Raw genomic sequence first — 56,782 nt, 5'->3', positions numbered from 1 at the left:
CGAATCGCTCGGCGGCATCCGCCACGGCCATCGCCTGATCCGCGGTGATCACCCCGCCCGGCAGCTTGATCCTGCAAATCCCGCCATCCAGCGCCGGGACGATACGCAGCAACCCCGGGCAAGCCGAGGGGCGCAGGGGCGCAGCGGGGATTCGAGCGGACAACGGCTCGGCCAAAGGATCACCTGGTGTGAACGGACTGAACGGGCAGAAGGCGGGTTCTGCGAGGGCAGTATTATGCCTGCTTTGGCAGGGGGCGGGAAAAGGCGGTTGGTCGGAAGCGTCCGGCTCGATGGGGCGAACCCGCGCGGACGTGAGCATCTGGGCAAGACGACGAGCCCCCTCTCTCGCGCTATCATGCCCACCTTATCCACAGGCCCCCGCAACCGGGCCTGTTGCAAGCATTCTGTCTGAGGGCAATACATGTCGCCGTGGCTGACAGTCGTGGGAATCGGTGAAGACGGCTACAAGGGCCTGGGGCGCAATGCGCGGCATGCGCTGTTACAGGCGCGTCAGGTGTTCGGCAGCTCGCGCCAACTGGAGCTGCTACCGGCGTGCATCCAGGCCGAGCGGCGGCGGTGGCCGAGCCCTTTCTCCCTGCAACCAGTCCTGGAGCAGCGCGGTGAGCCGGTGTGTGTGATTGCCAGCGGCGACCCCATGCTGTTTGGCGTAGGGGCCAGTCTTTCACGTCACGTGCCGGCGGAGCACATGCGCGTGATCCCCGCGCCCTCTTCCTACTCGCTGGCCGCCGCGCGCCTGGGCTGGGCATTGCAGGACGTGGTGACACTGTCGGTGGTCGCGCGCCCCATGGCCGCACTCAATGCCCATCTGCACCAAGGCCTGCGCTTACTGGTCCTGAGCAACGACGGCAGCAGCCCAGCCGCGATCGCGGCGTTGTTGCGTGAGCGTGGATTTGGTCTCAGCCACATGACCGTGCTGGAACATCTGGGCGGATCATCCGAGCGACGCATCGATGGAGCTGCGAACGACTGGACGGACGTGCAAACCGCAGCCCTGAATCTGGTGGCGATCGATTGCCGTGCCGAGCCAGGGGCACTTCGCCTGTCGCCGCTCGGCGGCCTGCCCGACGACGCATTCCGCCACGACGGCCAGCTGACCAAGCGCGACGTGCGCGCCGTCACACTCGCCCGCCTTGCACCCGTGCCCGGCGAGCTGCTATGGGACGTGGGGGCAGGCTGCGGCTCGATTGGCATCGAATGGATGCGCGCTCACCCGACCTGCCGTGCGGTGGCCATCGAGGCGAACGAAGAACGCCAACAGATGATCGAGTTCAACCGCGATGCGCTGGGCGCGCCTGGACTTCAGTTGGTACGTGGCCGTGCCCCCGATGCCCTCGAAGGCCTGGAACAGCCCGACGCGGTTTTCATTGGCGGTGGCGTCACCCGCCACGGCGTGCTGGATCGTTGCTGGGAGCAGTTGCGCAGCGGTGGTCGGCTGGTGGCCAATGCGGTCACGCTGCAGAGCGAAGCGATGCTGGTGAACTGGCGTGAACGGCACGGCGGCGAACTGACGCGCATACACCTGGCCCATTCGAAGCCGCTGGGCACATTCGACACCTGGCGCCAGGCGCTACCCATCACCTTGCTGGAAGCGGTCAAACCCTGATGCGCGAAGAGACCGGCGAACAACCTGCACCGCTGCGCAGTGGCCTGACGACGGGCAGTTGCGCCACCGCCACGTCACTCGCCGCCGCGCGGTTATTGCTGTGCGCCGAGGTCAATGACGCTATTCACATCACCCTGCCCAAGGGCAAGCAGGTAGAGATGCGCCTGGAGTTCTGCCGCGCCGTTGAAGGTGGCGCGGAAGCCGGAACGATCAAGGATGCCGGCGATGACCCGGACGTGACCCATGGCGCGCTCCTGTCCTCTCAAGTGCGCCTGATTGCCGAGCCGGGCGTTCGCTTCGTCGCAGGGGCGGGCGTCGGCACGGTCACCCGCCCTGGCCTGGTGCTGGGCGTTGGCGAACCGGCGATCAACCCCGTGCCCCGGCGAATGATGACCGAACATCTGATGCAACTGGCCGCCGAATGCGGTTACACGGGCGGCTTCGAGGTCACCGTGTGCGTCGAAAACGGCAGCGAACTGGCACTGAAGACCATGAACCCCCGCCTCGGCATTCTTGGCGGCCTGTCGATCCTGGGCACCAGCGGGATCGTTCGTCCCTTCTCTTGCGCCGCTTATATCGCGTCTATCCACCAAGGCATCGACGTCGCTAAAACCAACGGTTATATGCACATCGCCGCTTGCACGGGCAATGCGAGCGAAGACACCATGCGCCGGGTCTATCGCCTGCCCGATATCGCGCTCATCGAAATGGGCGACTTTGTGGGCGCCGTCCTCAAGCACCTGCGCAAAGTCCCGGTGGATAAACTCAGCCTGTGCGGCGGGTTCGGAAAAATCAGCAAACTGGCCGCAGGGCACATGGATCTGCACAGCCGTCATTCCAGTATCGACCTGGAACAACTGTCGCATTGGGCAGCGGACGTCGGCGCCAGTGTCGATCTGCAGCAACAAATTCGCGAAGCCAACACCAGCCAGCAGGCGCTGGCGATGGCGTCCGCCCTCGGTGTGCCGTTGGGCGATGCCGTCTGTGAGCATGCGCTGGCTTTCGCTCGCACGGTGGTGCCATCACAGGTCGAGGTCGAAGTCTTCGCGATCGACCGTCAGGGCGAGATCGTGGGCCACGCCGGGGCTTTGGCATGAAACGAATCCTGCTGTTGGGCGGTGTCACCGAAGCTCTGGCAATCGCCCGCACGCTGGGGCCAGCGCACATTTACAGCCTTGCGGGTGTGGGGCGGGTGCCCAACGATCTGACCTGCCAAGTCCGGGTCGGGGGCTATGGCGGAGCGCAGGGGCTGGCTCGATTCGTAAGCGATGAAGGCGTAGACCTTATCCTCGATGCAACGCATCCCTACGCAGCGCAGATCAGCCAGAACGCCGCCACGGCGGCGAGACTCGCCGGCATCCCCATCTGGGCCCTGCGACGCCCAGCCTGGCAACCCAGGCCGGGAGACGACTGGCGAGAGGTAGCGAACTGGGCAGAGTTGGCCGCTGCCCTCACCCCCTTCGAACGGCCGTTGTTCACCCTTGGCCGCGAGCCGCTCGAGCATCTGGACGAGATTCCACATCATCAGTTCTGGACCCTTCGCGCGCTCGACACCTACCCCGGCAACGAGCGCTGTGAGGTGATCGGGGCCCGAGGTCCGTTCAACATCGAGGACGAAAGGGCGCTGTTCACGCAGCGCGCGATCGATGTACTGGTCAGCAAGAACAGCGGCAGCAGCGCAACCGAGCCCAAACTTGAGGTGGCGAGGGAACGGGGGATACCGGTGCTGGTAGTGAGGCGCCCAGTGTTGGCGGGGGTGGATCGGGAGTTCTGGGGTGTAGAAGAGGTCGTTGCGCAGTTGGCGGCGTTTTCTTGAAGCTCCCACTCCAGCGAAACACCCACGGCATCCAGAAAACGCTGACTGGCAGGGATTGCCCACCCATCCGCGACATAACGCCGCACCCTTAGTTTTTACATCCATCGGCCATTCAGGCTAAATGGCCGACATGAAACCACAACAATATTCCCTTCCCAGCCAAAAGCGGCGCCGGACGTTCGCCTGGATCGCCTGCTTTGCGCTGCTGTTTGGCATGCTGGCGATGCCCATTACGCCAACGATGCCCCGCATCCAGGGTGAACAGTGGGTATGGAGCAGCTTTTGCACCGGTCAGGGCACAAAATGGGTAGCGACGCCCGTTGCGCTGGTCGATCAAGGCACCCCCACGCACAACGACCACACCTCTGTGCAACATTGCCCGTGCTGTTCCGGCGCTCTGTCGATGGTCGCGGTCCCCGCGGGCAATCAGCTCGGTTTCCTGGTTTTAGTGCAGCCGGTCCACCTGCAGGACGTCGAACTCTGGTTCCATGCGCCGCCTCGTGTGCTCTGGCCCCATCTCAATCCACGCGCCTCCCCACGAGTCTGATCGTTCGCACACGCCCTATGCCGCGTATCTGAATGGATTGGAGACTCTCCGCGATGTTGAAAACACTTCTGTTGCTCGCAGTGCTGCTGCCTGCCTGCTTTGCTGATGCCCACGACTATGCGAAAGGCAATCTCGCCATCGCTCACCCTTGGTCAATGGAGCTACCGCCGAATGCGCCAACGGTGGCGGCCTATTTCGTGATCCAGAATTCCGGCTCGGACGACGACCGGCTGATGGGGGCTGACAGCCCTATCGCTGGTGCCGCACAACTCCATGAACATGTGAGCAAGGACGGGCTGATAAAAATGCAGCAGGTGCAGACCGTCAGCGTGCCGGCGGGCGGCACCGTGACGTTCGCGCCCATGGCCTATCACGTCATGCTGCTGGATGTGAAAGACCGCTCCAGGCTGACCGAGGGCCTGACGTTTCCGCTGAACCTCCACTTCGAGAAAGCCGGCGACGTGACGGTGCAGGTCATGGTGCAGAAGCAGCCGCCCGACGCATCCACGTCCCACACGCATTGAATGATCCCCGACCGTAGAAGCTGACCGAGTGAAGCGCATGCTTGCGAAACACGCTCATTCCACCCATGCCCCTCGCAGATTGCCAGGTGCGTGGCTGAGCCTGTTCGCCATGCTGATGATCTTCATCGGGCCACTGATTTCCCAGTCGATGCCAATGGAGCATCACACTGGGATGTCGATGTCCTCGTCCATGTCGGGCGCGATGGACATGTCCTCGCCGATGACCATGACGGCAGACGATCACGCCGGCCATCACACCGTGAATGGCGATAAGGGCGGCATCGATCATGTGATCTGGGCAAAGTGTGGCTATTGCACCCTGCTCTTCAGCTGTCCGGCGCTGACGCAGACATTGGCGGTGACAGCGCCCGTCCCGCCCAAACCGGCCGACTTCTACCGGGCGCTCCCGCAAAATGGCCACGCCCAACGCAGCGTGTTCCCCAACGCCCGCAGCCGAGCGCCGCCCTCCCGCTCCGTCGTGTAATGCCTTTGACAAGATCCGTATCCGTTGGCGGCCCTGGTGCCGCTGACGTGCTGCGCCGTGTTTTTCCCTGACGGGAGCGTTTCACCATGTCCAAACCGAATGTGTCGTTCTACAACCTGGCGTGGCGTTGGCATTTCTATGCCGGGCTGTTCGTTGCGCCGTTCATGATCCTGCTGTCACTGACCGGGATCGTCTACCTCTTCAAACCCCAGCTCGACTCGCTGATGTACAGCGACTGGCTGACGGTCAAACCCGCCCATCATTCGCTGAGCGCCGATGCTCAACGCCAGCGAGTGCTGGAGGCGTACCCCAATGTATCGATCAGCAAGTATCTGCCGCCCGTCAACGCGGAAAGCAGCGCGCAATTCGTGGTGAAACAGGACGGCCGTGAGTCGAACCTGTTCGTCGATCCGTACAGCGGGAATATCCTTGGCACGCAAGACGCCAAGAACAATCTGCAGGCGATGGCCCGCGCCCTGCACGGCGAGCTGATGATCGGCACCGTGGGGGATCGTCTAGTGGAGCTGGCCGCAGGTTGGGGCGTCGTACTGGTGGTGTCGGGCCTTTACCTGTGGTGGCCTCGTGGACGCGCCTCGGCGGGCGTGCTCTGGCCAAGGATCACGGCGAAAGGGCGCGTCCTGTGGCGTGACATTCACGCCGTCACCGGTTTTTGGGGGGCCGTGGCATTGCTGTTCATGCTGCTCAGTGGCATGACCTGGACCGGTATGTGGGGCAAGCTGTACGCCGATGTGTGGAACACGTTTCCGGCTGCCATGTGGAATGACGTCCCCAAATCCACCAGACAGGCGAGCGAGCTCAACACGGCCGCCGCACAGACGGTGCCCTGGGCCATGGAAAACACGCCGATGCCGGTGTCGAGTGGCGATCACGCCGAGCACATGAACCATGGCGCACACTCCAGCGCCCCTGCCGCCCCGGGCATCACCCTGCAAAGGGTCGTGGACATCGCCCGCGAACGCCAGATCGAACCCGGCTACAGCATCACCCCGCCCAAGACCGCCGACGGCGTGTTCACCGTTTCGGTCTTCGCCGATGATCCGCGCAACGACGCCACGCTGCACATCGATCAGTACAGCGGCAAGGTGCTGGCGGACGTTCGCTACAGCGATTACAGCCTGGTTTCAAGAGCGACCGAACTGGGTGTGATGCTGCACGAGGGCAAGATGTTTGGCTGGTTGAACCAACTGGTCATCCTGCTTGTTTGCCTGATGGTATTGCTGAGCTCAGCGAGCGGGATCGTGATTTGGTGGAAGCGCCGCCCCCAGAACGGCTGGGGCGTTCCGCCGTTGCGCCATGACTTGCCCCGTTGGAAAACCGCGACAGGCGTGATGCTGGTGCTGGGCATCGCTTTCCCGCTCGTCGGGATTTCCATGCTCGCCGTGTGGTTGCTCGATCGGATAGCCCTTTCGCGCTTTGCCAAATCCTCGGCGACAGCTTAGATTGCGTGCTGCGGGGCCTGGGATCATTTTTGAGTGGTTTAGTGATGAATTCCTCCTCATTTTCGATCCCAGGCCCCGCCCTTCTTTCATAAGTCCCCGCCCCGGCTCCGCTATCAAAAAACCTGTCGGGCGCGTCAGCTTTACGCACCAGACCGGCGCGCGTAGCGCACCATCTCCACCACCCCGCCTCACATTGGTGCGCCAGCCTGATCACAGGCGACGCTTTCATTCGATTTTGCGACCTGCCGCGCCTTGGCCCAGCCTTTGCTAAAGCCTCAATAGCCTCAACCTCTGCATCGCCAACCGCAGTCGTCTCAAAAAAATCAAAGAATGGAGCTAGCCAATGAAGCGTCGTAGTCTGCTAAAAGCGTTCACCTTGTCCGCGTCGATCGCCGCGATGGGTTTGACCTGGACCGCCCAGGCCGCCGAGACCATCAAGGTCGGCATTCTGCACTCTTTGTCCGGCACCATGGCCATCTCCGAGACGTCGCTCAAAGACATGGCGCTGATGACCATCGACGAAATCAACGCCAAAGGCGGCGTCAACGGTAAGAAGCTCGAAGCGGTGGTGGTCGACCCGGCTTCCAACTGGCCGCTGTTCGCCGAAAAAGCCCGTCAGTTGCTGACTCAGGACAAGGTGTCCGTGGTGTTTGGCTGCTGGACGTCGGTCTCCCGCAAATCGGTACTGCCGGTTTTCGAAGAACTGAACGGGCTGCTGTTCTACCCAGTGCAGTACGAAGGCGAAGAGATGTCACCGAACGTGTTCTACACCGGCGCTGCGCCCAACCAACAGGCGATTCCTGCGGTCGAGTACCTGATGAGCGAAGACGGCGGCGCGGCCAAGCGTTTCTTCCTGCTGGGCACCGACTACGTTTATCCGCGTACCACCAACAAGATTCTGCGCTCCTTCCTGCACTCCAAAGGCGTGAAAGACAGCGACATCGAAGAGGTCTACACCCCGTTCGGCCACAGCGATTATCAGACCATCGTGGCCAACATCAAGAAATTCGCGGCCGGTGGCAAGACCGCCGTGATTTCCACCGTTAACGGCGACTCCAACGTGCCGTTCTACAAAGAACTGGGCAACCAGGGTCTGAAAGCCACCGATGTTCCGGTCGTCGCGTTCTCGGTGGGTGAAGAGGAACTGCGCGGGGTCGACACCAAGCCGCTGGTGGGCAACCTGGCCGCCTGGAACTACTTCGAATCGGTGAAGAATCCGGTCAACACAAAATTCGTGAACGACTGGAAGGCCTATGCCAAAGCGCACAACCTGCCGAACGCCGACAAGGCGGTAACGAACGACCCAATGGAAGCCACCTATGTGGGCATCCATATGTGGGCGCAGGCCGTCGAGAAAGCGAAATCCACCGACGTGGATAAAGTCCGCGAAGCCATGGCGGGCCAAACCTTCGCTGCGCCTTCAGGGTTCACGCTGGAAATGGACAAGACCAACCACCACCTGCACAAACCGGTGATGATCGGAGAGATCAAGGCCGACGGTCAGTTCAATGTGGTCTGGAAAACCAAGGAGCCTATCCGCGCTCAGCCGTGGAGCCCCTACATCCCAGGCAACGACAAGAAGCCTGATTATCCGGTGAAGAGTAACTGACACCCCGTCGGGTTCACGCCCGACATCCCTGTAGGAGTGCGCTTGCCCGCGATGCGTTGTGCCGGGCGACGTCAATGGCACAGGCATTGCGCAATCGCGGGCAAGCGCGCTCCTACAGGTTGATCGCGTTCCATCTGTGGGAGCGAATTCATTCGCGATTGCCTCAACGCGGTTGCCCTGCTGTACGCCGGCACCAAGGCCAAACGATATGCCCAGATTTCTTTACCGCCTCATTTTCGCCCTGACCCTGGCGTTGCCTATTGCAGCCCACGCCAGTGACGCTGGCGACTTTGTCGCAGCCGAATCCTCCGAACGCGCCGAACTGCTGGAAACCTGGGCCGCCAAGCCCGATCCGGCACGGGTGCCCCTGCTCATAGCGTTGCAAGAAGGCCGAGTGGCGGCCGACAGCAGCAACCGCGCATTCATCCAGAGCAGCGACGACAGCTTCACTCCCGTCGACCCCGATGCGCCGGCAGCGGCTGACGCACCGAACCCCGATGAACCGCAATCCATCAGCCTGAACAACCGTTTGCGCGGGCTGCTGGAAAATGCGATGGCCAGCCATCGTCTGCTGGATCCGGATGCAAAGCTGCGCCTGGCAGCGGCCCTCACCTTGCAGAAAACTGCTCGTCCTGCGCAGTTGCCGCTGCTGATGCAATACGTCGCCAGCGAGAAGGATGACGCCGTTCATTCCGCGTTGAACCTGGCACTGGCCAACCTTCAACTGGTCGATACCAGCCCCACCGTGCGCCTTGCCGCGGTGCGGCTGCTGGGGGAAACCGGCGACCCACTGGCCCGCACCCGCCTGGAAAACCTGCTCGAACCCAACGTGGAAACCGATCCGACCGTTCGCCTCGCGGCCGAGACCAGTCTGGCGCAAGTCAAACGCAAACTGATGGTCGGCGAAGTCATCGGTCAGGTGTTCAGTGGCATCTCGCTGGGCTCGATTCTGTTGCTCGCAGCGCTCGGCCTGGCCATTACCTTCGGCTTGCTCGGGGTCATCAACATGGCCCATGGCGAGATGTTGATGCTGGGCGCCTACGCCACGTACGTGGTGCAGCTGATGTTTCAGCGCTACGCGCCCGGCGCCCTCGAGCTTTATCCGCTGGTTGCGCTGCCCGTCGCGTTCTTCGTCACGGCCTGCATCGGCATGGCACTGGAACGCACGGTGATTCGTCATCTGTATGGTCGACCGCTGGAAACCCTGCTCGCCACATGGGGGATCAGCCTGATGCTGATCCAATTGATCCGCGTGCTGTTCGGCGCTCAAAACGTCGAAGTGGCGAACCCGCAATGGTTGTCCGGTGGCATTCAGGTGTTGCCGAACCTCGTACTGCCCTACAACCGAATCATCATCATTGCCTTCGCTCTGTTCGTGGTCGCTCTGACCTGGCTGCTGTTGAACAAGACCCGCCTGGGCCTGAACGTGCGTGCCGTGACGCAGAACCGCAACATGGCTGCGTGCTGCGGCGTACCCACGGGACGCATCGACATGATGGCTTTCGGGCTCGGTTCCGGTATCGCGGGGCTGGGCGGGGTGGCGCTGAGCCAGATCGGCAACGTTGGCCCCGACCTCGGCCAGAGCTACATCATCGATTCGTTCCTGGTGGTCGTCCTTGGCGGCGTCGGACAGTTGGCCGGGAGCATCATGGCGGCGTTCGGGCTGGGCATCGCCAACAAACTGCTCGAACCGCAAATCGGCGCAGTGCTGGGCAAGATCCTGATCCTGGCGCTGATCATTCTGTTTATCCAGAAACGTCCGCAAGGTCTGTTTGCACTGAAAGGACGGGTGATTGACTGATGAACCAGCCATTGATGGTTACCGCTGCGCAACGCGCTGGCACCCGCATCACGCTCGCTGTGGGGGCCGTGATCCTCGCGATCCTTATCGCCCTGCCCTTGCTGTCGCTGCTGCCTGACGACAACGGGTTTCAAGTGTCGGCCTACACGCTGACACTGGTGGGCAAGATTCTCTGTTACGCCATCGTCGCGCTGGCCCTGGATCTCGTCTGGGGCTACGCCGGCCTGCTGTCGCTGGGGCATGGCCTGTTTTTCGCCCTCGGGGGCTACGCCATGGGGATGTACCTGATGCGCGAAGCCTCGGGGGACAGCCTGCCTGCGTTCATGACTTTCCTGTCCTGGACGGAACTGCCGTGGTATTGGATCGGCACCCAACACTTCCTTTGGGCCTTGTGCCTGGTGGTGCTGGCGCCGGGGCTGCTGGCGCTGGTATTCGGGTTCTTCGCCTTTCGCTCGCGGATCAAAGGCGTGTATTTCTCGATCATGACCCAGGCCTTGACCTTCGCCGGCATGCTGCTGTTCTTTCGCAACGAAACCGGCTTCGGCGGCAACAACGGCTTCACCAACTTCCGCAGCATCCTGGGCTTCGGCATCACGTCCCAGGGGACGCGGGCTGTGCTGTTTCTGCTGACCGTGGTGTTGCTGGCGGGCAGCCTGTTCGTCGGCTGGCGCCTGGCACGCAGCAAGTTCGGCCGCGTCCTGACCGCCGTGCGCGACGCAGAAAACCGTTTGATGTTCTGTGGCTACGATCCACGCGGGTTCAAACTCTTCGTGTGGGTCTTGAGCGCCGTGCTGTGCGGCCTCGCCGGTGCGCTGTATGTGCCGCAAGTCGGGATCATCAACCCGAGCGAAATGTCGCCGACCAACTCCATCGAAGCCGCGGTCTGGGTTGCACTCGGTGGGCGCGGCACGCTGGTGGGTCCGCTGCTCGGCGCCGGTCTGGTCAACGGCATGAAGAGCTGGTTCACCGTGGCATTTCCTGAGTACTGGCTGTTCTTCCTGGGCGCGCTGTTCATCGTGGTCACGCTGTACCTGCCCAAAGGCGTGATCGGACTGATCAAGAAAAGGGGCGAACAATGAAAACCACTCCAACGCCCGCATTCGATCCGGTGCTGGATCCGACTCTCCATCCAAACAGCGATGCCGGCACCAGCCGCGATGCCATCGGACTGGGGCAAGTGGCGGGCGAAGGGCTCAACACCCTGCACGGCACCATCCTGACCCTGGAAGACATCAGCGTGAGCTTCGATGGCTTCAAAGCCCTGAATGATCTGAACCTCTACATTGGCGTCGGCGAGCTGCGCTGCATCATCGGGCCCAACGGCGCGGGCAAGACCACGCTGATGGACGTGATCACCGGCAAGACCCGCCCCACCCACGGCAAAGCCTGGTTCGGCGAGACGCTCGACCTCACGCGCATGAGCGAAGTGCAGATCGCCCAGGCCGGGATCGGTCGCAAGTTCCAGAAACCCACCGTGTTCGAGGCGTTGAGTGTGTTCGAGAACCTGGAACTGGCGCAGAAAACCGACAAGTCGGTATGGGCCAGCCTGCGGGCCAAACTCAAGGGTGAACAGCGCGACCGTATCGACGAGGTGCTCGAAACCATTCGCCTGACCGCGTCCCTGTCACGTCCGGCAGGCCTGCTGTCTCATGGTCAGAAGCAGTTTCTGGAGATCGGCATGTTGCTGGTTCAAGACCCGCAATTGCTGTTGCTCGACGAACCTGTGGCCGGCATGACTGACGCCGAGACCGAATTTACCGCTGAACTGTTCAAAGGCCTGGCGGGCAAGCATTCGCTGATGGTGGTCGAGCACGACATGGGCTTCGTCGGCACCATCGCCGACCACGTGACGGTGTTGCATCAGGGCAGCGTACTGGCCGAAGGATCGTTGGAAGACGTGCAGGCGGATGAACGAGTGATCGAAGTGTATTTGGGACGCTGATTCAGATTTCGATCGTTCCCACGCTCCGCGTGGGAATGCATCCGCCGACGCTCCGCGTCAGGCAGGGGACACAGAGCGTCCATAGCGGCATTCCCACGCAGAGCGTGGGAACGATCACTGGGAGAATTCGTAGATGTTACAAGTTGAAAAGCTTCATCAATACTACGGCGGCAGCCACATCCTGCGTGGTCTGTCTTTTGACGTGAAGGTCGGTGAAGTGACCTGTCTACTGGGCCGCAACGGGGTCGGCAAGACCACCTTGCTCAAGGTGCTGATGGGCCTGCTGCCCGCCAAAGAGGGCGTCGTGCAGTGGGAGGGCAAGCCGATTACTGGCTTCAAGCCGCATCAGCGCGTGCAGTCAGGTATCGCCTACGTGCCTCAGGGGCGAGAGATTTTCGGGCGCCTGACGGTGGAAGAAAACCTGCTGATGGGCCTGTCACGCTTTCCGGGCTCGCAAGCCAAGGAAGTCCCGGCGTTCATTTACGATCTGTTCCCTGTGCTCCTGCAGATGAAACATCGCCGGGGCGGTGACTTGTCCGGCGGTCAGCAACAGCAGTTGGCGATCGGGCGGGCGCTGGCCAGCCGCCCTCGCCTGCTGATCCTGGATGAACCCACCGAAGGCATCCAGCCGTCAGTGATCAAGGAGATCGGCGCGGTGATCAAAAAGCTCGCCGCACGGGGCGACATGGCGATTCTGCTGGTGGAGCAGTTCTACGACTTCGCTGCCGAGCTGGCCGATCAGTACCTGGTCATGTCCCGTGGCGAGATCGTCCAACAGGGCCGCGGCGAGCACATGGAAGCCGAAGGTGTGCGTGGTCTGGTGACCATCTGATGCGCCGATCGGCTAAGGTACACCCCTTCGTAGAACGATCACGAGCCTTATGAACCTTCCTGCCCACACCGCCCTGTTCACGCCCAGCTGGCACGCCGAGCTGGAACTGGGCTATGGACGTTTCGACGCCACCACACGCCCGACGCTGCGTCGCCACAAAGGCCCGTTGCGCGTGCAGAAACACCTCTATGCCGAAGGCCCGGAAGTCTGCCAGCACATCATCGTTCACCCGCCGGGCGGGATTGCCGGTGGCGATCGGCTGGACATCAGCGCGACCGTCGGCCCGAACGCCTGGGTGCAACTGACCAGCCCGGGCGCCGCCAAGTGGTATCGCGCCACCGGGGCCGCCTACCAACAGCTTGCGTTAAAGGTGGCCAGAGGCGCGACGCTGGAATGGCTACCCCAGGAAACGATCGTGTTCAGCGAGGCCAAAGCCGAACTGACCACGCGCATTGACCTTGAGGGAGACGCCCGGCTGTTCTATTGGGATGTGGTCGCGCTCGGCCGCCCCGCCAGCGGGGAGCGCTTCGATCAAGGATACTTTCAGGCCCATCTGGACATTCGCCGCGACGGCAAGCTGCTGTGGCACGAGCGCCAGCGAGTCATAGGCGATGACGGCCTGCTGGACTCCCCGATTGGGCTGTGCGGAAAACCGGTGTTCGCGACGCTGATCGTGACAGGGCAAATCGATGCCGCGCTGATGGAGCGCTGTCGGGATCTGGCGAGGCACGCCTCGGTGCGCGGGGATCTGAGCCAGTTGCCAGGGCTGATTATCGCCCGCTGCCTGGCCGATGAAGCCCTGCACGCCCGAGCCTGGCTGATCGGCCTATGGAAGCTGCTGCGGCCCGCGTTACTAGGCAGAGAAGCGCTGGCGCCGAGGATTTGGAATACATAAACACAGTCCTCCCGTAGGAGCGCGCTTGCCCGCGATGACGTCATGCCTGTGCCATTGATGTCGCCTGACACAACGCATCGCGGGCAAGCGCGCTCCTACGGGGTGGCGTTCACTACTTATTTGGCTTTCTGAAACGGACAAACACATGGACCTGACCCCACGCGAAAAAGACAAGATGCTGATCTTCACCGCTGGCCTGGTCGCCGAGCGGCGGCTGGCGAGAGGGTTAAAGCTGAACTACCCGGAAGCCATGGCGTTCATTTCCGCTGCGTTGCTGGAAGGCGCGCGGGACGGCCAGACCGTGGCCGAACTGATGCACTACGGCACCACCCTGTTGACGCGGGAACAAGTGATGGACGGCATCCCAGAGATGATCCCGGAAATCCAGGTAGAGGCTACCTTTGCGGATGGCACCAAACTGGTCACCGTGCACCAGCCGATTGCCTGACCCCTTCGACCCGTGGAAAGAAGATGATGTTTACGATTCGTGACGCCCTCCTGACCGACATGCCTGCGGTGCTTGAGATCTACAACGACGCAGTGCTCAACACGACGGCGATCTGGAATGAACAACCCGTCGACCTGGCCAATCGTGAAGCCTGGTTTGCAGCGCGTCAGAGTCAGGCTTACCCGATTCTGGTCGCTGTCGATGACGCCGAGCACGTGCTGGGCTACTCCTCGTTCGGCGACTGGCGCCCATTCGAAGGTTTTCGTCACACCGTCGAGCATTCGGTCTATGTGCGTGCCGATCAACGCGGCAAGGGCCTTGGACCCCTGCTGATGCGGGCGCTGATCGAGCGGGCGAAAGCCTGTGACAAGCACATGATGGTGGCGGCCATCGAAAGCGGCAACGCGGCGTCGATTCACCTGCATGAGCGTCACGGCTTCGTCACCACCGGGCAGATGCCGCAGGTGGGCACCAAGTTCGGCCGTTGGCTGGACCTGACGTTCATGCAGCTGGACCTGTCTCCGGGAGCCGATGCTCCGCCGTCCCAAGCCCCCATCCGATGATGGACAAACCCATGTGTCCCGATTTCTCTCAATGAAAGGAAGCCGAGTCATGAATGCTGCTCAGTTGCGACGTGTTACCGGTGAAAGCTTTGCCCATTACCGTCACGGCTTGGTGGCGCTGCTGATGGACGCCGTGCATCGCGGCGCTTCGGTAGGTTTCATGGCGGATTTGAATGCCGATCAGGCGTACACCTGGTGGGAGAGCGTCAAGGCAGACGTCGAACACGGCAAGGTGCTGCTGTGGGTCGTGGTCCAGGAAGAACAGGTGCTGGCGACTGTGCAGTTGGCGCTGTGCCAGAAACCCAATGGCCTGAACCGCGCCGAAGTGCAGAAACTGCTGGTGATGCACCACGCCCGCCGTCATGGCTTGGCGACGCAATTGATGCAGGCCGTTGAACAGGCTGCCTATCAGCATCAGCGCGGCCTGCTGTACCTGGATACGGAAACGGGCTCACCGGCCGAGGATTTCTATCGATCGCAGGGTTACCAACTGTCCGGCAAGATTCCGGACTACGCGTGCAACCCGGACGGGGAATACCACCCTACATCCCTTTATTACAAGTTACTGTCGAGGAAGAGCGCATGATTCCTGGTGAATACCAGATCCAGCCTGGCGAAATCGAGCTCAACGTCGGGCGCCGGACGATCACCCTCAGCGTCGCCAACAGCGGCGACCGACCAATCCAGGTCGGCTCGCATTTCCATTTTTTCGAAACCAACGACGCCCTCACCTTCGACCGCGCCGCCAGCCGGGGCATGCGCCTGAACATCCCCGCTGGAACGGCCGTGCGCTTCGAGCCGGGCCAGGCACGGGAAGTAGAACTGGTCGACCTGGCGGGCCATCGTCGGGTGTTCGGGTTTGCCGGGCGCGTGATGGGCGATCTGTAACCCGCTTTTGATCGTTCCCACGCCCCGCGTGGGAACGCCGGACTGGACGCTCTGCGTCCGTTTTGTGACGCAGAGCGTCACGGGATGCATTCCCACGCGAAGCGTGGGAACGATCATTGAATCTCAAGGCATGCGCATGAAAATTTCCAAACAAGCCTACGCTGACATGTTCGGTCCCACCGTCGGCGACCGCGTCCGACTGGCCGACACCGAGCTGTGGGTGGAGGTCGAGAAGGACTACACCGTTTACGGCGAAGAGGTGAAATTCGGGGGCGGGAAGGTCATCCGTGACGGCATGGGCCAGAGCCAGTTGTCGGCGGATGAAGTGATGGACACCCTGATCACCAACGCCTTGATCATCGACCACTGGGGGATCGTCAAAGCCGACGTCGGGCTCAAGGGTGGACGCATCGCGGCGATTGGCAAAGCGGGCAACCCAGACATCCAGCCCGGCGTGACCATCGCGATCGGTGCCGCGACGGAAATCATCGCCGGCGAAGGCATGATCCTGACAGCAGGCGGCGTCGACACCCACATCCACTTCATCTGCCCGCAGCAGATCGAAGAAGCCCTCATGAGCGGCGTAACCACCATGATCGGCGGCGGCACCGGCCCCGCGACCGGCACCAACGCGACGACCGTCACCCCCGGCAAGTGGCACATGATGCGCATGCTGCAAGCCGCCGAAGCGTTCCCAATGAACATCGGCTTCACCGGCAAGGGCAACGTCAGCGTGCCCGAACCGTTGGTCGAACAAGTGAAAGCAGGAGCCATCGGCCTGAAGCTGCACGAAGACTGGGGCACTACACCCGCCGCGATCGACAATTGCCTGAGCGTGGCCGATCAATACGATGTGCAAGTGGCCATCCACACCGACACCTTGAACGAATCCGGCTTCGTCGAAACCACCCTCGGCGCGTTCAAGAACCGCACCATTCACACCTACCACACCGAAGGCGCCGGCGGCGGTCACGCGCCCGACATCATCAAAGCCTGCGGCTTCCCGAACGTGCTGCCGAGTTCGACCAATCCGACCCGGCCGTTCACCCGCAACACGATCGACGAGCACCTGGACATGCTGATGGTTTGCCATCACCTGGACCCGAGCATCGCCGAAGACGTGGCGTTCGCCGAAAGCCGCATCCGTCGTGAAACCATCGCCGCCGAGGACATCCTTCACGACCTCGGTGCGTTCTCGATGCTGAGCTCCGACAGTCAGGCCATGGGCCGTGTGGGCGAGGTGATCCTGCGTACCTGGCAGACTGCCGACAAAATGAAACGCCAGCGCGGTCCGCTGCCAGGCGATGGCGCAGGCAACGACAACTTCCGCGCCAAGCGCTACATCGCCAAATACACCATCAACCCGGCGATCACCCACGGTATCAGCCATGAAGTAGGGTCGGTCGAGGTTGGCAAATGGGCGGATCTCGTGCTGTGGCGCCCGGCGTTTTTCGGCGTAAAACCGACGCTCATTCTCAAGGGCGGCTCGATCGCGGCCAGCCTGATGGGCGATGCCAACGCCTCGATCCCGACCCCGCAGCCGGTGCATTACCGCCCCATGTTCGCAAGCTTCGGAAGCGCCCTGCATGCCAGCAGCCTGACCTTCATCAGCCAGGCCGCGTTCGAGGCCGGCGTCCCCGAACAATTGGGCCTGAAAAAGCAGATCGGCGTGGTCAGAGGCTGCCGCAGCGTGACCAAGGCCGATCTGATTCACAACGACTATTTGCCGAAGATCGACGTCGATCCGCAAACCTACCAGGTCAAGGCCGACGGCGTGTTGTTGTGGTGCGAGCCTGCAGAAGAACTGCCGATGGCGCAGCGATACTTTCTTTTCTGACAGGCACCAGAGGGAGGCGTCATGCGCCTCCCTATCGCAGTTTCTCGCCGGACAGGTTTGACCGCCTCTTGGGGCGAATTGTCGAGTGGCAGCCGCATGGCCAATGCCAGGCTCTTCGCGCCTGCCCGTCTACTGTCAGAAATGACAGTCCTGCTGCACGAATCCCTGTTCTTCCTGACACAACATGGCGCTAAGATGGCCCCCTCTTCCTCCAGCGCCCCACCAGCAAGGTCGTACCTGAATGCGTCTCTCCGATTTCATCGTGCATCACGTTGATCGCATCGTCGATGAGTTTGAAAAGTTCGCAGCCACGTTGACGCCAGCGGCCGATTCGATGAATCGGGTGGAACTGCGCGATCACGCCAAGTCCATTTTGCTGGCCGCCGCGCGGGACATGAACACGGCACAGACCAAGGCTGAGCAGATCGCCAAATCCCAGGGTGAGGAAATTGGCAAGACGCCGACGCTGGACCAGGCCGCTGCCAGTCATGGCGAACTGCGCCATAACGTCGGCTTCGATCTGGTGCAGATGACATCCGAGTTCCGGCACCTACGGGCGACCGTCATCCGCTTCTGGGTCGAGAGCCTGACGTCGCCCGATGTCGCCTATTTCACGGACATGATTCGCTTCAACGAGGCGATCGACGAAGCGCTGGCCGAATCCACAGCGGCCTACGCCGAGCGAGTGACGCGCTCGCGGGATATCTTTCTGGCGATTCTCGGCCATGACCTGCGAGCGCCATTGCAAGCGATTGGCATGTCGGCCGAAATTCTTCTGCGCAAGGCGGGTCTGGCCGAGGCTGATCTGGCTTACATCAAGCGCATCAAAAGCAGCAGCCGTCATATGTCGACGATGGTCAGCGATCTACTGGAATTCGTGCGCAGCCGCCTCGGCGTGACGCTCCCGGTGGAGCGCAAACCCATGGAAATGACCCTGGCCTGTCGCGAGGCGATCGAAGCCGCCACTGCCGGAAATCCGGACTGTGATCCGCTGTTCACCACCACTGGCGACACTCAGGGGGAATGGGACCGCGCGCGCATCGACCAATTGCTGCAGAACCTCATCGGCAATGCCCTTCAACACGGGGCTGCAACGCACAAGATCAGCGTGTCACTGGCAGGAGGCGAGCATCATGTCAGCCTGTCGGTGCACAACGACGGCGAACCGATCGCCGAAGAAGCGATCGGCAGCATCTTCGATCCCCTGGTGCGTTCGGTCAATGCAGAGGCGGGCAACCGCAACCCGTCCACCAGCCTTGGCCTGGGATTGTTCATCGTCAAGGAAGTGGTCAATGCTCACGGCGGGAGCGTCACTGTGACCTCTAACGTCGGCGACGGGACAACGTTCACCGTCGTGCTGCCGAAAAAAGGGTGAGACCTGTCGGCGTTTTACAACGCTCCGTTGAGGCGGTCGGAACCCGCTCAGTCCTGAATGAAACGCCCCAGCCGTTGCCTGAGCATGCGATTTTCGGCGCGCACCTGCTCCAACTCATCCAGCAGGTCCAGCGCCAGCGCCACGCCGTCCCATTCCATGGCCAAATCGCGATGCAACTTGGCCGCACGTTTGGCGACCGACAGTGAGGACGTGTCGAACAGCCATTCATCCGGCCGCTGCCCCTGAGGTTCGACGATGCCGTGCTCGACGATTTCGATGACATACGCGGTGGGCATACCGACCACCTGACAGAATTCCTGCATGTCTACGACCAGGGTGTTGCTCATGATCAGTGACTCCCTCTAGCTGTTCCACTGCGCCCGTGGGTCGAACGCGGCCTTTTTGGCCAGCTGTTCCCAGAGGGCTTTAGTGGCCTCATCGGTGGACTTGGGCATGACGATTTTCAATTGCGCGAAAAGATCGCCCCGCTCACCCTTCTTGTTCAACAGACCGTTACCTTTAACCCGCAATCGCTGCCCGCTCTGACTGTCCGGACGAATGGTCAGGTTGATCTTGCCGGTCAGCGTCGGCACCGCGACCTTGGCACCCAGTGCGGCTTCCCACGGGGCCAGCGGGACAGTGATGATCAGGTCATGCCCCTCGACATCGAACTTGGGATGCGGCGCCAGACGAATGGTCAGAAACAGATCGCCGTTTTCTCCGCCGGCGATGCCCGGCGCGCCTTGCCCCTTCAGACGAATGCGCTCGCCATCGGTGACCCCGGCCGGAATCTTCACGTTCAGGTTCTTGGTGATGTCCGCCATGCGCTGGCCATTGGCGCTGTGCTGGGGCACCTTGAAGCTGATCTTCTTCGACTCGGTCGACAGTGTTTCTTCCAGGAAAATCGCCAGATCCAGTTCCACGTCTTGCCCTCTGCGGCCTGTGCTGCGCGAGCGGCCGCCCGGCTGCTGACCGCCACGGTTGCCGAAAATCGAGCTGAAAAAGTCAGAGAAGTCTCCGCCTTCGAAGCCGCCCCCGAAACCGCCGGTCGCACCGCCCCGGCTCTGCCAGCCAGGCGGTGGCTGAAAGCGGCCCTGCTGGCCGTATTTGCGAATGTCGTCGTACTCGGCGCGCTTTTCGGGATCGCTCAGCGCTTCGTAGGCCTCGGACGCCTCTTTGAATTTGTCTTCCGCGCCAGGCTCTTTACTGACGTCGGGGTGATATTTGCGCGCGAGCTTGCGGTACGCGGTCTTGATTGTCTTCTCGTCCGCGGTCGGCTCAACGCCCAATATCTTGTAATAGTCTTTGAAGTCCATCTAACGGTCACCCATTCCGGATTGTCCAGCACAGTTCCGTACCGCGTTTTCTGATGAGAACGTCGACCGCGCTGAATGTTGCAAGGTTATCGGCACGCGGCCTCGCGCGCTTGAAACAGGGTTCATGCCGGGCCGAATGCATCGAGAGTTGCCTGAAAGATTGGGGGTGGCGCGCCGCTATTCAAGTTGCAGGCGCGAAATTGCCCGGTCAGTGAAGAAAACCGACACGACGCGCTACGCATCCTGCTTTCTCTCGCATACACTGCGCGGCCGTTTTTTTGACCGGAACGTACCGAACATGAGCACCTCATCCCCGGCCCGAGCCCTCGGCATCGACTTCGGCACCTCCAACTCGACGGTCGGCTGGCTTCGCCCCGGTGAGCAAACGCTGATTGCGCTGGAGGACGACAAGATCACCCTGCCGTCGGTGGTGTTCTTCAACCTTGAAGAGCGCCGCCCAGTCTACGGTCGCCTGGCACTGCACGAATATCTGGAGGGTTATGAGGGGCGACTGATGCGCTCGCTCAAGAGCCTGCTGGGGTCCAAGCTGATCAAGCACGATACCAGCGTGCTCGGCACCGCCATGCCATTCAAGGACCTGTTGGGGCTGTTCATCGGGGAACTGAAGAAGCGCGCCGAAGCGACTGCCGGCCAGCCATTCGAACAGGTGGTGCTGGGCCGTCCGGTGCATTTCGTCGATGACGACGCAGCGGCGGATCAGGAGGCTGAAGACACCCTGGCGCAGGTTGCGCGCAAGATCGGTTTCAAGGATGTCTCGTTTCAGTTCGAACCCATTGCCGCCGCCTTCGACTATGAGTCGACGCTGGACCGCGAAGAACTGGTGTTGATCGTCGACATCGGCGGCGGTACTTCGGACTTCTCGCTGGTGCGTCTGGCTCCGGAGCGTCGTCAGGTCGACGAGCGTCAAAGCGACATCCTGGCCACCGGCGGCGTACACATCGGCGGCACCGACTTCGACAAGCAGCTTAGCCTGCAAGGCGTCATGCCGCTGTTCGGCTATGGCAGCCGTATGAAAAGCGGCGCCTATATGCCCACCAGCACCCACATGAACCTGGCGACCTGGCACACCATCAACTCGGTGTATTCACAGAAATCGCAGTTGGCGCTGGGCAGCATGCGCTATGACATTGAGGACACCTTGGGCATCGACCGTCTGTTCAAGCTGATCGAACAGCGCGCCGGTCACTGGCTGGCGATGGAGGTAGAAGAGACCAAGATCCAGCTCACCCACGCTCACACCCGCCGGGTGCCGATGGACCGTATCGAAGTCGGTTTGAACGCCGACCTCACCCGAGCGCTGTTCGAATCGTCTATCGAATCGTTGCTGGAGCGCGTGCGGGAAAGCGTGACCGTTCTGCTCGGCGATGCCGGGGTGACTGTGGGCGACGTCGACACGGTGTTCTTCACCGGCGGCTCGAGCGGCATCCCCGCCCTGCGCAACAGCGTGTCCGCGATGCTGCCCAATGCGCGGCATGTGGAAGGGAATATTTTCGGCAGCATCGGCGCAGGCCTGGCCATCGAGGCGAAGAAGCGGTACGGCTGAACCCAGGCGCAAACGGGAGTGCACATGCTGATCGTTTCCACGCTCCGCGTGGGAATGCCGCCCAGGACGGTCCGCGTCCCGTCGACGCAGAGCGTCTTCACCGCGTGCCCACGCGGAGCGTGGGTACGATCAGTCAGGGCTTGGGGTCAACAGATCAAACGAGCTCAGCCCTTCGCAGCTCGCTCTTCAGGTAGGCGTAGTAAATCGGCCCGGCCACGACGCCCGGCAGCCCGAATGCGGCTTCGAATATCAGCATCGCCAACAGCAGTTCCCACGACTTGGCACTGATCTGCCCGCCGACGATCCGCGCATTGAGGAAATATTCCACTTTGTGGATCACGATCAGATAGCCCAGCGCGGCCAGCGCTACCCAGATCGACAGCGACATCCCGACGATGAAAATCAGGGTGTTGGACATCAGATTACCCACCACGGGCAACAGCCCCAGCAGGAAGGTCATGACGATCAGCGTCTTGGTCAACGGCAGGTGCACACCACACAACGGCAGGATCACGGCGAGGAAGACTGACGTAAAGGCGGTGTTGAGCGCCGAAATCTTGATCTGCGCGAAAACGATATTGCGGAAGGCCTGGCTCAACAGGTGAAGACGCTCGAACAGCGCCGCGGCCAGTGGCTTGCGCTTGGTGACGTCGGGAATGCGTTGCAGGGCAATGATTGCCCCCAGCACCATGCCGATCAGCAAGGTGACGAACATGTGGGCGGCGCCCTTGCCAAGCAACTGCAGCTCGCCGATGTGCTTGGTCAGCCAGGCACTGAGCGAAGCTTGGAATTCCGACGCGCTGGCGGGCAGGTACCCGTCGATAAAGGGCGGCAACTGGCCTCGGGCACGGTCCACCAGGATCATGAACTTGTCGAGGGAGGCCCCTGGGTTCTCGGCTTCGTGCAGGATAAAACTGATTGCTCCGGCGAACAGCAGCGCCAGCACGCTGACCACCAACGTGCCCAGCAACGCCACGGCCAGCCAACGCGCGCGCTCTCCGGCGATCAGGCGCTGCAGTTGGGGGGTGAGCATGTCGACCAGTTCATACACCAGCAATCCTGCCAGAAGGCTGGGCAGCAATTTGAGCGGTAATACCAGCAGCAAACCACCAAACACCAGAATGCAGCTGGCCAGGTACACATGACGCGGCGAAAACGTTGGCATACAGCCTCAAAACAAACGGCCTGAAAAGATGGGCAGTCTGCCAGCGTTCCCCGCTTACGACCAGCGTCAGGAAGCGTCGTCAGTCGCGTTGCAATGATTTGTAGCAGTACGGCAGGGCGGCAGTCATTCACTCGCGCTCACCACCCCGCCCAGCAATGCGATCCGACGTCGTCGTCCGCTTACTTTTTCTTCAGGCAATCGCTCATGAAGGCCTTGCGGGCGTCGCCTTTGAGTGCCTGACTGCTGGCCGTGGCATTGCAGGTCTTCATCTTCTCCTGCTGAGTGGCCGCCGGGGCTGGCGCGGCCTTGAGGCAGGTGCTCATGAAGGCCTTGCGCTCATCACCCTTGAGCGATTTGGCCGTCGCATCAGCATTGCAACTGGTCATCTTGTTCTGTTGCGCAGTGGCCGCGAAACCTTGAGCGCACACCATCAAGCCCACGACCAAAAGAGGAATACGCAGCATTTTCATCGACCTTCTCCAGAGACGCCGCGCAAACACGCAGCTTTCGAAGCAGTGTAGCCAAGAAATGTTGCGCCATATTTCAGATAGCAAGCGCACAGGGCTGGACGCTCATGCTCACAGGCCGATAATGGCGTCTCTTTCGACTGCCGGTTTTCCCATGCAATACCTCTTCCCCCTGCTGACCGTCATGATCTGGGCGGGCAACAACGTTATTACCAAAGCTGCGGCCGGTCGCATTTTTCCTGCCGAGATCGGTTTCTATCGGTGGCTGCTGGCAGGGCTGCTCTTTACACCCTTCCTTCTTGGGCCGGTGCTGCGTAACCGCACCACGATTCGTCCGGTTCTGGGCAAGATCGCGATCCTCGGCGTGCTTGGCATGGCCATCTACCAGAGCCTGGCGTATTACGCAGCAAACATCACGACCGCGACCAACATGGGCATCATCCTGTCGTTGGTACCGGTAATGACGCTGGGCATGTCGATCGTCAGCCTGGGTACACGGTTAACCGCAGGTGCCTTGGTGGGCGCGCTGGTCTCGTTTGTAGGGGTGTTGTCAGTGGTGTCACAGGGAAGTTGGGCGACGTTGGTCGCTCACGGTGTCAACCTGGGAGATCTAATGATGCTGATCGCCACGTTGGCTTACGCGACTTACAGCACGCTGCTGAAAAAATGGCAGCTGCGCATGCCGCCGCTGCAACTGCTCTACTTGCAGATCCTGGTGGCGATCCTTGCCCTTTTTCCGTTGTTTCTGATATCTCCACGGAGCGGGCTCAATGCGAACAACGTCGGGCTGGTGCTCTATGCGTGCATCCCCACCTCGATGATTGCGCCCTTGCTGTGGATGAAAGCCATCAGCAGACTGGGGCCCAGCCGCACCACGCTGTTTTTCAACCTGGTGCCGATCCTGACCGCCTTGGTCGCCGCAGTTGCACTGGGCGAGCGGCTGGCGCCCTACCACTTCGTTGGCGGCGCGCTCACGCTGGGCGGCGTGATCCTCGCCGAACGCTGGACCACACCGTTGCGCAAAGCCATCGACCGCTGAAACTCAAGCTTCATCCCGCTCCTCGGCGCTGTGAATCGACACATCAGTGATGCCGGCGACCAAGGGCATGTCGGCGTGGGCTTCGCCTATATCCAGCGGGTCGTCCTCCAGCGCCACATGATGCTTGTGCGCCAGTTCATGGACGATCTCGATGATCGGCACGTCCAGGTCGTCGATCACGTCGACATGATGCTCACCGGCCAGTTTGTACTCGATTTCGTAGTGCTCTTTATCACTCATCGCATCACTTCCTTAGCGGCCCTTTTGGCTCGTTGATCACTCATCACAACTCATGAAGTCATAGACCCGCGGCCTTCAACCGCGCGGCATGCTCGACGAACAGCCTCACTGGATCAGCCCCTTTGCCCACCAGACCGAGGTGCTGGTTGACGATGTCGAAATGGTCGAGTGGAAAATCATCGCCAATGACGGTGCCGAGGTGAGAGCTGTATCGCCCGACCATGCCATCAGATTGACCTCGCTCTTTTGTGAACGTGCGAGCGAATAATTTGCAGGTGAGATGAGTGGTATCGAGCAGGTTCTTGCCCCGATCCGTTCGTCCCGGCTGCAACGTGCCCGACCATGAGTAATACCGCACGCCATTCACTTGCTCGGCACCCTGCCCGCCCCAATGGGTGGGCAAGCCCTGAGGAAAGAGAAGGTTGAAGCGCGCAACGCCCTGAGTAGTCAGCGAGTGATGCGCTGCTTCCACATCGGTTGGCAACCGAGTGCCGCGATAGCCCGTGTCGAGGGTGGCCAGCACCCAGGTGGTCACGCGTATGGCGGCATTGACCAACCAACCGCGCAAGCTGCTTGGCGGGCAATGCGCCTCAAGGTAATCCGCCAGTTCCGAGCCGTGGTTTGGCCCTGCAACGGAGGTCACTGACGCGACCAGGTCGGGTCGTATCCCCGCCACGTAACGGATGGTCAGCGCCCCCTGACTGTGGCCGATCAGGTTGACCTTGGCCGCGCCGGTCTCCTTGAGGATTTCCTCGACCCGGGCCAGCAATTGCTCGCCACGGATCTCAGTGGAGTTGACGGCCGACACCATCACCGGAATCACCGTCGCCCCGCCACGGCGCAGCGCCGGAACGATGCCGTACCAGTACGGATAGACCACCAGCTTCACGAAGCCCAACAGTCCGGGCACAAGCACGATGGGGTATCGGGTCGCCTGATCTTGCGTCATGAATGATCCTCGTCGAACACGTCCGAAAGCCTGGCGTCACGGGCTTGGAGCGCCTGCATGAACAGTAGCCGCAAAGCCGTTCCGCATTGATGACAGCCGGTAATGCCCCTTCGCCATCTGTTGGATCGAACTCTTTGAAGCGGGCAGCGCTCATACCAGCAACGGGCCAATAAAGGCTCTTCTGTGGAGTGAACGGTTATGTACAAGCAATCTTTGGCAGTCGTGTTTGCAATGGCCGCGCTGGCTGGCTGTACGTCGACGACCTTGCAGAACCCGGTGGATTACGCGACTTACCGCAATGAACCGCTGGTCAAGCAGGTGGACGACGGCATGACTGAACAGCAGGTGCTGACCATTGGTGGCGAACCTTCGTCTCGAGTGCAGCGCAAGGTGCACCCCGGCACGTGCAATAACTACGTGCTGAACAAGGACGGCCATCAACAGACCTATTACGTGACGTTCAACGCCAATGGCCGGGTGGACAGCAAAGGTTTCATGACCTGTGAACAGCGCGAGGCCAACGAGCGCGCGATGTGATGTGATGCAGCAAAACAAATCAAACTTTTCGAAGCGCTTGCCACTCACATCTTGAACCCGATCTTGCCGGGCGTCGGTCAATCAGTGCGCGACCGACGCATCAAGAGCGAGACGGCCCCAAACCGGATCAGCCCTGGAGATGAATCATGAGCGATGTGCATCAATTAACGGACGTCAGCACCCTGCGTGAACGCGCGCGCCAGCATGTCGAGAACGGCGCCGTCACTGAAGGCTACGACGCCGACCGCGAGACCATTCTGCGCCTGCTCAACGAGTCGCTGGCCACCGAATGGGTCTGCGTACTGCGTTACAAGCGCCACTACTACATGGCCAAGGGTGTGAAGGCCCAGGTCGCGGCGGATGAATTTCTCGAACACGCCAATCAGGAAGCCTCCCACGCCGACAAGCTGGCCGAGCGTATCGTGCAACTGGGTGGCGAACCGGAACTGAACCCGGACCTGCTGTCGAAGAACTCCCACGCGCAGTACGTGGCGGGCAACACCCTCAAGGAAATGGTCACCGAAGACCTGATCGCCGAGCGTATCGCGATCGATAGCTACCGCGAGATCATTCAGTACATCGGCGACAAAGACCCGACCACCCGCCGGATCTTCGAAGAAATCCTCGCGCAGGAAGAAGAGCACGCCGACGACATGGCGGACATTCTCGACGGTCTGTAAGGTTTGACGGAATGCAAAAAGCCAAGGCTCGAGCCTTGGCTTTTTTGTGGGTGCGGCGCCAGTGATGCGTCTCCCCCCAACGGTCGCGCAACGGTACGCGCTCCCGCTGAGACGCCGGTCCTGCAACAGAACCGGCTGGTTTTATTGCACCGTTTTAGGCGCCTTGCCTGAACGCATCTGCTCCAGCAGAGGCGCACACTGGTTAGGTTCGCCACCACTTGGGGCCACCAGTGCCAGTAAGCCCGCCGCCGGTCCCGCCGCCGCGCCCAACAGCACCATCCCCGCGCCGCGCAACAGCAAGGGCCCAGACTGCACGCCTGCGCTGGGCTTGACGAACGGCCCACGCACGTAGAGTGGCGACCGCAGCGAGAACACGCGGAAACCTTTGGACTCAGGGGTGATCTTGAGATCCAACTGCTCGGTCTTCATGTTCGCGGTGCCGTCGATGTAGATGAACGCGTTCTCGGTATCGAAGACCGACAATTTGCTTGTCGCCAGCCCATCCTTGAAGCCGAAATTGGACGCTGCGCAGTTGATCTTGACGTTCTTGTCGCCAAACAGCCTCCCAACGACGTAGTTGCCCACATTCAGCCCTGCGATCTCCATCAGGTCACGGCTGATCGCCCCATCATTGATCAGCAACTTCATCTCACCGTTGGCCGTGCCCAGCAGCGCTGCGACGGAGTTGCCTTTGCCGCTGATATCGGCATCGCCGTTGAGCTCGCCAAAGCTGGTTTTCATCGGCTCGAAGGTCGGGAACAATTGCTTGAGCTTGAAGCCTCGGGCAGTGAGCCGGGCCCGCCCATCGAGCGGCCGGGAATGGCCATTGAGTTTGATGTCCGCGTCCAACTTGCCACCCGCCACGCCAAAACGCAGGGGTTGCAGACTCAATTGCCCGTCATTGAGCACAACGTGGGTGTACAGGTCTGTGAAGGGTAGGTCCGCACTCTGAACAATGCGCTTGCCGGTAAATTCGACATCCGCGTCCATCGCGCTCCAGCGGTCGGTCTTGAACTCTTCGACCGGAAGCACCTTGTCGGCAGGCTGCTTGCTTTCGCCGCCACGGTTTTTCTGCTCTGCGTTGGAGTCGGCACCGATCAATGGTTTGAGGTCAGCCATCAACAGTTGGTTGGACACCAGCGCCCCGGTCAGCTTGGGGCGGGGCTGGCTGGCGACGAAACCGAGGTCGCCATGGATATCGCTGTTGCCGATTTTGCCGTTGAAGCCTTTGTACTGGAATGAGGCGCCGGCGGGGTCGTGCAGCTTGGCGATCAGGCGGCCGTCTGTGGAATAAGGCGGCGAGTCAGGCAGCGTCACGCCGGTCAGCGGGTAGAGGTTGCCAAGGCTGTCCCCAGACAACTTGAGGCGCAAGTCCAACTCGCCCAGGTTTTGCGGGTCGGTCACTGTCCCGGCGACAGCCACACGCGTGTTTCCGGCACTGACGTCAGCCTGTACAGGGAACGGCAGCGCGGCGTCTTTGAGCGCCAGCAGACCACCCACCTTGCCGCTGCCGTTAAGTTTTTGCCCGTGGTACTGCCCCTTGGCAGTGAAGCCGAATGCGTAGTCCTGGGCAGATGCACCTTTATCCTGCACCTTCTTGGCCTCGCCGCTGCCAACGATATCGCTGAACGGTATTGGCTTGCCCAGCGGATCGATCACGACGTCCACTGCAGTGTTGATCATTTGATCGTTGTAGCTCACGAAACCTTTGTCGAACCCGATGGTGCCTATGTCCACGACCCAGTTGGACGGGGCTGCATTCGGGTCGCTCTTGGGCAAGTCGAACACCCAGTTGGCGCGACCATCGGCCAGACGCTCTATTTTTGCGTTTGGCTCCTTGAGGTCGATGCGGGGAATCACCACGCGCTGAGCCAGCAACGGAAGGGGCGACAGGCGCATCTCAACCCGTTTGAGGGTGACCATTTGAGGTGTCTTCGACCATTCGGGATTACCCAACGCGATGTCTTCGGCCGACATGTGCGGCCATGGCACCCAGGCACGCCACCCCCCTTCGTCCGGCTCACGCTGCCAATGCACCGCCAGGTTGCCGTTAATGGCGAACGGTCGGTGCAATTCGGCGGAAACTTTTTCGTTGATGGTCGGCTTGAGCCGGTTCCAGTCGAAGGTAGCGATCACAACGATCAATATGGCCAGCAACAGCAGTACGATGCCCACCGTCCAGGCAAGAATCTTCCGTCCTCGCGTCATTGCGTTATCTCCCCAAATCCGAACGCCCATCCTGGACGCGTTGCATACGTCGTAGCCGTTCGACTGACAAAAGCGCAGCGGGTTTGATCGAATCCTCAAAAACCAGCGGTTTCATACCGCTGCCAACGCTGAGCGAGCGCGCAGGCGGCAGCGAGCCTGTGCCTGGAAAAACGCTACAGCCCTCGATTTACAAGGCTTGAGGGCTGAATCAATTCCATCGATGGTCACCATCAGCCCTTTGAACTTCTTTATACAGGCAGCCCCAGTAAAATTGCCTCCATGTTCACTGCCCGCCCTTTCGAGGAGCACCCATTCATGAAACGCCAACTGATCGCACTGACCCTTTCCCTCCTCGCCACGACTGCCTTCGCGATGCCTGCCAGCGAACAGCCCGTGCTTGGCGAAGCGAAAGCGACCCAGCACGTTGGCCTGCCAACTGTGGCGCAGGACGGTCCCGGTCGATTGATCAATCAATATCAGCGTGTGGCCGATAACGGTCCTGACCGCCTGGTTCAGCAGTATCAACGCGTCTCCTGAATCAAGCGAACCCCATGAGCCCGGCACCCTGCCGGGCTTTTTCATGCCCGGTCGCCAAGACGCACTCTTCCCGATGAAACCTTGCCACTGGCCGGAGAAACCGCCGCCGGCGCGATGTGACGACTTCTTGAGGCCTGCGGGCGGGTTCGGGAAACTGGGTTCGACGCCGCGCGAGGGCATTTGTTAGAGTGCGGCCCAAATTCGCTTCAAACAGTTCGAGTCCCATGCTGCCGCGCGCCGAACAGAAACAGCAGACCCGCCACGCCTTGCTCGATGCCGCCAAGGGGTTGATGGAGAGCGGGCGTGGCTTTGGCAGCTTGAGCCTGCGCGAGGTGGCGAAGACAGCGGGTATCGTGCCGACAGGTTTTTATCGCCACTTTGACGATATGGATCACCTCGGGCTGGCCTTGGTCAGCGAAGTGGGCCAGACCTTCCGTGAAACCATCCGCCGGGTGCGACATAACCACAACATCAACGGCGGCATCATCGACGCGTCCGTGCGCATCTTTCTGGAAGTGGTCGCGGCCAACCGCTCACAGTTTCTGTTCCTGGCCCGCGAGCAATACGGGGGCTCGCTGAAGGTCCGCCAGGCACTGGGGGCGCTGCGCGAAGCTATCATCGCGGACTTGGCGACTGACCTGGCCTCGATGCCCAAATTCCAGCACCTGAACACCGATGACCTTTCGGTGATGGCCGACCTGGTGGTGAAAAGCGTTTTTGCCATGCTGCCGGAACTGATCGATCCTCCGCCGTCGACCTTGGCGGAGCATTTGACGCCCCGCGCCAAGATCACTCAACAATTGCGTTTCATCTTCGTTGGCGCCAAACGCTGGCAGGGGCTGGGCAGCACTGAGTGAGGGGACACTGCGCGCGCTTGATGGAACAAGGGCGTAATTGCACCAAATTAATGCACGCCCTGCCCATGCGCACCAACAAGCATCATGACAATGCCCCACCTTCAACCATCGCCCTCCCACCACCCGCCAATTTCTGACCACTCTGTCAGTTGGCAAGCCCCTTGCTCTGGCCCTGTCATCGCACATTGCTGGAAGTAATCCGATGCTGGTGATTCACCAACGAATCGACCCCCAGTCCGAATGGGCCGCTGAGCTGCATTTGAATTTCGAGGCCCGAAGCAAAAGTCGCCTGCGCTGTTTCAGTGCCGAGGGCGAGGATGTCGGGCTGTTTCTGGAACGCGGGCAACCCCCATTGCGTGACGGGGACTTTCTCAAGGCGCAGGACGGACGCGTCGTACGCGTTTGTGCACGCCCGGAAGCGCTGATGCACGTGACGTGCGAGAGCGCATTCGAGCTCACGCGGGCCGCCTATCACTTGGGCAACCGTCACGTCGCGCTGCAAGTGGGCGACGGTTGGCTGCGCCTGCTCGATGACTACGTGCTCAAGGCGATGCTGGATCAACTCGGCGCCACGACCACGTCCATCGAAGCGCCTTTCCAACCGGAGCACGGCGCCTATGGCGGCGGCCATCACCATTCGCGAGCTGGAGAAGAAGACTTCAACTACGCGCCCCGCATCCACCAGTTCGGCGTTCGCAAATGAGCGCGCGCCGATGAATAAGGCATGGGCGCTGTTACGTCTGGCGAGCCCGCAACTGCCGATCGGCGGCTACAGCTACTCGCAAGGCCTGGAAATGGCAGTCGAAAACGGCATCGTCACCGACCCAGCCACTGCCGGGCGCTGGATCGGCGACCAGTTGCTGCTCAACCTCTGTCGCTTTGAAGCGCCCTTGCTGCTGGCCCATTGCGTCGCCGCGACCGACGGGGATTGGGCAACGCTGCGCCGACTGAGCGAAGAGCATCGCGCCAGCCGGGAAACCCGCGAGCTGCAACTGGAAAGCCGACAAATGGGCTATTCGTTGCAGCAATTGCTCAGCGGCTTGCCGGAACTGGACCCAGCGGCCAGCGACTTTCTGCAACAAATCGACGAGCCGCACGTGGCGCTGGGCTGGGCGCTGGCCGCCCGTGCATGGGCCATCGAACCGCAGGACGCCCTCGCCGCCTGGCTGTGGAGCTGGCTGGAAAATCAACTGGCGGTGCTGATGAAAACCTTGCCGCTGGGCCAGCAGGCCGCTCAGCGACTGACCACGGAGCTGACGCCTTTGCTGCAGAAGGCTCAGCAGCGGGCGTGTGAAATTGACCAGGGACACCTCGGCAGTGCGCCGTTTGGCCTGGTGCTGGCGAGCATGGCCCACGAGCGTCAATACAGCCGCTTGTTCCGATCCTGACCGCTTAAGGCCTCACCTTGAATCGCACAAGAAGATCAACGGAGAACACCATATGAACAGCCAACCTCTGCGCGTCGGCATCGGCGGCCCGGTCGGGTCAGGCAAAACCGCGCTGACCCTTGCCCTCTGTCTCGCGCTACGCGAGCGCTACAACCTCGCGGTGGTCACCAACGACATTTACACCCGTGAAGATGCGGACTTTCTGGTGCGCAACGAAGCCCTCGCGCCGGAGCGCATCATCGGTGTCGAGACCGGTGGCTGTCCGCACACGGCGATTCGTGAAGACGCGTCGATCAACCTTGAAGCGGTTGATCAATTGAACCGACGCTTCGAAGGGCTGGACCTGATCATCGTAGAGTCGGGCGGCGACAACCTCTCCGCCACGTTCAGCCCCGAATTGTCGGACCTGACCATCTATGTGATCGACGTGTCGGCGGGCGACAAACTGCCTCGCAAAGGCGGCCCCGGCATCTGCAAGTCCGACCTGCTGGTGATCAACAAGATCGACTTGGCGCCACTGGTGGGCGCGTCGCTGGAAATGATGGACCGCGACACCAAGAAAATGCGCGGCGAGAAGCCGTTCGTGTTCAGCAATCAGAAAACCGGCCATGGCCTGGAAGACATCATCGCCTTCATCGAGCGCCAGGGCCTGCTGACTGCCGCCTGATTTCAATCACTCCAAGGACTTCTGTTCATGAATTGCAAAAAACTCTTCGGCGCACTCGCGCTGCTACTGGCACCGGCGCTGGCGTTCGCTCACCCCGGCCACGATGAAAGCGGTCTGGTCGCGGGGATCAGCCACCCCTTGGGCGGCCTCGACCACTTGCTGGCAATGGTCGCCGTGGGCCTGTGGGCTGCACAGCAGAAGGGCGCCGCGCGCTGGGCTTTGCCTTGCACCTTCGTCGGCACCATGCTGATGGGCGGCCTGCTGGGCTTCGAAGGGCTCGACGTCCCCGGCCTCGAAAGCGGCATCGCGGCCTCGGTGTTCGCCCTGGGCCTGGCGGTGGCGCTGGCTGTTCGTCCACCGCTGTTCATGGCGGTCGCGGCGACCGCGGTGTTCGCTTTGTTCCACGGCGTGGCGCATGGCTTGGAATTGCCCGAAATGTCCAGCCCTTGGGGTTATGCAGTGGGCTTCGTCGGCGCCACCGCCGCGCTGCACGCAGCGGGTTACGCTGTCGTCCGCTTCCTGCCTGCCGCTGCGGCACCTCTGGTGCGTATCGCCGGTGCGCTGTCGGCCGCTACCGGCATCTGGTTGTTCGCAGGTTGATTTGAAGGCGCATCGCCCCTCCCTGTAGGAGCGTGACTCGCCCGTGATCGGCCCGGGGTCGCACCCGACCGAGGCAGTCGTGAATTCGGCCACTGTGTCCTGACCCGACACTCCGCGTTGGCTGATTTTACTGCCGCTGCGCGCCAGATCGCGGGCCAAGCCACACTCCTACAGCGTATTGCGGCGACCATTTGATCGCCCCTCATCCCCGCCTCCTGCTACCATGTCGCGCCATTTGTCCTCTGCTGCGACGCCATCCAATGCCTGACGCCTCTTCTCTTCCTGCCAAGTCCGAATTGTCTGCGATGTTCGCTCGCGTGCAGCAGCATTTTACGGGAGTGATCGTGCCGCTCTGGCAAGGCCCTGGCTGGAATCCGGACCTGGCGTTGCCGTATGAGGCGCTGGACGCACAGCATCGACCGCTACCGCCTCAACGCTATCGCGCCATGGCCTGTGCGCGGCAGCTTTTCCTGTTTTCCAGCCTGATCGACGACCCACGCTTTCCCGACGCGCGAACGCGTGCAGCCGCGCTGTTCCGCTCGCTTCAGCACCACTTTCATGATTCGGAACACGGTGGCTGGTTCTACAGCATCGGTCCCGACGGTGTGCCGCTGGACCGCCGCAAGGATCTGTATACCCACGCCTTCATCGTGTTTGCGTGCGCACATTACTGGGCCAAGGTCCGTGAGCCGTTGGTTGAATCCGTGTTGAACGCCGCCCTGCACGTCGTCGGCGAGCGCTTTGCCGATGGCGACGGCTTGTATGAGTCAGTGCTGGACGAAGACTGGGCGTTGCTGGGCGCCGGCCCTCTGCAAAACCCGCTGATGCACCTGGCCGAGGCCTTCCTGGCCACGCTGGAGGTGCGCGAGGACACCGCCACCCTCGCCGCTCTCGATGCGCTTGCCGACAGCATGCAGCGTCGCTTCATCGATGCCGACAAAGGTGTGATGCTGGAACGGCCGCTGGGCTCGGAGGACAACTGGTCAGAGCCGGGGCATCAGTTCGAATGGTTTTACTTGCTGGAGTCGTCAGACCGACTGCGTGGCACCGCCTTGCACCGCTCGCTGACCACCGCCTTCGACCATGCCGAGGCGCAAGGCGTCGATCCGGTTACAGGCGCAGTGGTTGCGTCGCTGGAGGTGGATGGACAAGTGAAGGACGGCACCCAGCGCATTTGGGCCCAGGCCGAATACCTGCGAGCGCTGACACTGCGCCCGCACAGCGAGCCACTGCTTGCGCGGCAACTGGCGGCCTTGCAGCAGCGTTTTCTGCACGCCGGGGGCTGGAACGAGTGCCTGGACAGTCAGGGCCGGGTCAGCCGCAGCGACATGCCCTCGACCACGCCCTATCACTTGGCGACCTGTTATATCGGCCTGAATGAGTACTTCAGCGCCTGACACCCTCCGGTTGAAAGGCAGCACGTTCGATCACCCCCACGCGCCGCGCGGGAGCGATCAACTTTATTTGCGCTTACTTCGCATCACCGCGGGTACGGTCGATGGCAAAACCTGCCCAGGTCTGGCTCACGGGCATCAATTCCAGGCTGTTGACGTTGACGTGGGCCGGTGTGTTCATGATCCAGAAGATCGTCTCGGCGATGTCCTGCGGCTGGATAGGCTCGGCGCCGGCATAGGTGGCGTCATACTTGGCCTGGTCACCGCCGAAACGTACCAACGAGAACTCACTCTCGCACAGCCCAGGCTCCAGGTTGGTGACGCGCACGCCCGTGCCAATCAAATCGTTGCGCAGGTTGAGCGAAAACTGACCGACGAAAGCCTTGGTGCCGCCATACACGTTACCGCCCGGATACGGATAGTTGCCGGCCACCGAACCCAGGTTGACGATGCTTGCGCCGCGGCCATAAGCAATCAATCGGGAAAGCAGCAGGCGAGTGGTGTAGACGAGCCCTTTGACGTTGGTATCGATCATCGTTTCCCAATCGTCGAGATCGCACTTCGGTGCGGGGTCGATGCCCAGCGCCAGGCCCGCATTGTTGATCAGGCCACGGATCTTGCCGAACTCGGCAGGCAGTCCTTCAATAGCCTTCTCCACGGCCGCCCGATCCCGCACATCGAGCGTCAGGGTGTGGACCTTGGTCTTCTTCGACAACTCGGCGCTCAGCGCCTGCAGACGCTCTTCACGGCGACCGGTCAACACCAGCGACCAACCCGCTTCAGCGAACCGACGGGCACAAGCTTCGCCAAACCCGGAAGTGGCACCGGTAATGAACACGGTAGAAGTCATTTGATTCTCCTGACTGAGGGTTTCGGCTGAAGGACAGCTCGGATTGACGCAAGCAAGCGCGTTGCGTGTAGGAAAGTTCTGGAGAATGCCCGCGCAGACGGTTCGGGATCAAGCCTGTCATGAAGCAGCGCCTTTGGCTTGCTGCACCGTACAAAAAACGACCAATCCTCTGCAAGCCTTGTACTGCATGGGCTGCGGACGCTTTTGCCCACCTTATCCACAGCCGGATGCACAAAATCCGGGGGCAACTTCAGCCGATGCAAGCAAACGCGCCAGGCCCCGGTAGGCCACATCAACGACGATTGCGCTTGACCGATCTCGCTTGTCGGAACGGCCTTGACTCCGACGATTCGCCTAGGCGGTCAAGATCGACCGCCTCCACCCTCGGATAACGCTATCCGCAGCGCTCTTTCCAAGGGTTGCACACAGAGTTATCCACAGATCCTTCACTGTCAAAAGCTGTATAAAATACCAGCCCGCCAACCGTTGACAAACCTGCAGAAAACAGGACCCAAAACAACTGTTCAAATTATAACCAACGCGCCAGAGCCCACGTGGATAAAGGCTTGTAGCTATCTGCCACCAAGTTATTCACAGCAGACTCCACAGTAAAACTGAACAAGTCAAAACCGTGACAAAACAACTGTTTGCAGCGGCTAACTGTCGCGGTTTGGCAACTGCTCAAAAAGGTTTTCCACAACGGCGCGCCGGAGCTCGAATCAGCCAGCACGGCGCTCGGCAGAGCCGGTCAGCCTTGCTCCCCCCCCCCCAAAAAAAACGCCCCGGTGTGTATCCACCCGGGGCGTTCATGAGGTCAGCGCAACGGACCGACTCAGTGGCCGCCGAGGTACGCGTTTCTCACTTCTTCGTTCGTCAACAACTCCTGCCCCGTGCCCGTGAGGCGAATTTCGCCATTGACCATGACGTACGCGCGGTCCGACAGCTTCAGCGCGTGGTTGGCATTCTGCTCGACGAGAAAAATCGTCATGCCCGTTTGAGCCAGTTCACGCAAGGTGGAGAAGATCTGTTTCACGATGATCGGCGCCAGCCCCAGGCTCGGCTCGTCCAGGAGCAAGAGCTTGGGACGGCTCATCAGGGCACGTGCAATCGCAAGCATCTGTTGCTCCCCGCCTGACATGGTCATCGCCCGCTGGTTGCGACGCTCCTTGAGGCGCGGGAACAGGTTGAACATCCGTTGCATGTCTTCCTTGGCGTACTGATCCCCAATGGGGATAGTGCCCATCATCAGGTTCTCTTCCACTGACATATCCGGGAACACGCGACGCCCCTCCGGAGACTGCGCGATGCCGTTGGACGCGATGTAGTGAGACGACTTCTGAGTGATGTCGGTACCTTGATAGATAATCTGCCCGCGTGCGGCCCGTGGCTGACCGAAAATGGACATCAACAGCGTGGACTTACCCGCGCCGTTGGAGCCGATCAGGCTGACCGTTTCACCTTCGTTGATGTGCAGCGAGACCTTTTTCAGGGCCTGAATCGGCCCGTAGTACACGTCGATCTCTTTCATTTCGAGGATCGGCTTACTCATACCAACTCCTCTTCATCAGCACCCAGATACGCGGCGATCACTTTTGGATCGTTGCGAATCTGCTCCGGTTTGCCCTTGGCGATGACATTGCCATGGTCGAGCACGACAATGTCATCGGAAATGCCCATGACCATGCCCATGTCGTGCTCGATCAGCACGATCGTCATGTCATGTTCGTCGCGCAGGTGGCGGATCATGCCGCTCAGTGCTTCGGTTTCCTGCGGGTTGAGGCCTGCGGCTGGCTCGTCCAGGCAAATCACCTGCGGACGGGTGCACATGGCGCGGGCGATTTCCAGGCGCCGTTGCTGGCCATACGAAAGCTCGCCAGCCAGGCGGTTGGCGCAGTCCACCAGGTCGACCACCTCCAGCCAGTAGAACGCCGTGTTCATGGCGTCCTCTTCGGCCTTGCGATACCCCTTGGTGTTAAGGATGCCCGCGATCATGTTGCGGTTGACCCACATGTGCTGGGCAACGAGGAGGTTCTCGACGACGGACATTTCCTTGAACAGCCGTATGTTCTGGAACGTCCTCGCCAGCCCGGCGCGGTTCACCAGGTGGGTGCCGCCGAACATCTTGTAATAAAGGCGGCTGCCGAAACGCTTGGGCGAAGCGAAGTCGCTGGCGCGGAACTGTTCACCCAGCAGCTGAATGACGTCGGTTTTCTTGCCCCGCGCATTGAGTTCGATGCGCCCGCCCGTGGCCTTGTAAAAGCCGGTCAGGCAATTGAAGACCGTGGTCTTGCCTGCCCCGTTAGGGCCGATCAGGGCGAAGATCGAGTTGCGCCGCACTTCGAGGCTGACATCGCTGAGGGCCTTGATGCCGCCGAAATGCATCATCAGGTGTTCGACGGACAGAACGATTTCGTCGCTCATCACACGCCCTCCGCTTTTGCCAGCACGCCTTTGCGTGGTTGTACGCCGGTTCGGCTGATTCGGATCAGGCCCCGCGGGCGCCAGATCATCATCAACACCATCAGGACGCCGAACAGCAGAACGCGGTATTCGGCGAAGCTGCGCAACATTTCCGGCGCAACGGTCAAGACGAACGCGGCAATGACCACCCCGACGGTGGAGCCCATGCCGCCCAGTACGACGATGGCGAGGATCAATGCCGACTCGAAGAACGTAAACGACGTCGGGTTGACGAAGCCCTGATAGCTGGCGAAGAACACGCCGGCCAGCCCTGCGGTCGAAGCGCCGATGGTGAAGGCCGAGAGCTTGACCAGCACATGGTTCAGGCCCATGGAGCGGCACGCGATCTCGTCTTCACGCAGGGCTTCCCAAGCGCGACCGACCGGCATGCGGGTCAGGCGATGCTTGATGTACAACACGGCCAGCACCACGAGGAACAGCACGGTATAGATGAAAATGAATTTCAAGTCCGGGTTGTATTCGAAACCGAAGTATTCATGGATCGGAATGCCGCCGTCTTTGGCGCGGCGCCCGAACTCCAGACCGAAAAAGGTCGGCGAAGGCACTGGGACGCCATTCGGCCCACCGGTGAACGACAGCCAGTTGTTGAGCACCAGGCGAATGATTTCACCGAAGCCTAGGGTCACGATCGCCAGGTAATCGCCGTGCATGCGCAAGACGGGGAAGCCCAGGATGCAACCGGCGAACGCTGCGGCAATGGCCGCCAAGGGCAGCGCTGACCAGAAGCCCAACCCGAGGTATTGATAGCCGAGCGCGAGCCCGTACGCGCCAATGGCGTAGAACGCCACGTAACCCAGGTCGAGCAGGCCAGCCAGACCGACCACGATGTTCAGGCCCAGGCCCAACAGGACGTAGATCAAACCAAGGATGACCACCGTCAGCACGTATTTGTCGGCGAACACCGGAAAGATCACAGCAATCAGGATCATCAGCGGAATGATGAAGCGCAACCGCGTCTTGTAACCCGGCGGCAGCACATGCACGCCCGATCCCGGACGCTCGAAGCTGTCGGCGATCGCACGGCCCTTGGGCGTCTGCAGAAAGAGGCTCATGAAGAAACGGCCGACCACCACCACGCCGACCAGTGCCGCGACGCGGCCCGGCTGCAGGTTGAAGTCGTAGCCATCCAGCACGATGCCGACGATGGGACCGAACACGATCAGTGACAGCAGACCCGCCAGCACAGCGTCGATCACGCTTTGTTTGATATCGATGGGTTTGACAGGAGCAGACATGGTTATACCTTCGCCACGAGTGGGCGACCCAGCAGGCCTTGAGGACGGAAGATCAGAATCACCACCAGCAGGCCGAAACTGAACACGTCTTTGTAGTCGGAGTTGATCAGACCGGAGAATTGCGACTCGGCAACCCCCAGGATCAACCCACCGAGCATGGCGCCCGGCAATGAACCGATACCGCCCAATACCGCAGCGGTGAAGGCCTTGATGCCGATGACGAACCCGGCGAAGAAGTCGAATGTGCCGTAGTTCATGGTGATCAGCACACCGGCTAGGGCCGCCATGGCGGCGCCGATGACGAACACATAGGAAATGATGCGGTCGGTGTTGATCCCCAGGATCGAGGCCATTTTCCGATCCTGCTGCGTGGCACGGCACATCCGGCCCAGCTTGGTGTATTTGATGATGTAGGTCAGCACGCCCATGCCGATGAAGGCGGCGACGAGAATGAAGATTTTGGTGTAGGTGATCTGCACGAAGCCCGTACCGACCTCGAAGCGCATGGCGCCTTCGAGCAAGGTTGGGACGCCTTGCTGGCGCGGCCCCTGGGCGATCTGGGCGTAGTTCTGCAGGATCAGGGAAATGCCGATGGCGCTGATCAGGGGCGCCAGACGCGTCGAGTTGCGTAGCGGCTTGTAGGCCACGCGCTCAATGACGAAGCCGTAGACGCCGGTCACCACGATGGTGAAGATCAGGGTGCCGAGAATCAGGAAGGGGAACGACTGGATACCGAAGAACGACAGCACGGCCAGGCCGATGGCTGCCAGATAGGCAGAGATCATGTACACGTCGCCGTGGGCGAAGTTGATCATGCCGATGATGCCGTAAACCATCGTGTAACCGATGGCAATCAGGCCATAGACCGAACCTAGGGTCAGGCCGTTGACCATTTGTTGCAGGAAAATACCATCCATCACGCACGCTCACGAACTTGAAGGCCAACCTGGTGCGGACCGGCAACACCCTCGTGAGGCGCAGCGGGACACACTCGATGGCAACAGAAGAAATCCGGCGCCACACAAGGCGGCGCCGATTACCGAATCAAGCGGCGCAGAGGTTCCAAGCCCGCTGAGCCGCTCGCTCGACTAGGCGCTCAACTCACTTCTGTTTTTCAAGCTGGTGGTATTTGCCGTCCTTGTCCCACTGGTAAACCACGTAGTCGGAGACCTTCAGGTCGCCTTTCGCGTCCCAGGCTTTTTCGCCCATGACGGTTTTCACTGGATGGGACTTGAGGAATGCGGCAGCGGCTTCGCCCTTGTTGGACTTCGCACCGTTGAAGCCGGCGGCCAGCGCCTGCACCGATGCATAGGCATACAGAGTGTAGCCTTCAGGCTCATAGCCAGACTTGCGGAACTGCTCGACCACAGCCTTGCTGTCGGGCAGCAGACGTGGGTCGGCGCCGAAGGTCATGTACACGCCGTCAACGTATTGAGCGCCACCGGCGGTGGTGACCAGTTCGTCGGTGACGACGCCGTCGTCGGACATGAACTTGACGTCTTTCAGGCCTTGCTCACGCAGTTGGCGAACCAACGGGCCGGCTTCCGGATGCAGGCCACCGAAGTAAACCACGTCGGCACCGACAGAACGGATCTTGGTCACCAGGGCGCTGAAGTCCTTCTCGCCACGGGTCAGGCCTTCTTCCAGAACCGGCTTCACGCCACGTGCAGTCAGTTGCTTGGCGGTAGCGTCCGCCAGGCCTTTGCCGTAGGTGTCCTTGTCGTTGATGACAGCGATTTTTTTGCCTTTGAGCACGTCGACGATGTAATCACCCGCCACAACGCCTTGCTGGTCGTCACGGCCGCACATGCGGAACATGGCGCTCAGGCCGCGTTCGGTCACAGTCGGGTTGGTGGAACCTGGGGTAATCGCGATGATGCCGGCTTCGTCATAGACTTCCGACGCAGGAATGGTCGAAGAAGAGCAGAAGTGGCCGACAACGCCGGCGACTTTTTCCTGAGACATCTTGTTGGCAACGGCCACGGCCTGTTTCGGCTCGCACGCGTCGTCGCCCTGAACCAGAACGATCTTCTCGCCGTTCACGCCGCCTGCGGCGTTGATGGCATCGGCTGCTGCCTGAGCGCCCTTCATGTACTGCTGGCCGAACGAGGCGTTGGCACCGGTCATGGGGCCTGCGACGCCGATCTTGACGTCAGCCTGCGCAAAACCAGCTGCACCTATTGCAGTAGCGACTGCGAGTGCCAGAAAGCCTTTCCTGTAAAACGTCTGCGACATGAGTTGGTGCTCCTAGGTTTTTTAATTAGCACTGCGACCACAGAGATGCTCTGAGCAAGCGCCGTGCCATCGGTTTTTTATTCTTAAAAAAGTCATCGATTTGTTGTTATTTGACTGATTCGGGCCCTTTTTCACTGGGCGTGCAACCGTCTAAACCGCGCAAGGTGCAACCCTGCGACTTCAAAAGAGCAACCCGTGACGTCGGGACGAGCAACCTCGACGCGCCAACCTGTACAACCCTGTTGTAACAGCCTGCGTCACCGAACTGCACACCCCCGGTGCGAAGCCGCTACGGGACGCACCATTTCAGGCGACCGGATGTACGAAAGGTGCTGGCGAAGGTTTCAAGTCCCGCACTAGATCACAATTCTCAAACACTGACCGGCATGGTATAGCGAAAAGCCAGCCTCATACAGCGCACTGCGCAAACCGATGCCAGAGAGCGGCTGCATGGGGGAGAACGGAATTGGCAGCACCTGAGGGTCGCCACTGCACAGGTAGTCGGCGAACGCCTTGCCCACCACGGTGCCGGTCGTATTGCCTCGACCGTTGTATCCCGTGACGGCGACCAGTCCTGGTGCAGGCTCGAACATGCGCAGCAGATGATCGGGGGTGAATGCGATGCATCCGGTCCAGGCGCATTCCCATTCGACCTTCTTCAAATACGGGAAGTAGTGCTGCTGAACCCGGTCGGCCCAGGCTTTGAGAAACCACGCCGGCTTTTGATTGCCGTTGCCCAGGCTGCCCAGCAGCAGACGCCCGTCGGCATCACGACGAATGCTGCTCAACACCTGGCGTGTGTCCCATGAACCCTGGCCACCGGGCAGGATTTGCTGCGCAGCTTCTTCGGTCAGGGGCGCGGAAGCGACCTGATAGTAGTAGCCGGGAAAAAAGCTGCGACGCAGTTGAGTCCACTCTCCTTCGGTGTAAGCGTTGGAAGCAATGACCACCTGATCGGCGATGACCGAACCGCCATCGGTGATCACACACCAGCGCTGGCCCTGACGCTCGAGCCGCGAGACCGGCGAGTGGTCGAAGCGCTGCCCGCCTAGCGAGGTGACCGCCGCCGCCAGGCCACTGGTATAGGCCATTGGGTTGATGGTGCCCGCCCGGTGATCGAGCAGCGCGGAGGTGATTTCCTGGGTGCCGGTGGCCTCTTGGCAGGCTTTGCCGGTAAGTAACTCGATGGGTGCGCCACGGCGCTTCCATTGTGCTTCACGGCTGCGCAAATCCTGTTCGCCTTTGGCGTTGTGCGCCATGTGCAGCGTGCCTTTGCGCGTGGCCTGGCAGTCGATGCCATACCGTTCAATCAGGCTGAACACCAGCGACGGCGCATTGCCGAGCATCGTGTTGAGCTGACTGCCCACCCGCTCACCAAAACCGGCCTCGATTTCGTCGGGCGGAATCCACAATCCGGCATTGACCAGCCCCACATTGCGCCCCGAGCCGCCCTGGCCGGTGCGATGGGCTTCCACGATGGCGACTTTCTTGCCCTGTTCCAGCAGGTGAATCGCTGCCGACAACCCTGTGATACCGGCGCCGATCACACAGACGTCGACGCTCACCTCCCCCTTCAACGCTGGCGCCTCGGGCCTCTGCGGCGTCAGCGTTTCCCACAGACATTCTTCGCGTAGCGGCATCGCAAAACCTCAGAAAGAGACGTAGCCAAACCGTTTCCTGCACCACATACCTGTACCGATCGTTACTGATCGTTCCCATGCTCCGCGTGGGAACGCCGTGGGCGGCGCTCTGCGTCACACAAAAACGGACGCAGAGCGTCCATCAAGGCGTACCCACGCAGAGCGTGGGCACGATCGTCACAAAGGAGTGGCGCTTAACTTACGGCATCAATCAAATGTAATCCCTTGCGCCAGCGGCAGCTCACGCGAGTAGTTCACGGTCGCGGTCTGACGGCGCATGTAGCCTTTCCAGGCATCCGAACCGGATTCACGGCCACCGCCCGTTTCCTTTTCGCCACCGAACGCGCCGCCGATCTCTGCACCACTCGGGCCAATGTTGACGTTGGCGATGCCGCAGTCGCTGCCCAACGCTGAAACGAACTGTTCGGCCTCGCGCACGTCGGTGGTGAAGATGCACGAAGACAGGCCTTGCGGCACCTCGTTGTTCAGGCGCACGGCGTCCGTGAAGTCGTCGTAGCCGATCACATACAGAATCGGCGCAAAGGTCTCGCTGCGCACCACATCGCTCTGCTCTGGCATTTCCACGATGGCGGGCGAAACATAGAACGCGTTCGGGAACTGATCGGCGAGCTGGCGCTTGCCGCCGAACACCTTGCCGCCTTCGCTCTGCGCTTGCTCAAGCGCCTCCTGCATGTTCTCGAAGCTCTGCCGGTCGATCAGTGGCCCCACGAGATTGCCTTCCAGCGGGTGACCGATGCGGACCTTGGCGTAGGCAGCCTTCAGTCGCTCGACGAACTCGGCCTTGACCGAGTTATGGGCGATCAGGCGGCGCAGCGTGGTGCAGCGTTGGCCTGCCGTGCCGACGGCGCTGAACAAGACAGCGCGCACCGCCAGATCCAGATCGGCGCTTGGGGCCAGAATCATCGCGTTGTTGCCACCCAGCTCAAGAATGCTGCGAGCGAAACGCGCGGCAATCTTCGGCGCCACTTCGCGCCCCATGCGAGTGCTGCCCGTGGCGCTGATCAATGCAACGCGGCTGTCGTCGACCAAGGCTTCACCCGCCTCGCGGCCACCCACCACGCACTGCGTCAGGTATTGAGGCGCCTCCGGGAACTCAGCGGCAACGCGGTCGAACAGCGCCTGGCAGGCCAGCGCGGTCAGCGGCGTCTTTTCCGACGGTTTCCAGATGACCGAGTTGCCGCACACCAGCGCCAACGCGGTGTTCCAGGACCAGACCGCGACCGGGAAGTTGAACGCACTGATCACGCCCACGATGCCCAGCGGGTGCCAGGTTTCACGCATGTGGTGGCCCGGACGCTCGGAGGCAATGGTCAGGCCGTAGATCTGGCGGGACAGGCCGACGGCAAAATCGCAGATGTCGATCATTTCCTGCACTTCACCCAAGCCTTCTTGAGTGATCTTTCCCGCTTCCCACGACACCAATTCACCCAGCTCGGCTTTGTGCTTGCGCAACGCCTCGCCGTACAGGCGGATCAGCTCGCCACGACGCGGGGCAGGCACTTTGCGCCAGGCTTCGAAGGCATGTTCGGCTCGGGTGATGCGCTGCTCGACTTCAGCCGCGCTTTCCCAGCTCACCGAAGCGACCTGGCTGCCATCGATGGGGGTGTACACAGGCTTGTCACCCTGCTGGTAGAGCGCTGGGGCGACGCCGAGGCCATTGAGTAGGTCGCTTAACTGAGCGTTTAACATGATTTCTCCTGGATTCTGATGAATCGAAAACGCGAAGGCGCAGAACGTCTATTCGGTTATTTCGTCAGCCTCTAGTAATAGCTGGGCTGACGCGGTGCAACAAACGACGATTAAGCGAGATATCATTCCGTTTTTTCATGCAGACCCTGAGCACGCCTGAATATGCTGAACAGACGCCACCTGCCGTCCATCACGGCGCTGCAATGCTTTGAAGCGGTGACGCGCCATCTCAGTTTCACCCGCGCAGCCGAAGAGCTGAACCTGACGCAAAGCGCTGTCAGCAAACAGGTCGCGCAGCTCGAAGAACTGGTTCAGCACCTGCTGTTCAGACGCGTTCGTCGCAGGTTGCAGCTCACACCTGCTGGCGCGCTGTACTTGGGGGAGGTGAGAAAAGTCCTGACCCAGATGGAGATGTCCACCCACTTCCTGCGCTCCTACGGCGGAGAAACCGAAGTCTTGCGCGTGTCGACGCCTTCGACCTTCGGCGCCCGCTGGCTGGTGCCGCGCCTCAAAGGCTGGCGCCTGCGCCACCCGCACATTCACTTGGATTTGGTGAATGAGCAGGAAAGTGACGACTTGGCGCAAAGCCGTTGCGACGTGTCGTTCTATTTTGGCCAAGGTGCGCGCCCCGGCGCGGAGAGCGTGAAATTGTTCGGTGAAGAATTGGTCCCGGTGTGCGCACCTGACTGCCTGCCCGAAAAGCCGTTCAGTGACCCGACGCAACTGGCCGACCTGGTGCTGCTGCAGTGCGCCCATCGCCCGCAAGGCTGGCATGAATGGTTCGACAGCCAGGGGCACCAGACCGAACACAGCTACCACGGGCCGCGTTTCGAGACCTTCTACATGTGCATCCGCGCCGCGCAGGTTGGCTGTGGCGTCGCACTGCTGCCGCGTTTTCTGGTGGAAGAAGAAATCGCGGACGGCAAGCTGATCATTCCCTGGCCGCATGCACTGCCCAGTCACGATGCCTACTACCTCGCCTACCCCGAGCACGCGGCGGAGGTGCCCAAGATCCGGGTGTTCGTGGAATGGATGCTGGAACAACTGCACTCGCCAACGCCGCAGTAGGCCTAGACCGGGCACGATCAGCCGATCCGTTCACGGCTGGCTGAAACATTTCTGCCCCAACCCGGCCTCGACTGGCATTATGTCCGTCATCGCCAATAACACGCCGGAAGTAGTGGCATGGAGCCAATACCAGACGCTACCGCACGGTTGTATGCGACCCCATTTGACTTTTCATGGCCGCACTCTGGCGGCCCCTGCTGGCTGGAGCGACACAATGAGTGAGAGCGCTTTTGCGGACCGGATCGTTCAGAACCTGCTCGATACCGACCTCTACAAGCTGAGCATGATGCAGGCAGTGCTGCACAACTACCCCAACGTCGACGTCGAATGGGAGTTCCGGTGCCGCAACAGCGAAGACCTGCGACCCTATCTGCCTGAGATCCGGCATCAGATCGAGCAATTGTGCGATTTATCCCTGAGCCTTGAAGAGACGGGATTCCTCGAGCGCATCAATTTCATGAAGCCTGATTTCCTGCGGTTCCTGGGCTTGTTTCGCTTCAATCTGCGCTACGTGTACACCGGCATCGAAAACGATGAATTGTGCATTCGCCTGTCCGGCCCCTGGCTGCATGTGATCCTGTTCGAAGTGCCGATCCTGGCCATCGTCAGTGAAGTGCGCAACCGGCACCGCAACCCGGAAACCTTGCTCACCCAAGCGCGCGATCAGCTCTACCGCAAGTTCGACTGGCTCAACGACGCCGCGACCCCTGATGAGCTGGCCGAGCTGAAAGTGGCGGATTTCGGCACTCGGCGACGCTTCTCGTATGCTGTTCAGGAAGACGTGGTAGCGGTGTTGAAAAAGGATTTCCCCGGCCAGTTCGTCGGCACCAGCAATGTCCATTTGGCGCGCAAGTTCGATCTCAAGCCCCTTGGCACCATGGCCCACGAGTGGATCATGGCCCATCAGCAACTGGGGCCTCGGCTGATCGACAGCCAGATCGCCGCGCTCGACTGCTGGGTGCGGGAATACCGGGGCCTGCTCGGCATCGCCCTGACCGACTGCATCACGACGGACGCCTTCCTCAACGACTTCGATCTATTCTTCGCCAAACTCTTCGACGGCCTGCGCCACGATTCGGGTGATCCTGTGCAGTGGGCAGAAAAATGCATCGCTCACTATCAGAAGCTGGGCATCGATCCGATGAGCAAGACATTGGTGTTTTCCGATGGTCTGAACCTGCCCAAGGCCTTGGAAATATTCAGGGCGCTGCGCGGTCGGATCAACGTCAGCTTCGGCATCGGCACCAACCTCACCGCAGACGTGCCAGGTATTCAGCCCATGAGCATCGTGCTGAAAATGACCGCCTGCGCCGGCCAGCCAGTGGCGAAGATTTCCGATGAGCCTGGCAAGACTCAGTGCAAGGACCCGGAATTCGTTTCCTACCTGCGCCATGTTTTCAAGGTGCCTGTCTGACTCGAGCACCGGACTGCCTCACTTTTTACATGCCTCTTTTTCTTCTCATAAGGAGTCAATCATGCAAGCCGTACAGCACGAGATCGCCAGTGCACTCAAGGTCCAGCCGCCCTTCGCCAGCCAGGCCGAGCTTGAAACCGAAGTTGCGCGCCGGATCCAGTTCATCAAGGACTGCCTGCACAACGCCCGCTTGAAGGTTCTGGTACTGGGCATCAGCGGTGGTGTGGACTCGCTGACCGCCGGCCTGTTGGCCCAACGCGCGGTCAGGGAATTGCGTGAGAGCACCGGCGATGCCGCCTATCAGTTCATCGCCGTACGCCTGCCCTACCACATTCAGCACGACGAGCATGAAGCCACGGCTTCCGTGGATTTCATCAACCCTGACGAGCGTCACACGGTGGACATCGCGCCTTCGGTCAAGGCACTGGTCGAGCAGATCAAGGCGTTCGAAGGCCAGTCGGACGCAGCGGTGGACTTCGTCAAGGGCAACGTCAAAGCCCGTACCCGCATGGTGGCGCAATACACCATCGCCGGTGCTCGCGGCGGTCTGGTCATCGGTACCGACCACGCGGCGGAGGCTGTGATGGGCTTCTTCACCAAGTTCGGGGACGGCGCCTGCGATCTGGCACCGTTGAGCGGTCTGGTGAAGAATCAGGTTCGCGCCATCGCCCGTCATTTTGGCGCCCCCGACAATCTGGTCGAGAAAATCCCTACCGCGGATCTGGAAGATCTGGTTCCGGGCAAACCCGACGAAGCTTCTCACGGCGTGACCTACGCCGAGATCGATGCCTTCCTGCACGGCGAACCCGTGCGTCAGGAAGCGTTCGACATCATCGTCAACACCTACCGCAAGACGCAGCACAAACGCGACCTGCCGTACGTCCCTTGATACGCGCTCTTCGTAGGAGCGCGCTTGCCCGCGACGAGGGGGCGTCAGACACAACGTGGGTGCCTGACACACTGCGTTCGTCCAGATGCAGCCCTGACCAAGCGCGCCCTACGCCAGCATATTCCGCGTCGTTCAATAGAAAACGGAATGAACCCGCAGTTTTTTTTCGCTTGTCCCTCCCCGTGAACGGGGCTTAGATAGCCCTCTGACTTTCTCGCTCAGAGCCGCTATCCATGACCCCATTCCAAGGCCTCTTTTCCCTCGTCGCTTCCACCGTTGGCCAGCCCGCTGCACAGTGGCTGGAAAGCCGTGTCGAAGTCCCGCAGGCATTGCAGCGCTTTTCCTGGTCGGCAGACTCGGTCCATCGCGTCTGGCTGGCAGAAGCACTCAACCTGTGCCTGTTTCATAAGCTCGTCGACGCGGTGCCAGACGGCCTGCGTTATGTCGATGAGCAATTCCAGAGTGGCCGTAAGGTGATTTTCGACCACGGCGCGATTCGCACCGTGGATTGGGCGCGAAACGGCGAACTGCCCAGGGGGCGCCTGGCGTTTTCCCGGCTGCTCGAGCCGCTGGGCTTCACTGACGTGCGCACCTATCCGCTGACCAAGCTGAACATGACGGGATGGGGTTATCGCCAGATGGATCTGCCGGAAGACATCGCGCAGTTCTTCGTCTCCGAGCTGCACCCAGGCCGGCTGAGCGAGGCATTTCAAAACGCCGTCAGCCGCGTGGTGGGGTCGAGTCGAGACCCACTGGGCAACGAAGACCTGAGTACGCTCGAGCGGCTGCGCCTGACCCGTCATTGCAGCCTGGCGGAAGCGATGCGCCTGCTGCCGAACCTGTACCGCGCCTTCGGCCGCCAGCATGGGGCAGTGCAAGAAGCCGACTATCGCCAGTTGCTCAGTGAAAGTGCGGAAATGGCGTGGATTTCCACCGAGGGCAACAGCTTCAATCACTTGACCGACAGGGTCGAGAATCTGGAAGCCACGGTGCAGGAGCAGGTGCGACGCGAGCGCCCGATGAAAGACAGTATCGAAGTGTCGGCATCAGGCCGAGTCATGCAGACCGCCTACAAAGCCTGCACCGTGGCGCGCGATCTGCTGGACGCCGAGGGCGTGGCCAGAAGTCATCAAGTGCCGGGCTCGTTCGTCGAGTTCATTCAGCGCAAGCTCGATCCGGATAGCGGAACGCTCGACCTGAATTTCGACAGCAGCAACGCTCAGGGAATTTTCAAGATGACGGCGTCGTAACTGCCCGGACATCGCTCAATCCGTAGGTGCGCCCTTGCCATGGGTGGCACGTGCGCGCCTACAGATGAAATCCCGATCACTTCAGGGTCACGGTGCCCTTCATCATGCTGATGTGGCCCGGGAACGAGCAGAAAAAGCCGTACTTCTGCGCAGGGTCCAATTTCGACACATCCAGGGTCAACGAGTCCTTTTCACCCGCGCCGATGATCTTGGTGTGGGCAATCACCCGCGCATCACCTTCTTTCAGGTATTGCTTGTCGATCCCCGCACTCAGGCCGTCGGTGGCGATGGGCTGCATGTCGGCTTCCTTGCTGATCACCAGGTTATGCCCCATCACATTCTTTGGCAGGCTGCCGGAATGCTCCAGGTTGATGGTGAATTCTTTGCAGCTTTTGTCGATTTCGATGGCTTTGGTGTTGAAAGACATTTGATCGGTGGAGTCCACAGTCACCGAACACTCGGCGGCCATCAGGTGTCCACTGACCAGGGTCAGCAGAGATGCAGCAACAAGCTTGCGAATCATGAATGAGTCTCCTGAATGGGGTTGCTCTTGGTTTTTGTATACAAAGAGTGCCCCAACTTTACACAATTTTTCAATTACAGATTATGAAACCTGCTTCCGGGCCTCTATCAGGCCTATCGAGACAATCAAGCAGCGGCCGCCACAGTGCCGCTCTAACATCGGCTTGTCACTCATTTATCAGGATGATCATCATGCAGCTCAATGCACTCTTCCGCAGCTTGCTCGCCGCTTACGCATGCGGCGCCAGTGGCAATTACGACAGCGCTATTCAGGAATACAGCGACTACCGCCGGGGCGTCAGTCCGACAGTGGCATGACCGTCACCCGCACTTCCGGATCGTGATGGCCGCCGCCGAGAATGACGCCGCGCAACGGTGAGACATCCGAAAAGTCTCGCCCCCAGGCCAGGCTGATGTGCTCCAGCGCAGGCTGGATATTGTTGGTGGGGTCAAAATCCACCCAGCCCAAGGTCGGACAGAACACCGACACCCAGGCATGGGAGGCGTCGGCGCCAATCAGACGGGGCTGGCCGGGTGGCGGCTGGGTCAACAGGTAACCGCTGATGTAGCGTGCCGCCAACCCACGAGAGCGCAGGCAGGCGAGCATCAAATGGGCGAAGTCCTGGCAGACGCCGCGGCGGCGTTCGAGCACCTCCACCAGCGGTGTGGCCACTTGGGTCGCTTCGCCATCGAACGTGAACTCGTCGAATATCTTCTCCATCAATGCCCGTGCGCACTGCAGCAAGGGCCGACCAAGCGGAAAGCACTCTGTGGAGAACTCCACGAACGATTGCTTGAGGTGCACATAAGGCGACTCGAAGCGGTAGCGGCAGGCATCGAGAATGTCCGGCGACATTTGCAGGGCATTGTAGGTCAGCGTGCTGCGGGCAAGCTCCCATGGCATCGAGTCCTGAAAATCCAGCGCGGGCCGCGCCAGCACCTCGATTCGCAGCCGTGCATTGACCTGCAACTCATCATGGGGGCGCTCGAATGCCAGCCGGGTCAGCGGATTGCCGAACACGTCCAGCTCGTCGCGTCGAGTGGTCGGCTGCGGGTTGATCTCCAGACGCTGGTCGAGGCACCGCTGCCATGGACTGACCCGCGGCCAGAGATGCGCCAATTGCTGCGCCAGCGACACGGGGCTGTCGTACTTGTAATGGGTATCGTGAAGGATTTCGTAATGGGCGCTGTTCATCAGACGGACACCGTGCGCTGGCTGACGTCATCGACATGGGCGAAATGGCGCAGGGACAAGCGGTCCGATACCTGCCCGCTGACGTCGCCAATACGTTGCAGCAGGTCTGCCAGCCCGTGAAGCGCTGCCGTCACGCTGCTCTCGCCGAACAGCCCGTTTTCGAGGCACCCCAGATCGAACGTGGCCAGGCGCTGGGTCAGCAGCGAAAGGTTGTTGTCATGAGGCACACCGAAGTCATCGTTCAGACGCTTGACCGAGCGCCGCACCAGTTTGAGCTGGAACAGCACGGCGTGCGGGTTTTGCTCGTCGAGTAACAGCAGGTCAAGCACGGGAATCAACTGCGGCAATGCCAGATAACGCGAGCGATAAGTAATGCTGCTGTTGCCCAGTTCCAGCAACCAGTCCAGGGCATCCTGATCGAACACCGTGTCGCTGCGCAGGAACGCGGCCAAGCTGGTGCTGAGGAACTGCAGGCGCTCGATGCGCCGACCGATCATCAGGAAACGCCAACCGTCATCGCGGGTCATGTCGTCGAGCGCGAAACCCGACAGCGCCGCAAGGGACATGACCAACCGATTGAGGAAATCCAGAAGCTCGCCAAAGTCCGGCTGGTCGGTGTCGAGGTTCGCGGCTTCGCGCTGCAACTCCACCAGCGCCTGCCAGTTTTCCCGCGAAAGCTTGCCGCGCACCTGCGAGGCGGCCCACTGCAGGCGCTGCAAATTGGAGCGCAGGCTGAACGGCCAGTCTTCGCCCAGCAGCGCATCGAGCAAACGCTCGTGCAACTGCCGAGGCTCTTCTTCGTCCTCCGCCGGCACCAGATTCAACCGTTCGCCCAGTTCGACGGCCGCTTGCAGGGCCAAGGGATCATCGCCATCCACGTAACGGGCGAGCATGATGCGCAGCAACCGTGCGCTGTCGTCGCAACGCTCGCAATAACGGCCGAACCAGAACAGGTTTTCCACCACCCGCGATGGCAGATAAGGGTCGCGACGTATCAAGTCGTGAACGCCCAGCGAATGACGGTTGCGCCAAGGCTCACTGCCCGATGTGCGCTCGCCGAGAATCCAGGTGTCCTTGCTCGCCCCACCCCGCTGCATCGACACCACGTCGGCGTCGGCCTCGGCCGCGACGCGGGTCAGCCCGCCTGGCAATACACGGTAGCCGTCGGCGGTCGCCACGGCGTACACGCGCATACCAATGGCGCGCGGCTGCAATTGTGCGTCTTCGCCTTGCCAAACGGGTGCGTGGGACAGTTGCGCCAGCTCTTGGGCAACATAGGCATAAGGCCGGGCCTGCATGCGGGCGGCCAATGCCTGGCGTTGCTCGTCGTTGAGGTCGCGGCCGAAGACCGGGGCGAAGCTCTGCGACGGAAAGGCCGGTTTGATCAGCAATTCCGGGATTTTTTCCAGCGCTTGGGCCAGGACAGGAGGCTCGCCGCACCACCAGGTTGCAATCGATGGCAGGATCAGTTCTTCGCCGTACAGGTGCTGATTGATCTTGGGCAGGAAACCCAGCAAACCCGGGGATTCCAAAACGCCGCTGCCCAGCGCGTTGGCCACGACGACACGCCCCTGACGTACCGCTTCCAGCAAGCCGGGCACACCGAGTGCGGAATCGGTACGCAGCTCCAGCGGATCGCAGAAATCATCGTCCAGACGCCGCATGATGGCGTGCACCCGCCGCAGCCCACTGAGGGTTTTCAGGTAGACCGTCGCATCGCGCACGGTGAGGTCACTGCCTTCCACCAGCGGATAGCCCAACTGGCCCGCGAGGTACAGGTGTTCGAAATAGCTCTCGTTGAAGCGTCCCGGGGTCAGCAGCACGATCAAGGGGACTTCCATGCCACTCGGCGCCTGACGGGCCAGGGTCTCCTGCAGCGAACGAAAAAAGCCGGACAGATGTTGCACTTCCAGGTCGCGGTACAGCTCGGGAAAGGCCCGGGAAATGATCAGGCGGTTTTCCAGCGCGTAACCTGCGCCAGACGGGGCCTGCGTGCGGTCTGCCGTTACCCACCAGCGACCATCCGGCGTGCGGGCAAGGTCCACGGCATACACGTGCAGAAAGGTGTTTTCAGGCGGGGTGACGCCTTGGCACGGCCAGAGAAAGTTGTTGTGCCCGAACACCAGCTCGGCAGGCAGCATGCCGTCGGCGATCAGCTTCTGTGGGCCATAGAGATCCGCCAGGACTGCATTGAGCAGGCGCGCACGCTGCGCGATGCCGGCCGCGACGTTTTGCCATTCGTCCACCGGAATCAGATGCGGCAGCAGGTCCAGCTCCCACGGCCGGTCTGCACCTTTGGGATCGGCGTACACGTTGTAGGTCACGCCGTTTTCCTGAATCTGCCGGGCCAGCAATGCCTGGCGCTGTATCAACTGCGCAGGGGTGCTGCGTTGCAGATGCTCGTAGAAGCGCAGCCAATGCGGCCGGACAGCACCGCTGGCGTCAAGCATCTCGTGATAATTACCCGCAGAGAGCGGATATCGGTCAAGCAGGTCGGGCATGGAAGGCTCGGCAGACAACTAAAGGGATCAGATTAGCGCAGACAGAATGACACTCAGTGGCTCGCTTCCCTGCGGCCACCGTTCAAGCCTGACCGCCTGACAGAGGCTGTCAGGCTGGGCCGTACCTCTATCGGTGCAGACGCAAATCCAGCGTCATGGGCATTTCATCGTTGATGGACGGGGCAGGTACCGCCAGCTTGCCGGGCGTGTGCCCGATGCGGAAGAACCGCGCCAAGCGTCGACTTTCGGCCTCATTGGCGTTCACCGGCAGGGTTTCATAATTGCGGCCACCTGGATGCGCGACATGATACTCGCAGCCGCCCAATGAGCGCTGCATCCACGTGTCGACGATGTCGAATACCAGTGGCGCATGCACCGCAATGGTGGGCTGCAGCGCGTTGTACGGCTGCCAGGCGCGGTAGCGCACGCCCGCGACGAATTCGCCGACGCGCCCTGTCGTTTGCAGCGGCACCGGCACACCGTTGCAGGTCAGCACGTAGCGCTGGGGTGGCAGGCCGCTGACCTTCAGTTGCAGACGTTCCAGCGATGAGTCGACGTAGCGTACCGCGCCCCCCGCGGCCCCTTCCTCACCCAGCACATGCCACGGCTCCAGCGCCTGTCGCAATTCCAGCTCGATCCCACTGACGGCGTAGTCGCCCACCTTGGGAAAGCGGAACTCCAGATGCGCCGCGAACCACTCGGCACGCAGCGGATACCCCGCAGCGTTGAGCTCAACGATGACGTCAGCAAAATCCTGCTCGATGAAATGCGGCAGCATGAAGCGGTCATGCAACTCGGTGCCCCAGCGCGCCAGCCTTGCGGGCGCATAGGGCGTTTGCCAGAACCGTGCAATCAGCGCACGCAACAGCAACTGTTGCGCCAGGCTCATGCGTGCGTGGGGTGGCATCTCGAAGGCACGCAATTCCAAAAGGCCCAGGCGCCCGGTTGCGCCATCCGGCGAATACAGTTTGTCGATGCAGAACTCGGCGCGGTGGGTGTTACCCGTCACGTCGATCAGCAGGTTGCGCAACAGTCGGTCAACCAGCCAGGGCGGGCACTCTTCACCCGGCTGTGGCATTTGCGAGAAGGCGATCTCAAGCTCGTACAGCGAGTCATTTCGGGCTTCATCGACGCGTGGCGCTTGAGAGGTCGGGCCGATGAAAAGGCCGGAGAACAAGTAGGACAACGAGGGGTGGTTGTGCCAGTAACTCAGCAGGCTGCGCAGCAAATCAGGCCGGCGCAGGAATGGCGAATCTCCGGGCGTGGCACCGCCGAGCACGAAGTGGTTGCCCCCGCCGGTACCGGTGTGGCGTCCGTCGATCATGAATTTTTCAGTGGTCAATCGGGTCAGCCGGGCCTGCTCGTACAAAAACTCGGTGCGCTCGACCAACTCATCCCAACTGGACGAGGGCTGCACGTTGACCTCAATGACGCCCGGGTCAGGGGTGATGCGAAAGTTAACCAGACGCGGATCGCTCGGGGGCTCATAACCTTCCAGCAACACAGGGCAGTGCAGCTCTTCAGCGGTGGCCTCAATCGCCGCGACCAGTTCCAGATACGCTTCGAGCGACTGCAGCGGCGGCATGAAGACGTACAAGCGACCGCCTCGCGCTTCGGCACTCAAGGCCGTACGGGTCAGCCAGTCTGCCGACTGGTCGATCACCGGCACGCGTTCGGCCTGTGGATCATCGTGCTCGTGTAGGCCATCGAGCTGAGCGTCGATCTCGTCGCGATCGGCCAACTCGGCGAAGTCCTGATTCGGGTCGTTCGGATGGATGTAGGGATACTCCGCCGCCTTGACCCAAGGCTGCGAGGCCAGAGGCAGGCGGTACCCCAAAGGCGAGTCCCCAGGCACCAGGCGACAATGCTCGCCGCGCAAATACCAGCGTCCGCTCTGCCAGCGATCGTCAGCGGCCGTACGCGCCAACGGCAGGACATGACCGATGACCTTGTCCAACCCTTGGGAAAACACATTGCTCAACCGCGCCCGTTCCAGTTCGTCGCTCAAGCGCGAATCTTCCGGGCTGACGTTTTGCGGCAAAGCCTGCTCCCGCCACAGGTAGTAGAAATTGTCTTCGTAGGCGGCGAAAACATAACGCTCAGGCACCTTCAGTCGTTCGGCGACACTGCGCAGAAAGCGCCCCGCCACGTCACTGTTGGCCCCGTAGTCTTCGTTCTCATCGGCGATCAGCGCGGTATTGCGCCACACCGGCTCACCGTCGCGGCGCCAAAAGCAATTGAGCGACCAACGCGGCAACTGCTCGCCCGGATACCACTTGCCCTGACCGAAATGCACCAGACCGTGCGGCGCATAATGGCTGCGCATGCGTTGAAACAGCTCAGCCGAAAGGACCCGTTTCTTCGGCCCCAGCGCAGCCGTGTTCCACTCGCTGCCATCACGGTCGTCGATCGACACGAACGTGGGTTCGCCGCCCATGGTCAAGCGCACGTCGTTGGCAATCAGATCGGCATCGATCTGCCGCCCCAGGGCTTGAATTTCGAGCCACTGTGCTTCGGTATACGGCTTGGTGACCCGAGGAGCCTCCCAGATGCGCTCCACCGACATGTCGTGACTGAATTCGGTTTTGCACGGCTCCACCAAGCCGCTGATCGGCGCTGCCGAGGAAGGGTCAGGGCTGCAGGCGAGCGGAATGTGCCCTTCGCCGGCAAACAACCCGGACGTAGCGTCCAGGCCAATCCAGCCCGCACCCGGCAAATACACTTCGCACCAAGCGTGTAAATCGGTGAAGTCGACATCCGTTCCCGAAGGCCCGTCCAGCGCTTCGACATCGGCCTTCAACTGAATCAGGTACCCCGACACGAACCGTGCTGCGAGCCCCAGGTGACGCAGCAACTGCACCAGCAACCAGGCCGAATCCCTGCACGACCCAGACGCGCTGTCCAGCGTGTACTCAGGCGTCTGAATGCCGGGCTCCATACGGATCAGATAATTGATGTCGTTCGCCAGCCGCTGATTGAGGCTGACCAGAAAGTCGATCGCAGGCACGGGCGTGCGGTCGATGCTGTCCAGATAGGCCTGGAATTTTGGTGTCAGCGGCAGCTTTTCCAGGTAAGGCAGCAGTTCGTGGTGCTCTTCCTTGGCATAAGCGAAAGGAATGTTCTCGGCGTAGGGCTCGAGGAAAAAATCGAAGGGGTTGAACACCGCCATCTCGGCGACGAGGTCGACCTCGATACGCAGCTCGTCGGTTTTATCGGGAAAAACAAGACGCGCCAGGTAATTGCCCTGCGGGTCCTGCTGCCAGTTGATGAAGTGATTTTCAGGCAACACCTTCAGCGAATACGACAACACCCGCGTGCGGCTGTGGGCCGCTGGGCGCAAACGAACGATTTGCGGCCCCAACTCGACCGCACGTTCGTAGCGGTAATGCGTGACATGGTGCAAGGCAATGTGAATCGACACGGCGTGCCTCCTGCGAGCCTGAACGGTAGCGGAACCGCGCAAGACTTATGCCATTCAGGCAAGTCATGCGCCTCCGGGGTGGAGCGTGCTCGTGCAGCTAAGCACAGCACCAAAATTG

General features: G+C 61.1%; 55 protein-coding genes (1 of these 55 running past the window's edge). 35 read left to right on the top strand and 20 right to left on the bottom strand.

The annotated features are described in order from the left end of the window. Positions 1–175, bottom strand: partial view of a precorrin-3B synthase gene (gene cobG / locus DBP26_RS21295; protein ID WP_305888010.1) — the start only. 1,178 nt of this gene lie to the left of the window's left edge; 175 of the gene's 1,353 nt are visible here — the first part of the coding sequence; its start codon is at positions 173–175; the stop codon falls past the left edge of the window. 246 nt (positions 176–421) lie between these two features. Here cobG and cbiE point away from each other — a divergent pair, with 246 nt between their 5' ends. From cbiE to DBP26_RS21200, 19 genes are all read left to right on the top strand, one after another. Further along, a complete protein-coding gene (gene cbiE / locus DBP26_RS21290) occupies positions 422–1,624 on the top strand; it encodes a precorrin-6y C5,15-methyltransferase (decarboxylating) subunit CbiE (RefSeq protein ID WP_108239500.1) in 1,203 nt (400 codons plus the stop codon). Further along, complete coding sequence (locus DBP26_RS21285; RefSeq protein ID WP_108239499.1) at positions 1,624–2,721, top strand: cobalt-precorrin-5B (C(1))-methyltransferase; 1,098 nt, start codon at positions 1,624–1,626, stop codon at positions 2,719–2,721. The genes cbiE and DBP26_RS21285 overlap by 1 nt, the downstream gene beginning before the upstream one ends. Then, a complete protein-coding gene (locus tag DBP26_RS21280) occupies positions 2,718–3,440 on the top strand; it encodes a cobalt-precorrin-6A reductase (RefSeq protein WP_108239498.1) in 723 nt (240 codons plus the stop codon). The genes DBP26_RS21285 and DBP26_RS21280 overlap by 4 nt, the downstream gene beginning before the upstream one ends. Before the next feature lie 121 nt (positions 3,441–3,561). Then, the gene (locus tag DBP26_RS21275; protein ID WP_256601331.1) at positions 3,562–3,987 is read left to right on the top strand and encodes a DUF2946 domain-containing protein; all 426 of its coding nucleotides are present in this window, start codon (positions 3,562–3,564) and stop codon (positions 3,985–3,987) included. 53 nt (positions 3,988–4,040) lie between these two features. After that, a complete protein-coding gene (locus DBP26_RS21270) occupies positions 4,041–4,511 on the top strand; it encodes a copper chaperone PCu(A)C (protein ID WP_108239497.1) in 471 nt (156 codons plus the stop codon). A gap of 37 nt (positions 4,512–4,548) precedes the next feature. After that, positions 4,549–4,995, top strand: coding sequence for a DUF2946 domain-containing protein (locus tag DBP26_RS21265; RefSeq protein ID WP_108239496.1), 447 nt, complete (start codon positions 4,549–4,551; stop codon positions 4,993–4,995). 86 nt (positions 4,996–5,081) lie between these two features. Next, positions 5,082–6,455: a PepSY domain-containing protein gene (locus DBP26_RS21260; RefSeq protein WP_108239495.1), complete on the top strand. Its 1,374-nt coding sequence runs from the start codon at positions 5,082–5,084 to the stop codon at positions 6,453–6,455. A gap of 343 nt (positions 6,456–6,798) precedes the next feature. Next, positions 6,799–8,064, top strand: a complete 1,266-nt coding sequence (urtA, locus tag DBP26_RS21255) for an urea ABC transporter substrate-binding protein (RefSeq protein WP_108239494.1) — start codon at positions 6,799–6,801, stop codon at positions 8,062–8,064. A gap of 208 nt (positions 8,065–8,272) precedes the next feature. After that, on the top strand, positions 8,273–9,865 hold the full coding sequence (gene urtB / locus DBP26_RS21250; protein WP_108239493.1) for an urea ABC transporter permease subunit UrtB: 1,593 nt from the start codon (positions 8,273–8,275) through the stop codon (positions 9,863–9,865). Further along, entirely contained in the window at positions 9,865–10,944 is a 1,080-nt protein-coding gene (urtC, locus tag DBP26_RS21245; RefSeq protein ID WP_108239492.1) for an urea ABC transporter permease subunit UrtC, read from the top strand. Before urtB ends, urtC begins: the two co-directional genes overlap by 1 nt. Further along, positions 10,941–11,807: an urea ABC transporter ATP-binding protein UrtD gene (gene urtD, locus DBP26_RS21240; protein WP_108239491.1), complete on the top strand. Its 867-nt coding sequence runs from the start codon at positions 10,941–10,943 to the stop codon at positions 11,805–11,807. The genes urtC and urtD overlap by 4 nt, the downstream gene beginning before the upstream one ends. 133 nt (positions 11,808–11,940) lie before the next feature. Further along, a complete protein-coding gene (gene urtE / locus DBP26_RS21235; RefSeq protein ID WP_108239490.1) occupies positions 11,941–12,639 on the top strand; it encodes an urea ABC transporter ATP-binding subunit UrtE in 699 nt (232 codons plus the stop codon). 49 nt (positions 12,640–12,688) lie between these two features. Next, positions 12,689–13,534 (top strand): urease accessory protein UreD, encoded by an 846-nt coding sequence (locus DBP26_RS21230; RefSeq protein ID WP_108239489.1) that lies wholly within the window; start codon positions 12,689–12,691, stop codon positions 13,532–13,534. A gap of 145 nt (positions 13,535–13,679) precedes the next feature. Then, a complete protein-coding gene (locus DBP26_RS21225) occupies positions 13,680–13,982 on the top strand; it encodes an urease subunit gamma (RefSeq protein WP_108239488.1) in 303 nt (100 codons plus the stop codon). A gap of 23 nt (positions 13,983–14,005) precedes the next feature. After that, on the top strand, positions 14,006–14,545 hold the full coding sequence (locus DBP26_RS21220) for a GNAT family N-acetyltransferase (protein WP_108239487.1): 540 nt from the start codon (positions 14,006–14,008) through the stop codon (positions 14,543–14,545). Positions 14,546–14,594: 49 nt separating this feature from the next. Beyond that, a complete protein-coding gene (locus DBP26_RS21215) occupies positions 14,595–15,131 on the top strand; it encodes a GNAT family N-acetyltransferase (protein ID WP_108239486.1) in 537 nt (178 codons plus the stop codon). Further along, entirely contained in the window at positions 15,128–15,433 is a 306-nt protein-coding gene (locus DBP26_RS21210; RefSeq protein WP_108239485.1) for an urease subunit beta, read from the top strand. Before DBP26_RS21215 ends, DBP26_RS21210 begins: the two co-directional genes overlap by 4 nt. A 136-nt stretch (positions 15,434–15,569) precedes the next feature. Then, positions 15,570–17,270, top strand: a complete 1,701-nt coding sequence (ureC, locus tag DBP26_RS21205) for an urease subunit alpha (RefSeq protein WP_108239505.1) — start codon at positions 15,570–15,572, stop codon at positions 17,268–17,270. 241 nt (positions 17,271–17,511) lie between these two features. Next, positions 17,512–18,645 carry a HAMP domain-containing sensor histidine kinase gene (locus DBP26_RS21200; protein WP_108239484.1) on the top strand — a complete coding sequence of 378 codons (1,134 nt, stop codon included), beginning with the start codon at positions 17,512–17,514 and terminating at the stop codon, positions 18,643–18,645. A 47-nt stretch (positions 18,646–18,692) separates the two neighbouring features. On the opposite strand, the gene DBP26_RS21195 is transcribed toward DBP26_RS21200, so the two are convergent. After that, entirely contained in the window at positions 18,693–18,992 is a 300-nt protein-coding gene (locus DBP26_RS21195; RefSeq protein ID WP_108239483.1) for a chaperone modulator CbpM, read from the bottom strand. A gap of 15 nt (positions 18,993–19,007) precedes the next feature. Continuing rightward, on the bottom strand, positions 19,008–19,961 hold the full coding sequence (cbpA, locus tag DBP26_RS21190; protein ID WP_108239482.1) for a curved DNA-binding protein: 954 nt from the start codon (positions 19,959–19,961) through the stop codon (positions 19,008–19,010). A gap of 298 nt (positions 19,962–20,259) precedes the next feature. On the opposite strand from cbpA, the gene DBP26_RS21185 reads away from it, so the two are divergent. Further along, positions 20,260–21,525: an Hsp70 family protein gene (locus tag DBP26_RS21185; RefSeq protein ID WP_108239481.1), complete on the top strand. Its 1,266-nt coding sequence runs from the start codon at positions 20,260–20,262 to the stop codon at positions 21,523–21,525. 154 nt (positions 21,526–21,679) lie between these two features. On the opposite strand, the gene DBP26_RS21180 is transcribed toward DBP26_RS21185, so the two are convergent. Together DBP26_RS21180 and DBP26_RS21175 are read right to left on the bottom strand one after the other, a co-directional pair. Further along, positions 21,680–22,690 carry a hypothetical protein gene (locus DBP26_RS21180; protein WP_108239480.1) on the bottom strand — a complete coding sequence of 337 codons (1,011 nt, stop codon included), beginning with the start codon at positions 22,688–22,690 and terminating at the stop codon, positions 21,680–21,682. A 179-nt stretch (positions 22,691–22,869) separates the two neighbouring features. Further along, on the bottom strand, positions 22,870–23,160 hold the full coding sequence (locus tag DBP26_RS21175) for a PsiF family protein (protein ID WP_108239479.1): 291 nt from the start codon (positions 23,158–23,160) through the stop codon (positions 22,870–22,872). 151 nt (positions 23,161–23,311) lie between these two features. Between DBP26_RS21175 and DBP26_RS21170 the strand changes: the two genes are divergently transcribed. Further along, positions 23,312–24,196: a DMT family transporter gene (locus DBP26_RS21170; RefSeq protein ID WP_108239478.1), complete on the top strand. Its 885-nt coding sequence runs from the start codon at positions 23,312–23,314 to the stop codon at positions 24,194–24,196. A gap of 3 nt (positions 24,197–24,199) precedes the next feature. Here DBP26_RS21170 and DBP26_RS21165 read toward each other — a convergent pair whose 3' ends face one another. Continuing rightward, positions 24,200–24,436 (bottom strand): hypothetical protein, encoded by a 237-nt coding sequence (locus DBP26_RS21165; protein ID WP_108239477.1) that lies wholly within the window; start codon positions 24,434–24,436, stop codon positions 24,200–24,202. Positions 24,437–24,494: 58 nt separating this feature from the next. After that, positions 24,495–25,385: a triacylglycerol lipase gene (locus DBP26_RS21160; RefSeq protein WP_108239476.1), complete on the bottom strand. Its 891-nt coding sequence runs from the start codon at positions 25,383–25,385 to the stop codon at positions 24,495–24,497. A 198-nt stretch (positions 25,386–25,583) separates the two neighbouring features. On the opposite strand from DBP26_RS21160, the gene osmE reads away from it, so the two are divergent. Next, positions 25,584–25,922: an osmotically-inducible lipoprotein OsmE gene (osmE, locus tag DBP26_RS21155; RefSeq protein WP_108239475.1), complete on the top strand. Its 339-nt coding sequence runs from the start codon at positions 25,584–25,586 to the stop codon at positions 25,920–25,922. A 146-nt stretch (positions 25,923–26,068) separates the two neighbouring features. After that, complete coding sequence (locus DBP26_RS21150) at positions 26,069–26,602, top strand: ferritin-like domain-containing protein (protein ID WP_108239474.1); 534 nt, start codon at positions 26,069–26,071, stop codon at positions 26,600–26,602. A 141-nt stretch (positions 26,603–26,743) separates the two neighbouring features. Here DBP26_RS21150 and DBP26_RS21145 read toward each other — a convergent pair whose 3' ends face one another. After that, a complete protein-coding gene (locus DBP26_RS21145) occupies positions 26,744–28,810 on the bottom strand; it encodes an AsmA family protein (protein ID WP_108239473.1) in 2,067 nt (688 codons plus the stop codon). Between the two features lie 315 nt (positions 28,811–29,125). On the opposite strand from DBP26_RS21145, the gene DBP26_RS21140 reads away from it, so the two are divergent. The 7 genes from DBP26_RS21140 (at position 29,126) to DBP26_RS21110 (ending at position 34,256) form a co-directional block, all read left to right on the top strand. Further along, the gene (locus DBP26_RS21140) at positions 29,126–29,347 is read left to right on the top strand and encodes a hypothetical protein (RefSeq protein WP_108239472.1); all 222 of its coding nucleotides are present in this window, start codon (positions 29,126–29,128) and stop codon (positions 29,345–29,347) included. A 224-nt stretch (positions 29,348–29,571) separates the two neighbouring features. Then, positions 29,572–30,204, top strand: coding sequence for a TetR family transcriptional regulator (locus DBP26_RS21135; RefSeq protein ID WP_108239471.1), 633 nt, complete (start codon positions 29,572–29,574; stop codon positions 30,202–30,204). A 202-nt stretch (positions 30,205–30,406) separates the two neighbouring features. Then, positions 30,407–30,907 (top strand): urease accessory protein UreE, encoded by a 501-nt coding sequence (ureE, locus tag DBP26_RS21130; RefSeq protein WP_108239470.1) that lies wholly within the window; start codon positions 30,407–30,409, stop codon positions 30,905–30,907. Positions 30,908–30,917: 10 nt separating this feature from the next. Continuing rightward, complete coding sequence (locus tag DBP26_RS21125) at positions 30,918–31,592, top strand: urease accessory protein UreF (protein ID WP_108239469.1); 675 nt, start codon at positions 30,918–30,920, stop codon at positions 31,590–31,592. A gap of 52 nt (positions 31,593–31,644) precedes the next feature. Beyond that, a complete protein-coding gene (ureG, locus tag DBP26_RS21120; protein ID WP_108239468.1) occupies positions 31,645–32,259 on the top strand; it encodes an urease accessory protein UreG in 615 nt (204 codons plus the stop codon). 27 nt (positions 32,260–32,286) lie between these two features. Then, positions 32,287–32,859, top strand: coding sequence for a HupE/UreJ family protein (locus tag DBP26_RS21115; RefSeq protein WP_108239467.1), 573 nt, complete (start codon positions 32,287–32,289; stop codon positions 32,857–32,859). A 260-nt stretch (positions 32,860–33,119) separates the two neighbouring features. Next, positions 33,120–34,256: an AGE family epimerase/isomerase gene (locus DBP26_RS21110; RefSeq protein ID WP_108239466.1), complete on the top strand. Its 1,137-nt coding sequence runs from the start codon at positions 33,120–33,122 to the stop codon at positions 34,254–34,256. Positions 34,257–34,329: 73 nt separating this feature from the next. On the opposite strand, the gene DBP26_RS21105 is transcribed toward DBP26_RS21110, so the two are convergent. The 8 genes from DBP26_RS21105 to DBP26_RS21070 all read right to left on the bottom strand — a co-directional run bounded on the left by DBP26_RS21105 (position 34,330) and on the right by DBP26_RS21070 (position 44,404). Further along, positions 34,330–35,103 (bottom strand): SDR family oxidoreductase, encoded by a 774-nt coding sequence (locus DBP26_RS21105; RefSeq protein ID WP_108239465.1) that lies wholly within the window; start codon positions 35,101–35,103, stop codon positions 34,330–34,332. Between the two features lie 832 nt (positions 35,104–35,935). Next, a complete protein-coding gene (locus tag DBP26_RS21100; RefSeq protein WP_108239464.1) occupies positions 35,936–36,652 on the bottom strand; it encodes an ABC transporter ATP-binding protein in 717 nt (238 codons plus the stop codon). Beyond that, a complete protein-coding gene (locus DBP26_RS21095; RefSeq protein WP_108239463.1) occupies positions 36,649–37,524 on the bottom strand; it encodes an ATP-binding cassette domain-containing protein in 876 nt (291 codons plus the stop codon). The genes DBP26_RS21100 and DBP26_RS21095 overlap by 4 nt, the downstream gene beginning before the upstream one ends. Further along, positions 37,524–38,819 (bottom strand): high-affinity branched-chain amino acid ABC transporter permease LivM, encoded by a 1,296-nt coding sequence (gene livM / locus DBP26_RS21090; protein ID WP_108239462.1) that lies wholly within the window; start codon positions 38,817–38,819, stop codon positions 37,524–37,526. The genes DBP26_RS21095 and livM overlap by 1 nt, the downstream gene beginning before the upstream one ends. A gap of 2 nt (positions 38,820–38,821) precedes the next feature. After that, positions 38,822–39,736: a branched-chain amino acid ABC transporter permease LivH gene (locus DBP26_RS21085; protein WP_108239461.1), complete on the bottom strand. Its 915-nt coding sequence runs from the start codon at positions 39,734–39,736 to the stop codon at positions 38,822–38,824. 184 nt (positions 39,737–39,920) lie between these two features. Beyond that, positions 39,921–41,054 carry an ABC transporter substrate-binding protein gene (locus tag DBP26_RS21080; protein ID WP_108239460.1) on the bottom strand — a complete coding sequence of 378 codons (1,134 nt, stop codon included), beginning with the start codon at positions 41,052–41,054 and terminating at the stop codon, positions 39,921–39,923. A gap of 356 nt (positions 41,055–41,410) precedes the next feature. Next, entirely contained in the window at positions 41,411–42,694 is a 1,284-nt protein-coding gene (locus tag DBP26_RS21075) for an FAD-binding oxidoreductase (RefSeq protein ID WP_108239459.1), read from the bottom strand. 207 nt (positions 42,695–42,901) lie between these two features. After that, positions 42,902–44,404 carry an aldehyde dehydrogenase family protein gene (locus DBP26_RS21070; protein WP_108239458.1) on the bottom strand — a complete coding sequence of 501 codons (1,503 nt, stop codon included), beginning with the start codon at positions 44,402–44,404 and terminating at the stop codon, positions 42,902–42,904. A gap of 162 nt (positions 44,405–44,566) precedes the next feature. Between DBP26_RS21070 and DBP26_RS21065 the strand changes: the two genes are divergently transcribed. The 4 genes from DBP26_RS21065 to DBP26_RS21050 all read left to right on the top strand — a co-directional run bounded on the left by DBP26_RS21065 (position 44,567) and on the right by DBP26_RS21050 (position 49,025). Next, positions 44,567–45,472: a LysR family transcriptional regulator gene (locus DBP26_RS21065; protein ID WP_108239457.1), complete on the top strand. Its 906-nt coding sequence runs from the start codon at positions 44,567–44,569 to the stop codon at positions 45,470–45,472. 214 nt (positions 45,473–45,686) lie between these two features. Further along, entirely contained in the window at positions 45,687–46,886 is a 1,200-nt protein-coding gene (gene pncB, locus DBP26_RS21060) for a nicotinate phosphoribosyltransferase (RefSeq protein ID WP_108239456.1), read from the top strand. 61 nt (positions 46,887–46,947) lie between these two features. Further along, positions 46,948–47,775, top strand: a complete 828-nt coding sequence (gene nadE / locus DBP26_RS21055) for an ammonia-dependent NAD(+) synthetase (RefSeq protein ID WP_108239455.1) — start codon at positions 46,948–46,950, stop codon at positions 47,773–47,775. A 233-nt stretch (positions 47,776–48,008) separates the two neighbouring features. Beyond that, entirely contained in the window at positions 48,009–49,025 is a 1,017-nt protein-coding gene (locus DBP26_RS21050) for a DUF1338 family protein (RefSeq protein WP_108239454.1), read from the top strand. Between the two features lie 76 nt (positions 49,026–49,101). On the opposite strand, the gene azu is transcribed toward DBP26_RS21050, so the two are convergent. After that, on the bottom strand, positions 49,102–49,548 hold the full coding sequence (gene azu, locus DBP26_RS21045; RefSeq protein WP_108239453.1) for an azurin: 447 nt from the start codon (positions 49,546–49,548) through the stop codon (positions 49,102–49,104). 191 nt (positions 49,549–49,739) lie between these two features. Between azu and DBP26_RS27395 the strand changes: the two genes are divergently transcribed. Further along, positions 49,740–49,865: a hypothetical protein gene (locus DBP26_RS27395; protein ID WP_256601317.1), complete on the top strand. Its 126-nt coding sequence runs from the start codon at positions 49,740–49,742 to the stop codon at positions 49,863–49,865. Here DBP26_RS27395 and DBP26_RS21040 read toward each other — a convergent pair. The 3 genes from DBP26_RS21040 to DBP26_RS21030 all read right to left on the bottom strand — a co-directional run bounded on the left by DBP26_RS21040 (position 49,846) and on the right by DBP26_RS21030 (position 56,664). Next, positions 49,846–50,742: a transglutaminase family protein gene (locus tag DBP26_RS21040; protein ID WP_108239452.1), complete on the bottom strand. Its 897-nt coding sequence runs from the start codon at positions 50,740–50,742 to the stop codon at positions 49,846–49,848. The two genes, DBP26_RS27395 and DBP26_RS21040, sit on opposite strands and share 20 nt — an antisense overlap. Next, positions 50,742–53,243 carry a circularly permuted type 2 ATP-grasp protein gene (locus DBP26_RS21035; protein WP_108239451.1) on the bottom strand — a complete coding sequence of 834 codons (2,502 nt, stop codon included), beginning with the start codon at positions 53,241–53,243 and terminating at the stop codon, positions 50,742–50,744. Before DBP26_RS21035 ends, DBP26_RS21040 begins: the two co-directional genes overlap by 1 nt. A gap of 127 nt (positions 53,244–53,370) precedes the next feature. Then, on the bottom strand, positions 53,371–56,664 hold the full coding sequence (locus tag DBP26_RS21030) for a transglutaminase family protein (RefSeq protein ID WP_108239450.1): 3,294 nt from the start codon (positions 56,662–56,664) through the stop codon (positions 53,371–53,373). Positions 56,665–56,782: the final 118 nt, after the last annotated feature.

The sequence above is a fragment of the Pseudomonas sp. RIT409 genome, from assembly GCF_003052515.2.
Taxonomy (GTDB): domain Bacteria; phylum Pseudomonadota; class Gammaproteobacteria; order Pseudomonadales; family Pseudomonadaceae; genus Aquipseudomonas.
This window is presented reverse-complemented; position numbering and strand designations above follow the sequence as displayed.

Excerpts from the sequence above, each read along its gene's own strand:
- DBP26_RS21070 (WP_108239458.1), bottom strand. The coding sequence starts at position 44,404 with ATGTTAAACGCTCAGTTAAGCGACCTACTCAATGGCCTCGGCGTCGCC.
- DBP26_RS21275 (WP_256601331.1), top strand. The coding sequence starts at position 3,562 with ATGGCCGACATGAAACCACAACAATATTCCCTTCCCAGCCAAAAGCGG.
- DBP26_RS21080 (WP_108239460.1), bottom strand. The coding sequence starts at position 41,054 with ATGTCGCAGACGTTTTACAGGAAAGGCTTTCTGGCACTCGCAGTCGCT.
- DBP26_RS21215 (WP_108239486.1), top strand. The coding sequence starts at position 14,595 with ATGAATGCTGCTCAGTTGCGACGTGTTACCGGTGAAAGCTTTGCCCAT.
- DBP26_RS21185 (WP_108239481.1), top strand. The coding sequence starts at position 20,260 with ATGAGCACCTCATCCCCGGCCCGAGCCCTCGGCATCGACTTCGGCACC.
- urtA (WP_108239494.1), top strand. The coding sequence starts at position 6,799 with ATGAAGCGTCGTAGTCTGCTAAAAGCGTTCACCTTGTCCGCGTCGATC.
- DBP26_RS21225 (WP_108239488.1), top strand. The coding sequence starts at position 13,680 with ATGGACCTGACCCCACGCGAAAAAGACAAGATGCTGATCTTCACCGCT.
- DBP26_RS21260 (WP_108239495.1), top strand. The coding sequence starts at position 5,082 with ATGTCCAAACCGAATGTGTCGTTCTACAACCTGGCGTGGCGTTGGCAT.
- DBP26_RS21075 (WP_108239459.1), bottom strand. The coding sequence starts at position 42,694 with ATGCCGCTACGCGAAGAATGTCTGTGGGAAACGCTGACGCCGCAGAGG.
- urtE (WP_108239490.1), top strand. The coding sequence starts at position 11,941 with ATGTTACAAGTTGAAAAGCTTCATCAATACTACGGCGGCAGCCACATC.
- DBP26_RS21160 (WP_108239476.1), bottom strand. The coding sequence starts at position 25,385 with ATGACGCAAGATCAGGCGACCCGATACCCCATCGTGCTTGTGCCCGGA.
- azu (WP_108239453.1), bottom strand. The coding sequence starts at position 49,548 with ATGATTCGCAAGCTTGTTGCTGCATCTCTGCTGACCCTGGTCAGTGGA.
- DBP26_RS21195 (WP_108239483.1), bottom strand. The coding sequence starts at position 18,992 with ATGAGCAACACCCTGGTCGTAGACATGCAGGAATTCTGTCAGGTGGTC.
- DBP26_RS21150 (WP_108239474.1), top strand. The coding sequence starts at position 26,069 with ATGAGCGATGTGCATCAATTAACGGACGTCAGCACCCTGCGTGAACGC.
- DBP26_RS21035 (WP_108239451.1), bottom strand. The coding sequence starts at position 53,243 with ATGCCCGACCTGCTTGACCGATATCCGCTCTCTGCGGGTAATTATCAC.
- urtD (WP_108239491.1), top strand. The coding sequence starts at position 10,941 with ATGAAAACCACTCCAACGCCCGCATTCGATCCGGTGCTGGATCCGACT.
- DBP26_RS21285 (WP_108239499.1), top strand. The coding sequence starts at position 1,624 with ATGCGCGAAGAGACCGGCGAACAACCTGCACCGCTGCGCAGTGGCCTG.
- DBP26_RS21110 (WP_108239466.1), top strand. The coding sequence starts at position 33,120 with ATGCCTGACGCCTCTTCTCTTCCTGCCAAGTCCGAATTGTCTGCGATG.
- DBP26_RS21050 (WP_108239454.1), top strand. The coding sequence starts at position 48,009 with ATGACCCCATTCCAAGGCCTCTTTTCCCTCGTCGCTTCCACCGTTGGC.
- ureC (WP_108239505.1), top strand. The coding sequence starts at position 15,570 with ATGAAAATTTCCAAACAAGCCTACGCTGACATGTTCGGTCCCACCGTC.
- ureE (WP_108239470.1), top strand. The coding sequence starts at position 30,407 with ATGCTGGTGATTCACCAACGAATCGACCCCCAGTCCGAATGGGCCGCT.
- cbiE (WP_108239500.1), top strand. The coding sequence starts at position 422 with ATGTCGCCGTGGCTGACAGTCGTGGGAATCGGTGAAGACGGCTACAAG.
- DBP26_RS21085 (WP_108239461.1), bottom strand. The coding sequence starts at position 39,736 with ATGGATGGTATTTTCCTGCAACAAATGGTCAACGGCCTGACCCTAGGT.
- DBP26_RS21040 (WP_108239452.1), bottom strand. The coding sequence starts at position 50,742 with ATGAACAGCGCCCATTACGAAATCCTTCACGATACCCATTACAAGTAC.
- urtC (WP_108239492.1), top strand. The coding sequence starts at position 9,865 with ATGAACCAGCCATTGATGGTTACCGCTGCGCAACGCGCTGGCACCCGC.
- DBP26_RS21065 (WP_108239457.1), top strand. The coding sequence starts at position 44,567 with ATGCTGAACAGACGCCACCTGCCGTCCATCACGGCGCTGCAATGCTTT.
- DBP26_RS21125 (WP_108239469.1), top strand. The coding sequence starts at position 30,918 with ATGAATAAGGCATGGGCGCTGTTACGTCTGGCGAGCCCGCAACTGCCG.
- pncB (WP_108239456.1), top strand. The coding sequence starts at position 45,687 with ATGAGTGAGAGCGCTTTTGCGGACCGGATCGTTCAGAACCTGCTCGAT.
- osmE (WP_108239475.1), top strand. The coding sequence starts at position 25,584 with ATGTACAAGCAATCTTTGGCAGTCGTGTTTGCAATGGCCGCGCTGGCT.
- DBP26_RS21180 (WP_108239480.1), bottom strand. The coding sequence starts at position 22,690 with ATGCCAACGTTTTCGCCGCGTCATGTGTACCTGGCCAGCTGCATTCTG.
- DBP26_RS21280 (WP_108239498.1), top strand. The coding sequence starts at position 2,718 with ATGAAACGAATCCTGCTGTTGGGCGGTGTCACCGAAGCTCTGGCAATC.
- DBP26_RS21140 (WP_108239472.1), top strand. The coding sequence starts at position 29,126 with ATGAAACGCCAACTGATCGCACTGACCCTTTCCCTCCTCGCCACGACT.
- nadE (WP_108239455.1), top strand. The coding sequence starts at position 46,948 with ATGCAAGCCGTACAGCACGAGATCGCCAGTGCACTCAAGGTCCAGCCG.
- DBP26_RS21105 (WP_108239465.1), bottom strand. The coding sequence starts at position 35,103 with ATGACTTCTACCGTGTTCATTACCGGTGCCACTTCCGGGTTTGGCGAA.
- cbpA (WP_108239482.1), bottom strand. The coding sequence starts at position 19,961 with ATGGACTTCAAAGACTATTACAAGATATTGGGCGTTGAGCCGACCGCG.
- DBP26_RS21200 (WP_108239484.1), top strand. The coding sequence starts at position 17,512 with ATGCGTCTCTCCGATTTCATCGTGCATCACGTTGATCGCATCGTCGAT.
- DBP26_RS21095 (WP_108239463.1), bottom strand. The coding sequence starts at position 37,524 with ATGAGCGACGAAATCGTTCTGTCCGTCGAACACCTGATGATGCATTTC.
- DBP26_RS21230 (WP_108239489.1), top strand. The coding sequence starts at position 12,689 with ATGAACCTTCCTGCCCACACCGCCCTGTTCACGCCCAGCTGGCACGCC.
- DBP26_RS27395 (WP_256601317.1), top strand. The coding sequence starts at position 49,740 with ATGCAGCTCAATGCACTCTTCCGCAGCTTGCTCGCCGCTTACGCATGC.
- DBP26_RS21135 (WP_108239471.1), top strand. The coding sequence starts at position 29,572 with ATGCTGCCGCGCGCCGAACAGAAACAGCAGACCCGCCACGCCTTGCTC.
- DBP26_RS21145 (WP_108239473.1), bottom strand. The coding sequence starts at position 28,810 with ATGACGCGAGGACGGAAGATTCTTGCCTGGACGGTGGGCATCGTACTG.
- DBP26_RS21265 (WP_108239496.1), top strand. The coding sequence starts at position 4,549 with ATGCTTGCGAAACACGCTCATTCCACCCATGCCCCTCGCAGATTGCCA.
- DBP26_RS21100 (WP_108239464.1), bottom strand. The coding sequence starts at position 36,652 with ATGAGTAAGCCGATCCTCGAAATGAAAGAGATCGACGTGTACTACGGG.
- ureG (WP_108239468.1), top strand. The coding sequence starts at position 31,645 with ATGAACAGCCAACCTCTGCGCGTCGGCATCGGCGGCCCGGTCGGGTCA.
- DBP26_RS21175 (WP_108239479.1), bottom strand. The coding sequence starts at position 23,160 with ATGAAAATGCTGCGTATTCCTCTTTTGGTCGTGGGCTTGATGGTGTGC.
- livM (WP_108239462.1), bottom strand. The coding sequence starts at position 38,819 with ATGTCTGCTCCTGTCAAACCCATCGATATCAAACAAAGCGTGATCGAC.
- DBP26_RS21220 (WP_108239487.1), top strand. The coding sequence starts at position 14,006 with ATGATGTTTACGATTCGTGACGCCCTCCTGACCGACATGCCTGCGGTG.
- DBP26_RS21270 (WP_108239497.1), top strand. The coding sequence starts at position 4,041 with ATGTTGAAAACACTTCTGTTGCTCGCAGTGCTGCTGCCTGCCTGCTTT.
- DBP26_RS21170 (WP_108239478.1), top strand. The coding sequence starts at position 23,312 with ATGCAATACCTCTTCCCCCTGCTGACCGTCATGATCTGGGCGGGCAAC.
- urtB (WP_108239493.1), top strand. The coding sequence starts at position 8,273 with ATGCCCAGATTTCTTTACCGCCTCATTTTCGCCCTGACCCTGGCGTTG.
- DBP26_RS21115 (WP_108239467.1), top strand. The coding sequence starts at position 32,287 with ATGAATTGCAAAAAACTCTTCGGCGCACTCGCGCTGCTACTGGCACCG.
- DBP26_RS21210 (WP_108239485.1), top strand. The coding sequence starts at position 15,128 with ATGATTCCTGGTGAATACCAGATCCAGCCTGGCGAAATCGAGCTCAAC.
- DBP26_RS21165 (WP_108239477.1), bottom strand. The coding sequence starts at position 24,436 with ATGAGTGATAAAGAGCACTACGAAATCGAGTACAAACTGGCCGGTGAG.